Below are 57,671 nucleotides of genomic sequence, written 5' to 3' on the forward strand. Positions count from 1 at the left end.
GTTGCAATGCACCTTACTGGTGCATTAACTGCTGCGCAATCGGCAGCCAGATATCTGTCATCGCCCCGTCGCCACCGGTAAAAGGATCGCGATGCGGCAACGGCACGCGCGCAATCTGATCTTTTGCCACACGTAATCGAGAGGGCTCGTCACGCACGGTTTCAGGCGACATCCCTTCAGGATAGGCGCCAACGGTGAAAAAATCGTCTGAGGCGAACACCTGTTTATGGCCGACACCGGCCGGGATCAGCACCGCATCGCCTTCACGTAGCGTCACCATACGGCCGCTGTCACCGCCAAACAGCACTTCAGCCCAGCCCGACGCCACGCCCAGCACTTCATGGGTATTCGGATGGTAATGAGTGTAGGGAAAAATCGGCGCGCGCCATGCTGCTGGCCAACCGTTATCGGTAAAGGTTTTTTCAAACCAGGCAGCGCTGTCGCTTTGCAGCTCTTCATCATAATCAGGCGCAATGCCGGGCCAGATGATCAGCGGCAACAGGTTATTCGGGACGCCGCCCGAGGGCACCGACAGCATCAGATGCTGCGGATTATTGGATGAACCTGCTGAAAAGGTACCGGCGGCGAAAGACATCAGTAACATCAGGCTGGAAGTGTTGGCAGTCATACTCTTTCTCCGGGAAGCCACGTTGCTTAATTGTGGCAAAGCCCGAGGGCATTGCAATGTGCGCTTACCAACAAAATTCACATAAAAGAATGATTTACCTTACTAAAGCCAAATTAGTTAGCAACATATTTAACATTTTGTGGGGTGAAAAAATGCTGCACGCAACTGTTATAAAAAAACACGCCGATTCTGTATCTGATTCGCTTCACTGTTATGTGATTAACTGGCAGGCAGTAACAATTAGAGGTGAACAATGGACACGATCAAACAAATCCTGCTCGATGAAATCGCCACGCTGAACCGTGAAGGCCAGCGCGATAATCTGCCACGCTTTAGCTTTTCATTCCTCAAAACCCATCCGGGGCTGTGGGCGATCATGTACCTGTGCTATGCGCTGTGCGTGGCACTGATCTTCTCCACCGACATGCTCGGCTGGCCAGCCTTCTGGTTTGCCACCGCTTTTGTGCTGGTGATGAGCTTCCTGATGCTGATGGATATCAACCCCAAATACCGCTTTGAGGACATCGATACCCTGGATCTGCGTGTGTGCTACAACGGTGAATGGTATTACGTGCAGCCGGTTTCGCAACAGGCGCTGGATAAGATCGTGGAAAACCCCGGCACGCCCGATCGCGTGCGCAGCGGCATCGATCGCCTGATGAAGCAGAAAGGTGAAGTGGATTTTTATGATGTTTATTACCTGACATGGGGCAATAAACAGGCGGCATCTATTTGATTCACTACCATTTATCGGAGGTGCGCATTAATGCGCACCCTACGAAAATTTGATGCGAATTTGTCGTGTCGCCATTTATGGCGACTCCAGCTGAGCAATCAATTTCCCTAACGTCTCTACCGCTGCCTCGGCGCGCGCATCCCACGGCCAGGCGGTATTGAAGCGGAAACAGTGGCTGAATCCTTCACTGCCCGAGAACAGCTGACCGGGCGCGATGCTAATGCCCTCTTTCAACGCCAGATGATAAAGCTGCGTTGTGTTGATGTGTTCCGGCAGCGTAATCCACAGGAAATAGCCGCCCGGCGTATCACCGATCTGCGCGTCAGCAGGCAGCACACGGCGCAATGCTTGCTGAGCCAGCTGCTTACGCTTTGCCAGCGTCTGGCGCAGCTTCTTTAAGTGCGTGTCGTAGCTGCGGGTGCTGAGGAAGTCGGCCAATGCCAGCTGCATCGGCGCGCTGGTTGAGAGCGTGCTCATGAGCTGAATACGCTGCACGCGCTGCGCATAGCGCCCGGCAGCCACCCAACCGACGCGAAATCCCGCCACCAGATTCTTCGAAAAGCTGCCGCAATGCAGCACATTCCCATCGCGATCAAAGGCTTTGGCAGGCAAAGGCTTATCGTGGCCGCTGTAGAGATCGCTGTAAACATCATCCTCAACCATCGCCACCTTGTAGCGAGCCAGCAGCGCAACCAATTGCTGTTTACGTTCAACGCTCAGAGTAAAGCCGAGCGGGTTTTGTCGGTTGGTCATCAGCCAGCAGGCTTTAACCGGCCAGCGTTGCAGCGCCTGCTCCAGTTCGTCGAGATCGATGCCCTGCTCGACGTCGCTGGCGATGGCAATCGCATTCAGTTTCAGGCGCTCAATCACCTGCAAGGCACCGTAGAACGAAGGATTTTCGATCACCACCCAATCACCGGGTTCGGTCACCGCTTGCAGGCTGAGGTTCAAAGCTTCCATCGCGCCGTTGGTGATGACGATATCGTCTGGTGACAAGGTAATGCCCTGCTGGGCATAGCGCTGCGCCAGAATCTTACGCAGCGCTTCGTTGCCAGGCGGCAGATTGTTCAGGGCATCGCTGGGTTTCAGATTGTGCGAGACTTTGACCAGTGAGCGCATCAGCTGGCGCTGGGGAAAGAGTTCGGGATCGGGAAAGGCTGAGCCAAACGGCATGATGGCTGGATCACGCGTGGCTTGCAGCACATCAAACACGAAGCTGTTGGTGTCCGCCTGATCGGTTTTGGCGATCGCCTGGGTAGGCAGACGCGGGCGGCTTTCGGCAGCTCGTGGCGCAACGTAGTAACCAGATTGCGGCCTTGACAGGATCCAGCCCTGGCTTTCCAGCACCTCATAAGCGTGCATCACCGTCATCAGGCTAAGGCCGCTCTGTTCTGCCTGCTGACGTAATGACGGCAACTTTTCGCCCGGCGGCCAGATGCGCGCTTCGATCTGCGTCCGAAGCTGATCGACCAACTGCTGATATTTCGCCACCCTGGCTCCGATGTTGGAAATGAGTGCGGCCATTTTCACTGACATGGCCCTATCCCGCAAGCGTGATAGTGGATTGTTGGGCAGGGAATGTTACTCAGACATTCACGCTAAACCGCGCTGATGAAGCTCCCTTATCCAGCTAAATGGAGAGGGGAGCGCCAGACAGGGAATCACACTTGGCCGCGCAGAGGACGGCCCTCTTCCTGCGTGAGAATAAGGGCCATCACCGCACAAATGCCCTTAAGACAATTGCACCAGTTGCTGCTCATTTTCGACAAAATTCGGCAGTTCGTGAATGCGATCCGGTGGCACCGGTTTGCCCAGCAAATAACCCTGCAAGGTATCGCAACCCAGGCCGGTGAGGAACGCTTGCTGCTCCTGGGTTTCCACGCCTTCCGCCACCACTTTCAGATCCAGCGACTGCGCCAGTGCCACAATCGCAGAAACAATGGTGGCATCTTCCGATTTCGCCTGCAGTTCATTGACAAAGGCGCGGTCAATCTTCAGCTCACTGGCGGGCAGACGCTTGAGATACAGCAGGCTTGAATAGCCGGTACCGAAATCATCAATCGAGGCTTTTACGCCCATATCCGTCAGTTGCGTCAGAATACGCACACTCTCTTCCGGATCGCGCATCGCCGTGGTTTCCGTCACTTCCAGCGTCAGCAGTTCTGCCGGTATCTTGTGCTGTGCCAGCGCCTGGGTGACGGTTTCCACCAGGTTGCTCTGCTCAAACTGCAGCGCAGAGAGGTTCACCGCCACCGACCAGTGTGGATGCCCCTGCAGATGCCAACTGTGCAGCTGACGGCAGGCTTCATTAATCACCCAGTTGCCGATGTTGATGATCATGCCGGTCTTCTCGGCAATCGGCAGGAATTTGTCCGGTGCCAGCAAACCGCGCGTTGGATGTTCCCAGCGCAGCAGTGCTTCAAAGCCAAGAATCGGACCGCTCGGCGCACAATATTTTGGCTGGTAGAACAGACGCAACTCTCCGTTATCCAGCGCCTGCCACAGATCGTTATTCAGCTGTAGCTGCGACTGCGCCAGGGTGTTCATCGATGGCTGGAAGAAGTTGTAGCCGTTGCGGCCGTTGTTTTTGGTGTGGTACATCGCAGCGTCGGCGTTAAACATCAGCTCGCGCTCATCTTTACCGTCGCCAGGATAAACCGCGATGCCGATACTCAGCGACACCACCAGCTCGTAGCGTGAGATATCAAACGGACGATCGACCGCTTTCACCAATGCATCCGCCACCGCAGCCGCATCATTGGGCTCATCGATTTCGATCAGCAGCACAAACTCGTCGCCGCCCATGCGCGCCAGCGTGTAGTGCCCTTTCATCTGGCCGATCATGCGCTCGGCGACAGCAATCAGCAGGTTGTCACCCACATGGTGACCAAAGGCGTCATTGACCGCTTTGAAGCCATCCAAATCCATAAACATCAGCGCAAACTGCGATTTCTCGCGATTGGCTTTGTTGATGGATTGTTCCAGACGATCTTCCAGCAAAATACGGTTTGGCAGGCGCGTAAGGTTATCGTGCAGTGCCAGCTGCGCCAGCTCGCGGTTGGCTTCCGCCAGCGAGTGCGCAAGGATTGAGGTGCGCGCTTGCAGGCGTGCATCCAGCATCGAAACCAGCAACGTAATGCCGAGGATCGCCAGCGTCACCACGGTGACCACAATCGCCAGCCAGTTGCTGTTGACGCCCATGTGCGTGGCGTGACTCATCTCCGGGAAGCTGGCGGCCGCCATGCCGGTGTAGTGCATACCGGCAATGGCGCAGCCCATCACCACCGAAGCACCGAGACGCAAAATCGTCACGCGTCCGTGTCCTTCACGCAGGTTAAAGGCCAGCCATAGCGCCGCGCCCGAGGCCACCAGCGCAATCACCACCGATGCGGCAACCCAGCCCCAGTTCCAGGTGATGCCCGGCGCAAACATCAGTGCCGCCATCCCCATGTAGTGCATGGCGACCACGCCCGAACCGAGCACAAAAGCCCCGCCCGTTAAGCGCCGCCAGGAGAGTTCATGTGATGAGCACACCAGCCACAAGGCAAAAATCGATGCCAGGATCGCAACCGCCATTGAAGTGGCCGTCAGCAGCGGATCGTAGCTCATCACCATATCCAGGCTCATCGACAACATGCCGATGAAATGCATCGCCCAGACTCCGACGCCCATGGCGAATCCACCGCCCAATAACCAAACCAGCGCCGCCTTGCCAGTTGAAGAAGCCACGCGTCCCGCCATATCCAGCGCGGTAAATGAGGCCAGCATCGCCACCAGAATGGAAACGATGACGGTAAACGAATCGTACGAAGTCACTAACATAGTGATTTCCCAAGTTAAAGCCGTTGTAATTCAGCTGTGGTGTTGTGAAGAAAAAGAAAATGCCATTAGTTTTATTGTGTAATTTATCGGCAGATGTACTGCCGATTTGAGTCTTCGAACGATGAAACCTTCCGATGAGGAAGAAAATAAAAATTGTTTATCAGGCGCTGGTGAGCGGCAGCGGCTGCTCAGCAAACAACAGCGGCTGTGTATTAAGCGAAGCGGTAAATTCACCGATACGCTCTGCCGGTGTGGGCTTGCCCAGCAGATAGCCCTGCAGCGTGTCAAAACCGAGTCCAGTCAGCAGACGCTGCTGCTCCTCGGTTTCCACCCCTTCGGCCACCATGCGCAGATTGAGACTTTGAGCCAGCGTCAACATAGCGCTCACCACTGTGGCGTCTTCGCTGTCGGCTCGCAGGCTGTTAATAAAGGCTCGGTCGATTTTCAGCTCGGTGGCCTCCAGATGTTTCAGATGCAGCAAGTTGGCATAACCGATACCGAAGTTATCAATCGCCACTTTCACACCCAGCTGGTGCAGTTCGGCAATGCGCATTTGGCTAAACTGCGGATCGCGCATCGCGATATTCTCGGTAATCTCCAGCATCAGCGCGCCCTCTGGCAGCTGATAGCGCATCAGTGCATGACGTAAGCTGTCGATAAGATCGCGCTGATGGAACTGCAACGCCGAAAGGTTCACTGACACGGTCCAGTCTCGATGGCCTTCATCGTGCCACTGCTTCAACTGACGGCACGCTTCGTTGATCACCCAATTGCCCAGCGCCACGATTTGCCCGGTTTTCTCTGCGCGCGGCAGGAACATATCCGGCATCAGCAAGCCGCGACGTGGGTGCTGCCACCGCAGTAGCGCTTCGAAGCCTATCAGCACCGTGCCGCCTGCGCGGAACTTTGGCTGATAGAACAGGCACATTTCCTGATATTCCAGTGCGTTCCACAGGTCATTCGCCAGCGCCAGCTGATGCTGGGCCACGGCGCTCATCACCGGCTCAAACAGGCACCAGCCGTTTCGGCCACTGTGTTTGGTGTGATACATGGCGGAGTCAGCGTTGAACATCATCTCCTGCTGGCTACGGCCGTGCAGCGGGAACACCACGATGCCAATACTGAGGGATACCCGCAGCGAATAGCGATCCAGCTCAAACGGCAAATCGATGGCATTCACCAACTGCTGCGCCAGCGCGGAGGCTTGCAGGTCATTGTACTGAGGACACAGCAGCACAAACTCATCGCCCCCGAGTCGGGCCAGCAGCACGCCCTCGCCCAAATGCATGCGCAGGCGCTCAGCCACGGCGATGAGCAGACGGTCGCCCACGTGATGACCCCAGGTATCGTTGACCGCCTTGAAGCCGTCGAGATCCATAAACATCAGCGCAAAGGTTTCATCCTGCAAGGTGGCTTGTTTGATCTGTGCCGTCAGTTGCTGCTCCAAAAGCACGCGATTAGGCAGCGAGGTGAGATTGTCATGCATCGCCAGCTGGCGCAGTTCGCTGTTGGCACGCTTGAGCTTGGCGGCCAGACGCGCCGCACGCAGTTGGGCATCCAGCATGGACACTAACAGCGTGAGGCCGAGAATGGACAGCGTGATAATGGTCACCCACACCGCCAGTCCATCCTCACTGATGCCATGATGCTGCTGCATGGTGCTCGGCATGCTGTACTCCGCCGCGGCCATGCCGGTGTAGTGCATCCCGGCGATGGCAATGCCCATCACCAGCGCGGCACAGACGCGCATAATCCACACGCTCTCGCCCTGGCGCAGATGAAACGCCAGCCACAGTGCCGCACCGGAGGCGGCATAAGCAATCACCACCGAGAGCGCGACCAGCGGCATGTTCCAGCGAATCGCCGGTTCAATCATCAAGGCATTCATGCCGATGTAATGCATCGCCACCACGCCGCTGCCGAGTATCAAGGTGCCACGCACCAGCCGACGCGGGGTCAGATGGCTGCCCTGGACGCCCTGTGCAAAGGCAAAAATGGCCGAGAGAATAGCCACCAGCAGTGAAAGTGCAGTGAGCGTAATGTCGTAACGCATGGTCATCGGCATCATCATCGCCAGCATGCCGATAAAGTGCATCGCCCAGATGCCAATGCCCATGGCGGTACCGCCGCCGGCCAGCCACATTTTTGCCAGACAGCCGCGTGATACCGCGACACGTCCGGCCGTATCCAGTGCGGTAAACGCGGCAATGAAGGCCACGATGAGTGAAACCGTGACCAGAACGCTATCCCAGGTAACCAGCAGCATGTGCGCTCCTAAACTCAGCCCGCTGCGGAGCAGGTGCTGTATCGTCAAAAAAGTTCAAAGAGTTCGAGAACATTGATTAAGGGTGAGTAATGACCGCATGCAGTGAGGCAGAGGGAGGAGCCGATCCAGATAATTCTGGAAACACCGCATTATGTTTTTTGTTTTTCATCGTCTGTCGCAGTCAGAAAAATTAATAATATCTGATTAATGCACGAACATAGCATTGAACGGTTAATCGCGGTAGAGGGTTAAATCACTCGCTGTTTAGTTTTTTTAACCGGTTGTCACCCCTTGCGATTACTGAGTTATCGGTGAAAAGTGTGAATTGATTAGTGAAAAATCGAAGCGCAACGTCACAGGTGGCGATTTCGTGATCTATAGTAAAGAAAACTGATATAAATCATAAACCCATCATCTAAGAATATTCCTAGATGTCGGGCACTTACGCTGTCAGGCCGATCGCGCCTCTTGTTCGAATTCGGATTTGTTTTCATAAATGAATCACCAGGTGAAAAAGCAATGACCTTGGATAATCAGTAAGGAATGATTATGAAACTCAAGCTTTTTCTTTTGGCGTCCAGCCTGAGCGTTGTGCTCGCACCCACAGCGGCTTTTGCCGCCACCACATCGGGAACCATTAATGCGACCCTGACCCTGACCACGGGTTGTCTGGTGAATGGTCAGTCAGCCACGACGGGGGTTAACTTCGGTACCCTGAACTTTGGTAGTAGCGCAGCGACCTTTGATACCCTGAACGCCACATTGGTCGGCGCATCAGGCAACGGTATCTTTGTTCGCTGTACCACCGGCCAGACATTCAACGTGCAGGTCACCAGCAGTAACGCTGCCCCTGCCACCATTTATGGCACCGTCAGCGGCCAGCCGCGCTATCTGATCCTCGGTTCTAATAACACGCAAGGCATAGCTTATACCCTGTACAGCGATGCGGCATTTACCACTGCGATCGCGAACAACACCAACATTGCCGCCAGCGGCACCACCGACCCGACGTTAGGCACCAACTACGCCATTTACGGTCGAGTCGTCGGGGGCGGATTTAACCCATTGGTCCCGGCTGGCACTTACACCGACACCATAAACGTAGCGGTGAACTACTGAGGTCAGCTGTGGGGTAATCAGGGTGGCCGTAGTGCAGCGTTGGGCGCACATTGCAGGCGGTCTGGCCCTGCTGATAGGGAGTGTCTCTGCCTGGGGGTTGCCAACCGCAACCTTCCAGGTCTCTGCATCAGTAGTGGCAGGCTGTGTCGTCTCCGGTACCAATACCGGGGTCTTTGGCACGCTTGATTTCGGCACGCAATCCGGTGTGGCAACAAGCAGCGTGAGCGCCAGCTATGTGCAAAACACCACCATCACCCTTGCCTGCACGCCAGGCACCGCCGTGAGCATGAGTATCAATGGCGGCAACAATTACTCCACTACGCGCAATCTCAAGGTCTCGGGCAATACCAATACGGTGCCCTATTACCTCTACACCAATGCGGCACACACCACGGCGATTCCCGTGAGTAGCGCCGTGGCGCTGAGTTACAGCAACGCCAATAACATTACTTTGCCGATTTATGGCCTGTTAACGCTGCCTGGCCCCACGCGCGCCGGCACTTATACCGACACCTTAACCGTTACGCTTAGCTGGTGACGGAAGTGATAAAGAAGGATGAATAATCATGAACCTGCGCGCCCTGTTACTGTTGTTTATCATGGCCCTAATGCCTTCCGCCCACGCCGCCAATTCGCTGATGATTTGGCCCATTGACCCCGCCATCAACCCCGACGAAAAAGCCAGCGAGCTATGGCTGGAGAACCGTGGTAATGCCACCACCATGATGCAGGTGCGCATCTTTAGCTGGCAGCAGGTGGGCGGCCAGGAACAGTATCAAACGCAACAGCAAGTGGTCGCCAGCCCACCAATGGTGCGCCTGGAGCCGGGTCAGAAACAACTGGTGCGCCTGATTAAACAGGGGCCACCGGAAGCGGGACGCGAAATGTCCTATCGCGTGGTGCTGGATGAAATCCCCACGCCGCGCACGCCCGGTGAAAATCAGGCGGGGTTAACCTTCCAGATGCGCTATTCGGTTCCGCTGTTTGTCTACGGCAGCGGCGTGACCAGCGACAGCGCGAAGCCACAACTAAGCTGGCAGCAGGTGGACAGCGGTGGCAAGCGCTGGCTGGAACTCACCAACCGCGGCAACGGCCATGCGCGACTGAGTAACGTCACCATTGGGGGCCGCCGCCTGGGCAATGGCCTGTTTGGCTATGTGCTGGCAAACAGCAGCAACCGCTGGCCATTAACCAGCAGCGTGAGCGGTGAACTCTCTGCCGAAGTGAATAAAGGACACTGGAGCAGCGCGGCCGCGCGCTGATGACGTTCTCGCTGCATCCCTGCGCACTGGCCGTGGCCAGCGTGCTGTGTCTGTTACCTCAAATCAGTAGTGCGGAGACCTTTTCCGAACTACCACCGCCCCCTGCGCTGGAAAACACCACCAGTGGGCAGCAATACATGCTGGAGCTGGTGGTGAACCAGAACGCGCGCGGCGATATCGTGCCGGTTGAGCGTAAAAACGGGAACTTTTGGCTGCGCAGTGGCGATTTACAGCGTGCTGGCATCCCCGCGGAGAAACTTCAGGGCGAGCAAATCGATGTGAATCAACTCACGGATGTGAAAGTGGACTATGACGAACGCCGCCAGCGTCTGTTGCTCACCGTTCCCCCCGCCTGGCTGCCCGGCCAGGTGATCGGTAAAGATCAGCGCGGCCCACGCTATCCAGGGCGATCCAGTAACGGTGCGCTGCTCAATTACGACTTTTACGCTACGCGTACCGATAATGCCGGGTCGCGCCTGTCGAGCTGGAATGAGCTGCGCGTATTTGGCCCCGTCGGACAATTCTCCACCAATGGCGTGTATACCCAGCAGCTTGAAGGTGGCGTAAGCGGTCAGCAAGAGGGATACATTCGCTACGACACCTGGTTTAGCAATGAAGATGAGAACGATGCGATTAGCTGGCGCGCCGGAGATCTGGTTACCGATGCGCTGAGCTGGAGTAACAGCGTGCGTCTGGGAGGCGTGCAGATTGCGCGTGATTTCAGCGTACGACCGGATTTGGTGACTTACCCGCTTCCAGCGTTTTCCGGTCAGGCCGCAGTGCCCTCTTCCGTCGATCTGTTTATTAACGGTTATCGCAGCACGCAAGCCAATGTGCAGCCGGGGCCGTGGTCGCTGACCAATGTGCCTTTCGTCAATGGCGCGGGTGATGCGGTGATCACCACCACCGATGCCGTGGGGCGTCAGGTCACCACCACGCTGCCGTTTTATGTCTCCAGCAGCCTGCTGCGTGAGGGATTGTCTGATTACTCCTTCTCGGCCGGTGCCATTCGTGAAAACTACGGGCTGGAAAATTTTGACTATGGCGCAGCGGCAGCCAGTGGCTCTTATCGTTACGGATTAACCGGCTGGCTAACGCTGGAGAGCCATGCTGAAGGCAGCGATAGCGTGGCCACCGGCGGCGCAGGAGGATTGGTGAAACTCGGCAGCTGGGGCGTGGTGAATGGTGCCCTGGCACAAAGTCAGATGGAGGGTAAACCCGGCACGCAATACAGCTGGGGTTATCAATACAACAACAGCTGGTTCAGCCTCGGCACGCAGCATGTGTTACGCACCGCAGATTACGGCAACCTGGCGCTGGTCGGCAGCCGGGGCGACAGTGCCAACACCAGCTATTCTCTGGCGCGACGCAGTGCGCAGTACACCGCCAGCGTGTCACTCAATCAATATGGCAGTCTCGGTCTGGCCTATTTTGATATTGCCGGAGGATCGGGCGATCGCACCCGCTTATTGAACCTGTCGTGGAGCAAAAACCTGTGGGGCAACAGTAGCCTGTACATCTCCGCCAGCCGCGATCAGGAACAAGGCGACTGGAGCGGGGCTATCTCGCTGATTATCCCGTTCGGCGAGCAGAGTAGCGCTTCGGTGAGCTACGAGCGCGATCAGCAGGGCAACAACAATCAGCGCCTCTACGTGTCACGCGCGATGCCGACCGACGGCGGCTTCGCCTACGATGCGGCCTGGGCCAACCAGGGTGGCAACAGCGGGGATTATCGTCAGGCGAGCCTGCGCTATCGCAATAATAAAATCGACACCTCTGCCGGGTTCTATGGCGATAACGATAACACCACGCAGTGGGCAGATGTCACCGGTTCACTGGTGCTAATGGACAACAGCGTGTTAGCCGCTAACGATATCAATGATGCGTTTGTGGTGGTGAAAACCGATTATCCGGATGTCACGGTGCGTTATGAGAATCAGTCCATGGGACGCACTGATAAACAGGGCTATTTGCTGGTGCCGTCGATCAGCAGTTATTACGGCGCGAAATACGACATCGATACTCTGGATTTACCCGCCGACCGCACCGCACCGAAGGTGGAACAGCGTTTTGCGGTGAAACGTAAAAGCGGTTACCTGCTGAACTTCCCGGTGGAACGTCTGCGTGCCGCCAGCGTGGTGCTGCATGATAAACAGGGTCAACCGTTGCCGATCTCCAGCCAGGTTTTGCGCCCGAATCAGGGTACGGAATATATCGGATGGGATGGCATTGTCTGGATGGAAAATCTGAGCGCTGAAAACCCCATTCATGTGGTGACGCCAGATGGACGCAGTTGTGATACCACGCTGACCATCGCAGACGGTCAGCCCAAAGCGCTGGAAACCTACGGCCCGCTGACGTGCGACCTGCCGCCACCCGCACCAGGTTCGGCGGTCAGCACGGCCAATAATTCACAGTCAGGAATTTCGCCATGAGAAAGTTTCTTCTGCTGCTGGTCTTATTTTTATTCTCGGGATACAGCTTTGCTGATTGCGGCCTCACTACACCGAACGCGAGTTTCGGCTCGTCGGTGACCACCTTCTACACCAACACCACGCCCAGCACCACCTCCTCTATCACCAATGTAAACTGTGGGGGGACCGGGGGCCTTTCTCTCGCGAGTGGCGATTACGTTAGCTATACCTTCAGCACTGCTAGCAATCTAAATGGCACTCGGGCGACGCTTAAACCCACTGGCGTAACCACCACCGATAACATACCTATTCGTATGTGCATTGATGGGAGTTGCGCTACCGAATTATTAACGGGATCAACTTATACCTGGAGTGCAGCATTGCTGGGATTAGGCAGTAGCCTTAATTTTTCCCTCCCCCTCTATTTCACTACCACCACGGGGCAAACTGTCGCAGCAGGCACTTACACAACCCTGATTACGCTTCTGGTCAGTTATAAAATATGTGTGGGAACCAGTGCGCTGGGTATTTGTCTGGGCACCACACAAACACAGCTCAACGTGGCTAAAACATTCACTGTGACATTAGTTTTAACCAATGACTGCACCACCATCACCGCCCCGAACGTGAGTTTTGGCAGCGCACCGCTGGTGGGGAGTTTCTCAACAGTGCAGCAGACCATCAACGTGGTGTGTTCAAAAGGCAGCACCTACACCGTGGGGTTGAGTAACGGAAGCTACTACAGCGGCACCACGCGCCAGATGGCCAGCGGTACCAACCGGCTGGCGTATGACATCTACAAAGGCACCACTACCACATCACGCTGGGGACCGACCGGCACCGATCGCTGGAGCAGTACCACCTCGACGTCACTCAACGCAGATACCCTGACGCGCAACTTCACCTATACGGCGCAGATTCTGACTTCGCAGAATACGCCAGCGGCGGGGAGTTATACGGATAGCGTGGTGGTGGATCTGTCATTTTAGGCAGTGTATTCGCGACGATGTAATTTGTTAAAAGGCTCGATGACTGAGTTTCACCACCCCATATATATAAATAAAAAGCTGCCCCTTCAGAAAGGGGCAGCTTTATTCGAATCGCTTCTTAACGGGCTGGCATGTGACCCGCTGCCAGCCAGGGCGTTACAACGATGCCCCCACCGGCGTGCCGCCATGGCGCGCCTGATACTGCTTCACCATGCGGCCAATCAACAGCGTACCGATCAATCCGCACACTGCCGCGAATGACAACCACACGCCGGGCATCGCTTTATCACCGGTGGCATGGATCAGGTAGCTTGAAATCGCTGGCGTAAAACCACCAAACAGTGCGGTCGCCAGGCTGTATGCCAGTGAGAAACCGGTGGCACGCACTTCAGCCGGCATAATTTCCGCCAGATAGACCACCATCGCCCCGTTATAGCTGGCATAAAGGAATGATAACCACAGCTCCGCTTCCACCAGATGCGCAAATGTGGGCGATCCCACCAGCCAGTGCAACACCGGCCAGGTGGTCAGAATCATCAGAATAGTAAAGGTGATCAGCAGCGGACGGCGTCCAATCCGGTCTGACAGCGAACCCATCACCGGCAACCAAATCAGGTTAGAGATGCCGACGAACAGCGTCACCATAAAGCTCTGTTCGTCGCTCATCATCAGTACGGTTTTGCCAAAAGTCGGTGTGAAAGCGGTGATCATGTAGAACATCACCGTGGTGGTCACCACCATTAGCATCCCCGCCAGCACCAATGCCCAGTTTTCGCCAACCGAGCGCATAATCTGTCCCATAGAAGGATGCTGCTTGCGCTTGCTGAACGCTTCGGTTTCTTCCAGCATGCGGCGAATCCAAAACAGGAACGGCACAATCATACAACCGACAACGAACGGAATACGCCAGCCCCACTCGGTGACCGCATCCTTCGCCAGCAGATGGTTGAGACCGAGACCGAGCAGCGCCGCGAAGATCACTGCAACCTGCTGGCTACCGGACTGCCAGCTGACGTAAAAACCTTTGCGTCCTTTTGGTGCCACTTCTGACAAATACACCGACACACCGCCAAGCTCCACGCCTGCTGAGAAGCCCTGCAGCAAACGACCGAGCAGGATCAGAATCGGCGCGGCGGCACCCAATGTGGCGTAGCCAGGAACCAGTGCGATGGTGAGCGTACCCACGGCCATTAATCCCAGCGTGAGCAACAGCCCCTTACGGCGACCGTGATGGTCGATGTAGGCACCGAGAATAATTGCGCCGAGTGGACGCATCAGGAAGCCCGCGCCAAAGGTCATCAGCGTGAGCATCAGGGAAGCAAAGGGGTCATCTCCGGGGAAAAAGGTTTTGGCAATCGCCGTGGCGTAATAGCCAAAAACCATGAAATCGTACATCTCAAGAAAGTTACCGCTGGTAACGCTAAAGATGGTTTTGGCACCGCCTTGCGATGGCTTTTGTAAAGACTGACTCGCGCTCATATTGTCCTTCCTGGGTTTTTCTTCCGTTGTAGCGGGTTGAGCCAGGAATAGATGTGATCAGCTTCACCATTGCAGTTTACAAAAATAAGACCAAAAGTAACAAAAAATTAACATCGACAGCGCGGGCAAATAAAAAGGGCCGCTAGTGATAGCGGCCCTTGTGAGCAATCAAACGGGTGAATTACTTCTTCACCGATTCCATGCCCATCAAACCAATCTTCAGATAACCCGCTTCACGCAATTGATCCATCACGCTCATCAGGGTCTCATAATCCACAGACTTATCCGCCTGGAAGAAGATGGTGGTGTCTTTCTTGCCTTCGGTCTGCGCCGTCAGCGCATTCACCAGCGTCTCTTTGGTGACCGCATCGTTGCCGATGTAAATCTGCTTATCTTCTTTAATAGACAGATAAACCGGTTTTTCCGGACGCGGCTGCGGTGCGCTGGAAGACGCAGGCAGGTTAACGCGCACATCCACCGTGGCTAATGGCGCGGCGACCATAAAGATGATCAGCAGAACCAGCATGACGTCGATAAACGGCGTCACGTTGATTTCATGCATTTCGCCATCGCCTACCGAGTCATCGTTTAAACGCATCGCCATAATACTTATCCTACGCGCAGTTTCTGTGCCGCCGCCGGACGGGTCGCTTCTTTCGCGGTGTCCACATTGCCGAGATCCAGATCGCGGCTCTGCAGCAGCATCACCTGCGCCGCAACATCACCCAAAGAGGCTTTGTAGCTGGCAATCATGCGTGCGAAGACGTTGTAGATAACAACAGCAGGGATAGCGGCAACCAGACCAATCGCGGTCGCCAGCAACGCTTCTGCGATGCCCGGCGCAACCACAGCGAGGTTGGTGGTCTGCGTTTTAGCGATACCGATAAAGCTGTTCATGATGCCCCACACGGTACCGAACAGACCGATAAAGGGAGCAACAGAACCGATGGTAGCGAGGAAGCCATTCCCGCGACCGGCATGACGGCTGAATGCCGCAACACGACGATCAAGGCGGAAGCTGGTACGTTCCTTAATACCATCAAGGTCTTCGGCACCCGCTGAGAGTTCCAGCTCGTTCTGCGCATCGTTCAGCAACACCGCACTGTGGCTATTGCTTTTAAAGCTTTCGGCGGCGCGGTAAGCATCGTTAAGCGAACGCGCTTCGCCCAGCGCTTGCTGCTCGCGTTTCAGGCGACGTTTCGCCCCGCTCAGCTCAGCAAACTTGCCGAAGAAAATCGCCCAGGTGACAACGGAGGCCAGTAACAGGCCAATCATCACGACTTTTACCACGATATCGGCATGCTGATACATGCCCCAAACGGAAAGGTCCGTTTGCATCAAATCACTGGCTACCACGCTGCGTCTCCAACTTCTGTTGCACAGTTCACGATTGAAGCGCGGATCATAGCAAAAAAATTGACCGAAGTGATAGTAGTTCTCATTACTATTTACAAACGATTAATGCCTCAATTTCCAACAATCTATGGGGGTTTTATGGATACGGTAGCTGATGTTTTACAAATGTGACCTTAATTGAAAATTTATTAAAACATCGTTTCAAAATGTGACGCGTTTCATTCAATCAACATTTGACCACTTTTTCGCCAGCGCAATTTCACTATTCTGAGCCAGCCCTTCCCGATTGTGGTGTGCCTTACACCTCTGATGATCATCAAGCTGGAGCAATAATAATGACACCTAAAAAACGACTCACGATTGCAATCTCTTCTCTGGTTATGCTGCTGGCGAGTAGCGCTCATGCCAAAGTGTTAAAAGTCGCGGAAGTTCAGCCCGCCGGTTATCCCACCGTGGTTGCTCTGCAACATATGGGCGATAAGTTGAAAGAGGCGACACAAGGACGACTTGAGCTGAAGGTGTATGCCGGGGGCGTGCTGGGCGATGAGGATCAAACGTTGCAACAGGTTCAGCTTGGCGCGATTGATATGATTCGCGTCTCGCTAGCCCCTGTTACCACCATCGCCCCTGAAACCAGTGTGCTTACCCTGCCCTATGTGTTCCGCGATGAAGACCACATGCACAAAGTGCTGGATGGCGATGTCGGCAAACAGATTGTTGAGAAATTTGATAACGATCCCCGCACGCGCATGGTGTTCCTCGGCTGGACCGACGCGGGCACACGCAACATGATCACCAAAAAACCCATCACCAAACCCGAAGATTTGCAGGGAATGAAAATTCGCGTGCAAAACAGTGCCATCTCACTCGCCACCCTGAAAGCCATGGGTGCCAATCCTGTGGCAATGGGCGTCAGCGAAGTGTTTAGCGCCATGCAAACCGGCGTGGTGGACGGCACAGAGAATAATCCACCGACTTTTGTCGCCCACAATTACCTGCCCGTGGCGAAGTATTACACCCTGAGTGGCCACTTTATTCAGCCGGAGATGATCCTGTTCTCCAAAGCCTCATGGGGGCGGCTCTCTGCTGAAGACCAGGCGCTGCTGAAGAAACTCGGCAAAGAAGCGCAGGACGAAGAGCGCCAGTTGTGGGCCACTTACACCGCGCAGTCGGTGGAGAAAATGAAAGCCGGTGGCGTGACATTCCAGGACACCAACCGTGACTACTTTATGAAAGCCACACAGCCGGTGCGCGACCAGTTTGGTGGCAATTATCAGGATCTGATGAAACAGATTGCTGATGTGAAATAACCCCCTCAGCGCCGCGCGACCGCGTGGCGCCTTGCTCAGGTAACGAAGCATGAATGCATATTCCCGTTTGATGGATGGGCTCTATCTGTTGTGCATGGGCATTGCCGCGGTAGCGCTGTTAATTATGGTCACGGTGATACCGATCGGTATTTTTGCGCGCTATGTGCTGAACGGGGCCCTGTCATGGCCAGAACCGGTCGCCATTGTTTGCATGATCATCTTTACCTTTATTGGTGCGCCCGTCGGGCTGCGGGCCGGCACACATATTTGTGTCTCCATGGTGACGGATCGCCTGTCCGAAGCAGGGCAAAAATGGGCGCAACGGCTGTGTAACCTGCTACTGATCGCGGTGTGCTTAATCCTGCTGCAGGCCAGCTACAGCTTGTGCGAGGCCATGTGGGTTCAACCACTGGCGGCCTTACCCTCCGTGACGTATGGGGAGATGTACCTGCCCATTCCCATCGGCGCGCTGTTTACGCTGCTGTTTGTGATCGAGCGAATACTGAATGGCGATCAAAGCCAGCGTCCGCTGGTGACGCTTGGCGGCACACACTAAATTCGGAGCACTAAAATGGATGCTTTCATTCTGGTAGGTAGTTTGGTGTTGCTGCTGTTGGTCGGCTTTCCAGTGGCCTTTGCCGTGGGATTTGCCGCCTTTATTGGTGCCTGGTGGATTGATTTGCCACTGGAAGCCGTGGTGATTCAGGTCACCAACGGCGTTAACAAATTCTCACTCCTCACCATTCCATTCTTCATTTTGGCCGGGGCGATCATGGCCGAGGGAGGGATTGCCCGACGCCTGGTGAACTTTGCCTATATCTTCGTCGGTTTTATCCGCGGGGGATTGTCGTTGGTGAACATCGTGGCATCGACATTTTTTGGCGCGATTTCGGGATCGTCAGTGGCCGATACCGCCTCGATCGGATCGGTCATGATCCCGCAAATGGAACAGAAAGGTTACCCGCGTGATTTCGCCGCTGCCGTGACTGCCAGCGGTTCAGTGCAGGCGGTATTAACGCCGCCCAGCCATAACTCCGTTATCTACTCGCTGGCCACCGGTGGCGTCGTCACCATATCCTCCTTGTTTGTCGCAGGCATTATTCCGGGGCTGCTACTGGGATTCTGTCTGATGGTGATGTGCCTGGCGTTCGCACGACAACGTGGTTATCCCAAAGGTGAAGTAATTCCACTGCGTCAGGCCGTGAAAATTTTCTTCGATGCGTTCTGGGGACTCTTCACCATCTTCATTATTTTGGGGGGCATACTTTCCGGCATCTTTACCGCTTCGGAATCCGCTGCGATTGCCTGCCTGTGGGCATTTTTTGTCACGATGTTTATCTATCGCGATTTCAAATGGAATCAGCTGCATATCCTGGTGTTTCGTACCATCAAAACCGTCACCATTGTGATGGTGTTGATTGCCTTTGCGGCGGGCTTTGGCGCGGTGATGACCTTTATGCAATTGCCGACCATGATCACCGATGCCTTCACCAGCTTCTCTGATAACAAATACGTGATTCTGATGTGCATCAACGTCCTGCTGCTGGTGATCGGCACCTTGATGGACATGGCGCCTATCATTCTGATTTTAACCCCCGTCCTGCTGCCCGTTGCCACCAGCCTGGGCATCGATCCTGTGCACTTTGGCATGATCATGATGACCAACCTCGGTATCGGCCTGATCACCCCGCCAGTAGGTACCGTACTTTTCGTTGCCAGCGCTGTCAGTAAGCAGAAAATTGAGCAGGTGGTCACAGCCATGCTGCCCTTCTACGTGACGCTGTTTTTCATCCTGATGCTGATCACTTACATCCCCGCGCTGTCGCTGTGGTTGCCGCATGTGATGGGTGTGATGTAACGCGAAATCGCAGGGACGCGCTTTTGCCCAATCAATTCATCGACTGACTCTGATAATCCGCAATCAGGGTCAACCCACTGCAGTATTTCGTGGTAACGTGAATGTTTTGTGGTAAGTGTCAGGAAAGGCAGTGATGGCAACGAATAAAATTGATACCACGCTGGTTAGCGCGGGACGAAGCAAACGTTACACTCAGGGCTCAGTTAACAGCGTCATTCAACGCGCATCTTCACTGGTTTTTGACACGGTTGCTGACAAAAAACGGGCGACTGCGGGCCGTGCATCGGGCGAGCTTTTTTATGGCCGCCGTGGCACCCTCACCCACTTCTCGCTGCAAGACGCCATGACCGAACTGGAAGGCGGCGCGGGTTGCGCGCTTTATCCGTGCGGCGCGGCAGCGGTATCCAATGCGATTATCTCCTTTGTCGAAGCGGGCGATCACATTCTGGTGAGCGGCGCAGTCTATGAACCGACGCAGGATTTCTGCACCAAAATTCTCAGTAAGCTGAATGTCTCCACCACGTTCTTTGATCACTGCATCGGCAGCGAAATCAGTGAGCTGATTCAGCCGAACACGCGCGTGGTGTTCCTCGAATCTCCTGCTTCCATCACCATGGAAGTACAGGACATTCCCGCCATCGTCGCCGCCGTGCGCGCGAAAGCGCCCGACGCGATCATTATGATCGATAATACCTGGGCCGCGGGCGTGTTGTTTAACGCGCTGGAGCATGGCATCGATATTTCGATTCAGGCAGGCACCAAATACATTATTGGTCACAGCGATGCGATGATTGGCACGGCCGTCGCCAATGAGCGTTGCTGGCCGCAGCTGCGTGAAAATTCATATTTGATGGGCCAGATGGTGGATGCCGATACGGCGTACATGGCCAGTCGCGGCTTGCGCACGCTGGGTACACGTTTGCGCCAGCATGAAGAGAGCGGTTTGCAGGTTGCCGAATGGCTGGCTGCACAACCGGAAGTCGCGCGCGTCAATCATCCGGCACTGGCTCAGAGCAAAGGCCATGAATTCTGGCAGCGTGATTTCAACGGCAGTAGCGGACTGTTTTCCTTCATCCTGCATGAAAAACTCAGCCGTGAGCAGTTGGCTAATTACCTCGATCACTTCCACCATTTCAGCATGGCCTATTCATGGGGCGGCTATGAATCCTTGATTCTGGCCAACCAGCCGGAAGAACTGGCGGAAATTCGCCCGGCGGGCGGCGTCGATTTCGACGGCACGCTGGTGCGTTTGCATATTGGTCTGGAGCATGTCGATGACCTGCTGAATGACCTGAAAGCGGGCTTTGCGCGCTTAAAGCAGTAAATATCTAAACAAAAGCTAAACCATTTCGTGCCGCATCGGTGAGATCAACGTCTACGGTGCCACAGATGGTTAAAATAGAATCCTTGTGACTCGATGGGATAGCAGATGGGTGTTTTACATGAGATTGTCCACGCGCTCTGGCATCAGGATTTTGCCGCGCTGGCCAATCCGGATGTCGTGTGGGTTGTCTACGCCGTAATGTTTTTGACGCTGTTTCTGGAAAACGGTTTGTTGCCCGCCTCTTTTCTACCGGGTGACAGCCTGCTGCTGCTCGCGGGTGCCATGATTGCCAAAGGCGTGATGGATTTCGTGCCCACCATGGTGATTCTGACCACCGCCGCCAGTCTGGGCTGCTGGCTGAGTTATTTGCAGGGCCGATGGCTGGGCAACACGCGGTTGGTGAAAAGCTGGTTGATGCATTTGCCGGCGCAATATCATCAGCGCGCCTGGAATCTGTTTAACCGCCACGGTCTGATGGCGCTGCTGGTCGGGCGTTTTCTGGCGTTCGTTCGCACGCTGCTGCCGACCATGGCAGGCATTTCAGGTTTACAGAACGGTCGCTTCCAGCTGTTCAACTGGCTGAGCGGCGCACTGTGGGTTGGGATTGTGGTCGCTATGGGGTATGGCATCAGCCAGGTACCGTTTATCAAGCGCCATGAAGATCAGGTGATGGCGGTGCTGATGGTGCTGCCGATGGTGTTGCTGTTTGTCGGTCTGACCGGCAGCATCGTCGTGATCTGGAAAAAACGTCGCCAGAAAATCTGATTAAGACGCGGCGTCAAACGGCAACGTTTGGCGCACGCGGCTGGCTTCCTCTCCCGGCGTCACGCCGAAATAGCGTTTAAACTCCCGCGAAAACTGCGAAGGACTCTCATAGCCCACGCGCACCGCTGCCGCACTGGCTTTCATCCCATCCTGTAACATCATCAACCGCGCCTGATGCAGACGATAACGCTTGAGGTATTGCAGCGGCGAGGTTTGGGTCACGGCTTTGAAGTTGTGATGGAACGCCGAAACGCTCATGTTCACTTCGGCGGCCAGCATATCGACGCTGAGGCTTTCGGCGAAATGGCTTTCGATACGGCGCAAGGCGCGCGCAATCTGGCTGAACTGCGTCTGACGGTTAACCAGCGACAGCAGCGCGCCGCCAATCGGGCCGGTGAGCACATAGTAGATAATCTCACGCACCAGCTGTGGACCGAGTACGCGCGCATCACGCGGATGGCTCATCGCATCCAGCAAACGCTCGGCGGCACACAGCATCTCTTCACTCATAAACGCCGAATGGATACCGGACGTGTGCAACTGCGGCTGAAATTGCTCGTCGTCGCCGATATCCATCAACAGGTCCTGCAAGCTGGCAATATCCACGCTCAGGCACATGCCCGCCAGTGGCTCTTCCAGGGTGGCTTCGGTTTCGCATTCCACCGGCAGCGGCACCGTCAGCATCAAATACTTAGTGGCGTCGTAATGAAACACCGTGCTGCCGAGATAACCGGTTTTACGCCCCTGAAAGAGAATCACGATGCCCGGCTGATACATCATTGGCGTGCGCGGCAGCGTTTCGCAGGCGTAGATCAGCTTGACGTTTTCCACGGCGCACAACGGCTTACGCACATCGTTCATTAGCGCGGTCACGCGCTGCGCCAGCTGGCGGCAAAGGGCATCGTTCGGCATGCATCTCTCTCAGGCAGCAAAAAAATCAGTGTGCCGTAATGCTGCTCAAAGCTCCACCCTTCAGCAGAATCAGGCAAGATTCAGGCAGAAATGACCAGGGTAAAATTGCGATGCGATTGCCACAATGATCCTGCGGTTGAGTTTGTTGACTAGACTTAACCACAGCGCTTTTTCGGTAAGTCACTGCGACAGATAAGGAGCAACAATGGCAGAGCAACCCATTATCAAACTGCACGACGGCAATATGATGCCGCAGATCGGACTCGGTGTGTGGCAGGCGAGCATTGAGGATGCCCGTAACGCGATTGTGGAAGCATTGAAAGTCGGATATCGCTCCATCGATACCGCCGCTATCTACAAAAATGAGGAAGCGGTCGGCCAGGCGCTGCAGGACACCGATGTCGCACGCGAGGACATTTTCATCACCACTAAACTGTGGAATGACGACCAGCAGAACGGCCAGCAGGCGATCGAAACCAGTTTGAAGAAGCTGCAACTGGAGAGTGTCGATCTCTATCTGATGCACTGGCCGTGCCCTGAGAAAGATCATTACGTTGAAGCCTGGAAGAAGATGATTGAGCTGCAGCAACAGGGCTTAACCAAGAGCATCGGCGTCTGTAACTTCCATGAAGCGCACCTCAAACGTCTGATCGATGAGACTGGCGTGTCGCCGGTGGTGAACCAGATTGAGCTGCATCCGATGCTGCAACAGCGCACCCTGCACGCCTGGAATGCGCTGCATCAGATTCAAACCGAATCCTGGAGCCCGCTGGCACAAGGCGGTAAAGGGGTATTCGATCAGGAAATCATCCGCGAACTGGCGAAGAAGTATGGCAAAACGCCGGCACAAATTGTGATTCGCTGGCATCTGGATAGCGGACTGGTAGTGATTCCAAAATCTGTCACCCCGGAACGCATTCGCGAGAACTTCCAGGTGTTTGACTTCAGGCTGGAAAAAACCGAGATCAGCGAGATTACTAAGCTGGATAAGGGAAATCGTTTGGGGCCGGATCCGGAGAAGTTTAACGGTTGAGTCGGCATAGTTTAACCGCCTGCGGGTACAGCTCACGCGTGCTCGCCAACATTGGCGTGATAATGACTGTGCGGTCATGTGCCAGTCGCCTTTAATGAATGGCGACCTGGCAATTTGACGATATCTTGTAAGGTGCGCATCGCTGCGCACCTTTTTTCTTAAGGGACTGGATTGACCTGTAACTGCCCTGCCGTGCCGCGGTCGGCTAACTCCAGTGTCTGGCTGTAATACATAAACGGGAAGTGATCCGACGAACTCTGCGGGAAACTCACCAGCAGCTCCACATCACCATCCACCCACACCGTATCTTTCCAGCCGCGATCTTCACCCATCGGCTGCGCGCCATTGACGTTCTTAATCAGGAACATCACGCCCTGAATATGCAGCGACTGTGGACGATCGGCGTGAATAATCCAGCGTTCAAACGTGCCCTGCTGCACCGTCGTATCAATGCGGCTCATGTCCCACAGTGCGCCATTGATGCCTGGCACACTGTCGCCAATGCGGAATTCGCGGGTGCGCACCGCCACGCCATCCAGAATCTGATCGGCCAGTAGACGCATCGGCAGATTGTCAGTGACCAGCGGCAGTAAGCCGGTCGGACGCAGACTCAGCACCAGCGTGTTGGCGAGAATCGAGGAAGGTTCAAACAGACCGCGCAGGCGATCCATCAGCCCCGCCGCAGTGCCGGCGGTAATCGAGACTTCATCGCCCTGCGACATATCCACCAGCACTTCGCGGCGTTCACCGGGTGCCAGCGACAGCGTTTGCACCGCAACCGGCGCAGCCAGAAAACCCTGGTCGCTGGCAATCACGGTAAACGGGCGATTATCAGAGAAATTTAAATCAAAACGACGCGCGTTTGATGCGTTTAATAAACGTAAACGCACCCAGCCACGAGAAACCTCGATATACGGGTTTTGCACGCCATTCACCAGCAAGGTGTCGCCGAGGAAACCGCCATCGGAAGGTGGGTTATAAACCGGCGTAGCAAAGTTATCGAGGCGCTTGTCCTGAATAATCAGCGGGAAGTCATCGACGCCATAATGCTTAGGCAGCGGCAAGGCTTTGCTGACCTCATCCTCAATCAACCACATGCCTGCCAGACCGTTATAGACGTGCGGCGCCATACGATTCGGAGTATTAGCGTGATACCACAATGTGGAAGCACCCTGGCGAATCGGCAACACTGGCGCCCAGTCAACGCCCGCCGACATCAGGCGCGGTGCGCCGCCCATTAAGGCTCCCGGCACCTGCAAGCCGCTAACGGTCATCGCCACCGGCTCGTTGAGGCGGTTACTGTAGATCATCTTCACGTCATCGCCGCTGTAAACGCGTACCGTGGGTCCGAGGTACATGCCATTAATGCCCCAAACCGGCACTTTATTGCTGTTGCCGCTGAATGACCAATGGCTGCGTTGCAGCGTCAGAAATAGCGGCTGACCACGACGAGACTCAATCAGTGGTGGGATCGGCAGGGGCACATCGCCCATCGGGGCCGCAGCGTAGGCGGCATAAGGCATGCTACTGGAAGCCAGCGCAACACCGGCGGAAAGCTGAATAAACTGACGTCTGCTGCAAGACATAAAACTTCAGACCTTTTGAGCGTGGCGTGAGGACGCCGTGTCCATGTTGTTTTTGTTAGTGAGTTTTTTGCTGTGATGAGCACGGGGCAGAATCTCTGCCCCGTGGATGGCTAGAGTTTACCGCTTTTTTCGCGTTCGGCGACTTCGGCGTTCAATTCTTCCAGCTTAGCAGACATTAATTCGCGGCAGTGGGTGGCTAACTTGCGCACCGAGGTGCTTTCAAACTGCTTAGTGTCGACCGGAGGCAGCATTTCAACTATCACCAGGCCGTTGTTCCAGCGGTTCAGTTTGATTTTGTCATGGGTGTTCGAGACCACAATCGGGATGATCGGCACGCCTGCAGCCACAGCCGCATGGAAGGCGCCGGTTTTGAAGGGCAGTAAACCACGTCCACGGCTGCGCGTTCCTTCCGGGAACATCCAGAAAGAGATGCGCTTTTTATTAAACTGCCCGACCAATTCACCGATGGTGCCGTGCGCTTTGGCGCGGTTGTCTCGATCAATCAGCAGGTTGCCGGTCAGCCAGTAGAGTTGACCGAAGAACGGGATCCACAGCAGGCTCTTTTTGCCGACGGTCACGGTGGTCGGCTGCACGATCTTGGCCGCCGTGATCATGTCATAGTTGTTCTGATGGTTAGCGATGTAAATCGCATTACCATAGCTCCCGGCATCAGCGGGTTTGCGCAGCTCAACTTTGACACCAAACACCGTCGACAGGCGACCTAACATATGGCCGAATGTCGCCACATGACGCGGGTTACGCGGTGAGAACAAACACCATATACTGCCGAAGATGCACACTAAAATCGAATAAATGATGACAATAATCGTGCGTAAAATTAGTAACATAGCTTCCTCAAGTTGGGCAATCCATTGCCTGTTCAGTCTTATTCTTCGCTACTCGCGTCACTTTTCGGGCGCGCTGGCGCATTCACTTCCACGCTATCAATACGCTGTAATCCGCGTGACACACTGCCACGGCGGCCACGATCGGCACGCACTTTTTGCAGGTCTTCATCGCGCATAATCAGCTTACGCTTGCCGACGTAGAGAGTGAGTGAACTGCCCGGCGGCAAGATTAACAACCATTGCAGTTTGTCCACGCCAGCGGCAGCATCCGCTGATGGGATGGAGATGATTTTATTGCCTTTGCCTTTCGACATCTGTGGCAGATCGCTCACCGGGAACATCAGCATACGACCGGCCTGAGTGATCGCCAGCAGCATGTCATCGCCGGAGTGCACCGCCATCGGCGTCATCACTTTGGCATTTTCCGGCAGCGTCAGCAGCGCTTTACCGGCACGGTTGCGCGAAATCAGATCGGCAAAGGTGCAGATAAAGCCGTAACCGGCATCGGAGGCCATCAGCAGTTTCTGATCGTCCGCTTCCATCAACACCTGTTCAAATGCAGCACCTGGCGGTGGCGTCAGCTTGCCGGTCAGCGGTTCGCCCTGCCCGCGCGCCGATGGTAACGAGGTCGGGTCCAGTGTATAGCTGCGGCCGGTGGAGTCGATAAAGGCCACCGGCTGATTGCTCTTACCGCGTGCGGCAGCAAGATAGCTATCGCCAGCCTTATAGCTGAGCCCGGTAGGATCGATATCGTGCCCTTTGGCACTGCGCACCCAACCCATCTGCGACAGCACAATGGTGACCGGCTCGGCACTCACCAGCTCGGTTTCGCTCAATGCTTTGGCTTCTTCGCGCTCATGCAGCGGTGAACGGCGAGCGTCACCGTACGTCTGGCTATCGGCTAACAGCTCTTTCTTCAGCAGGTTGCTCATCTTGCGCTCGGACGCCAGAATCGCCTGCAGCTGATCGCGCTCTTTCTCCAGTTCCGCCTGCTCACCGCGAATCTTCATCTCTTCCAGTTTGGCGAGATGGCGCAGTTTCAGTTCCAGAATGGATTCGGCTTGCGTGTCGCTGAGTTCAAAGCGCGACATCAACACCTGCTTGGGTTCGTCCTCGGTACGGATGATGTGAATCACTTCATCAATATTGAGGAACGCCACCAGCAAACCTTCGAGGATATGCAGGCGGCGCAGCACGCGATCTAAGCGATAGTTCAGGCGGCGTGTCACGGTATCGCGACGGTACACCAGCCATTCAGACAGGATTTCCAGCAGGTTTTTCACCGCCGGACGGTTATCCAGTCCGATCATATTCAGGTTAACGCGATAGCTCTTTTCCAGATCGGTGGTGGCGAACAGATGATTCATCACCTGCTCCACATCCACACGATTAGAACGCGGCACAATCACCAGACGCGTTGGGTTCTCATGGTTGGATTCATCACGCAGATCTTCGACCATCGGCAGCTTTTTATTGCGCATCTGGTTGGCGATCTGCTCCAGCACGCGTGCACCGGAAACCTGGTGCGGCAGCGCGGTGATCACCACATCGCCATCTTCTTTCTTCCACACCGCGCGCTGACGGATCGAACCGCGCCCGCTTTGGTAGATTTTGCGGATCTCGCTGCGCGGGGTGATGATCTCGGCTTCGGTCGGATAATCCGGGCCCTGCACAATATCCAGCAACTCATCCAGCGTGGTATCGGGTTTGTCGATCAGCTTCACCGCCGCTTCCGCAACTTCACGCAGGTTATGCGGTGGGATATCGGTGGCCATGCCCACGGCAATACCGGTGGTGCCGTTCAGCAGGATGTTCGGCAGGCGTGCCGGCAACATTTTCGGCTCCTGCATGGTGCCGTCAAAGTTCGGGATGTAATCGACCGTGCCTTGTCCCAACTCGCCCAGCAAAATCTCGGCATATTTGGAGAGGCGTGACTCGGTGTAACGCATCGCGGCGAAGGATTTGGGATCATCCGGTGCACCCCAGTTTCCCTGACCATCCACCAGCGGATAGCGATAGGAGAACGGCTGCGCCATTAACACCATCGCTTCGTAGCAGGCGCTGTCGCCGTGCGGATGGTATTTACCTAATACGTCACCGACGGTACGCGCAGATTTTTTGAATTTGGCGCTGGCATTGAGGCCCAATTCCGACATCGCATACACAATACGGCGCTGCACCGGCTTGAGGCCATCGCCGATATACGGCAGTGCGCGGTCCATGATCACGTACATGGAGTAGTTCAGGTACGCGTTTTCCGTAAATTTGTGCAGGGCAAGACGCTCTGCACCATCCTGCGTCAATTCGCTCATTAAGCTCGCATCCTCACTTCGTGGCCCGCAACGGCGGGGCATCCGGCGCTCATTTGGCGAGGATAGTACCTTATTCGTGCGAGTTAGTCACAGGGAAGCCAATGGCCACCAGCAGAATCGTATTGCGTTAAATAACGTGATATTGGTCAGGAAATTAAAAAGGAATGAGATCAGCATCACAATGAATATAGCGATTAATATGTGAGCAGGATCTCAATTAATTATTAATAATTTCAGGTGTATTAAAGCTGTCCGTAATCATGGACAACATTTAGTATTGTTGCTTACGCCGTCCTTTTCTAAATTCATACTCCATAAGACACAAATATTGCGCTCCTGATTTCTGGCATGAAGAAATAGATAACGAGGAAATAATCTTAAAAACGCTTTGCCAAAATAAAGGGTGACCGAATGCAAATACTGACTTCGCGACAACACCGTTTAGTCAAACTGCTGTTGCAACATGCTGCACCGCAGCCGATCAGAGAATTAGCCTTACAGCTGGGCGTATCAGAAAAGACCATTCAACGCGATTTACAGTGGCTGGAGAGCTGGCTCGGCAGCTGGTCACTGACGCTGGAGAAGACTCCAGGACGCGGTGTGCGCTTACGGGTTGATGATATCCAGCAGCGGTTACAACTGGAACAGCAGCTCAACGGCGATGAAAGCAGTGCTGATGCGCTGGGGCAAAACAGCCGTCGGGTGAAGATTGCGTCGCAGCTGCTGAGCGATGCACCGCGTGTGACCTCAATCAGCAAACTGTCAGAGCGCTATTTTATTAGTCACGCCTCGATAGTGAACGACCTGAAAGTGATTGAAGAGTGGCTGCAACCGTTGGGTTTGACGCTGCAACGCGGGCCAGCCGGTACGCACATTGAAGGCAATGAGCAGACGCTGCGCCAGGCAATGGTCTCACTGATCAATGACGTGATGCAGCAAAACGTCGCTGGCACGCCGCTGTTGCCGCGCCTCGATCCCGGTAGCCAGCAGGCGCTGGTGCATTATTTTGGCGATGAGGATGTGGCTTTTGTGCAGGCGCTGCTGCAACAGATGGAGCAGCAACTCAGTTACCCGTTAGGCGATGCCTGGTATCTGAATCTCTGTACTCATATTCTGATCATGATGCACCGTATGGCGCAGGGCAATGCGCTGGCACTGGAAACACTCACCACGGTTCAGGATCTCGATCAGCGCATTTTGCTTATCGCGCAACAGATGGTGGTGCAAATCGAGCAGCGGATGTGTTGTGCCCTTCCCGCTGATGAAGTCGGTTTTATTTATCAATATATTGTCTCGTCCGGCATTGTGGTGGAAGAACGTGGCGATAATGCGCCGATGCACAATCAATTTTCTACCGCAGAGTCCGTAAAAATAACCTGTGAATTAATCGATCGTTTTTCGGCTTTTATTCAGCAGGACTTAGCGCAGGACCGATTATTATTCGACGGTTTATTGGTGCATATAAAGCCATTATTAAATCGACTCAAATATCATATTCATATTCGCAATCCCCTGCTGGAGGATATTCAGCAGGAAATGAAGGGGATATTTTCCTTAACGCAGCAGGCGATGCAATTAACCGCTCACACTTATGGGCTATCGCCGGTGGCTGACGACGAAATTGGTTATCTCTGCGTGCATTTCCAGGCGGCGCTGGAGCGGCAAATTGCCCATAAACGCATTCTGGTGGTGTGTTCCAGCGGCGTGGGGACTTCGCATCTGCTGAAGAGTCGTATCTTGCGGGCGTTCCCTGACTGGGAAATTGCCGGTGTGGTCTCCGCCAGCAATCACGCCGCGTTTTGTCAGAACCAGACCGTGGATTTAGTGATCACCACTATCCATCTCAACGCCGGACCGATTCCGGCTGTGTATGTGAGTGCATTTTTTAACGATGACGATATCCGGCGGGTCACTGACGCCATGATTGGCAGCCAGCTGCCGGACGGCGCGCACTGCGCGTTGGCTGAACATTAATTGAATGAGGTAAAACCCATGGATATTTCCCGCATTCTGACGCCACGCCGCGTTAACCTGGCACTGACTGCCACCACCAAAGAAGAGGTGATTCACCAGCTCACCGATCTGCTGTATCAGGACGGCGCCATCACCGATCGTGAGGCGTTTATTGAAGACGTCTGGCTGCGTGAAGCTGAAGGTTCGACGGGTTTCGAAAACCACGTGGCCATCCCTCACGGCAAATCAGCCGCCGTCCAACACACCACACTCGCCATTGGTCGTACCCAACAGGATATCCCCTGGGAAACGCTCGATGGCAGCCAGGTGCGCTGCATCATCCTGTTCGCGGTGCGACTGGAAGATCAGAACACCACCCATATTCGCCTGTTGTCGCAGGTGGCCAGCGCGCTGGCCGATGATGAGGTGATAGCCCAACTGCTGGTGGAAAACGACCCCAGCAATATCATCCGGCTGTTTAGCCAGTACGCCGAAACCGACCTCTGTTAATACCCTAACTCTTTGAGGTGACACATGAATATCGTCTGTGTAGCGGCCTGCACGGCAGGCATCGCGCATACCTATATTGCGCGTGAAAAACTGATCAAAGGCGCTCATGCACTGGGCCACACCATCCACGTCGAAACGCAAGGCACCATTGGCACCGAAACGGCGCTCACGCGAGAAGATATCGCCGCTGCTGACGTGGTGATCCTTGCCATCGACGTGAAGATCAACGGCGAAGAGCGCTTTCAGGGCAAACCCATCGTGCGAGTGAAAACCGAAGTGGTGATCAAGTCACCGGTTAAATTCCTCGAAAAAGTGGCGGATTCACTGGCGCGTGCCTGAGGAGATCCACCATGAACGAAAACAAACGTCAGTACGGGCAGGAGATCAAAGGTCACTTGCTCACCGGGATCTCCTGGATGATCCCGCTGATCGTCGCCGCCGGGATCTGCATCGCGCTCGGCCAGGTGATCGGTGGGCCGGATGTTGGTAAGCACCCCGGCACTATCGCCTGGATGCTGAATCAGATCGGCGGTTGGGGTATGGGGCTGATCGTGCCGTTGATCAGTGCCGCCATCGCCTACTCCATCGCCGATCGTCCCGGCTTTGCGCCCGGTTTGATCATCGGCTTTATCTGCGGCCAGATCGGCACCGGTTTTATCGGCGGCATGCTCGGCGGTTTCCTGGTGGGCTACACGGTGCTGCTGCTGCGCCGCACCATCAAGCTGCCGCAGTCGATGCAGGGATTGATGCCGATTATGGTGCTGCCCGTACTGAGCACCATTATTGCCGGGCTGTTGATGATGACCTTCATCGGTCAGCCGATTATCTGGCTGCAGAAGGCGCTGATTCACCTGCTGGAGTCGATGCAGGGCGGTTCTAAGTTTGTGCTGGGTGCGGTGCTGGGCGCGATGGCGACTTTTGACTTCGGTGGCCCCGTCAACAAGACCATGTCGCTGTTCGCCGACGGCATGCTGGTCGACGGGATTTACGGCCCGGAAGCGGTGAAGTTTGTCGGATCGATGATCCCGCCGTTCGGCATCACGCTGTCTTATCTGCTGACGCGCCATAAGTACACCAAAGCAGAGAAAGAGGCGCTGAAAGCCGCGTTTCCGATGGGGATCTGCATGATCACCGAAGGGGTGATTCCGATTGCGGCGCGTGACCTGCTGCGCGTGGTGGGCAGCTGCGTGGTGGCTTCAGCCATTGCCGGTGGGCTGATTATGGTGTGGGGCGTCGAAGCACCGGTGCCACACGGCGGGATGTTTGTGGTGCCGCTGTTTACCAAACCGCTGATGTTCTGTCTGGCGCTGGGTATCGGCACCGTGGTGTGCGGCGTGATGCTGTCGCTGATGAAAAAACCGGTGACGCAGGCAGATGAAGAGTTCGATGACGTGGAAGCCCCCGGCGTCCGCGACGAAGAGATCAAATTCACACTGGAATAAGGAGCCACCATGTTTGCCATGATGAACGACCTGATTCAGACCGCCGCCAAACAGCAGTATGCCGTGCTGGCGATCAATTGCTTTAACCTTGAAACCGCGCGGGCGGCTATTCAGGCCGCCGAACAACAGCGCGCCCCGTTGATCCTCAACGTCTATCAGGGTCACAGCCAGCACTTCCCCCCTGCTGTGGCCGTGCCGCTGGTGCAGGCGCTGGCGAAAGACGCCACCGTGCCGGTTGCGCTGGCGCTGGATCACGGCAAGGCCTTTCCGCTAATTGGTCAGGCATTCCGCGCCGGGTTCACTGGGCTGATGATCGATGCTTCCGCCGATCCGCTGGCCGAGAACATTCGCCAGACCGCAGCGGTGGTGAAAATGGCGCACACCGCTGGCGTTTGCGTTGAAGGCGAGCTGGGGCATATCGCCGATGCGCCGACCTACGAGTTAGCCGATGCCTCCGTGAAAATGACGCAGGTTGCCGACGTGCTGCCGTTTATCGAGCAAACCGATATCGATTTACTGGCGATTTCGGTGGGCACCGCGCACGGGCTTTATCCAGCGGGCGTGAAGCCGAAGATCGATTTCCAGCGTTTGCAGGAACTGCATGCGGTTTCAACCCGCCCACTGGCGCTGCATGGTGGTTCAGGCACACCCGCCGAGGATATCCGCCGCGTCAGCCAGTACGGCGTGGCCAAGATTAACGTCGGCGCCGCGGTGTTTGATGCCGGGAAGAATGCGGTGGAGCAGGCACTGAAACAGCATCCGCACGCAGAGCTGGCCGATCTGCTGGGGCTGATGGAATCCGCCTGCCGCGAGGTGGTGATTGAGTATCTGAGCTGGTCGGGATCGGCTGGCAAAGCGTAATGCGCGAACGCATCAAGTCGCCATAAATGGCGACCCTACAAGGTAAGGTGCAATCGCCCCCCCTGTAGGGTGCGCATTTATGCGCACCGTTTAAATGGACGCACGAAATTAATCGCATTTATGCGCACCGTTTAAATCGACGCACGTGATTCATCGCATTTATGCGCACCGGTAAGGGCGCGCAGGTAATCGGTATTTAATGCATTTCCCTTAAATCCATCATCGGGTCGGCGCACACGTCGGCTCTGGTAAAACTCACGTTGAGGAAATATTAACATGTTGATTTCAATGAAAGAGATGTTGGCACCGACTCGTGAACACCGCTACGCCATCGGCGCATTTAACGTGGCAGACAGCTGCTTTATCCGTGCCGTGGTGGAGGAAGCCGAAGCCACCAACACCCCGGCGATCATCTCGATTCACCCGAGTGAACTGGAGTTCGTCACCGATGAGTTCTTTGGCTATGTGCGTGAACGCACGCTGAAGAGCAAAGTGCCTTTCACCATCCACCTCGATCACGGCGCATCGATTGCGCAGGTGCTGCGCGCCATCCAATGTGGATTTACGTCGGTGATGATCGACGGATCGCTGCTGCCGTATGAAGAGAACGTGGCACTGACCAAAGAAGTAGTGAAACTAGCACATTCAGTGGGCGTGTCAGTGGAAGGCGAACTCGGCACCATCGGTGATACCGGCACCACCGTGGAAGGCGGCGTCAGCAAGGTGATCTATACCGAACCGGCGCAGGCGGAAGATTTTATCCAGCGCACCGGCGTCGATACCCTGGCAGTGGCGATTGGCACCGCGCACGGCATCTATCCAAAAGATATGAAACCGGAACTGCAGATGCACATCCTGAGAGACATTGCGCAGCGCACCACCATTCCGCTGGTGCTGCATGGTGGTTCAGCCAACCCGGATACGGAGATTGCCGAAGCAGTGACGCTGGGCGTGGGCAAAATCAATATTTCCAGCGACATGAAGTACGCCTACTTCGCCAAACTGCGTGAGATTCTGGCACGTGAAACCTGGTGGGATCCAAACGTGATTTACCCGGAAGCCATTACCGCCGCCAAAGCGGTGATTCGCTACAAGATGAATCTGTTTGGTGGATTGGGTAAAGCGAGTTTGTATCGTTGATTCTCCTGGTGCGCATCAATACGCACCGAACAAACGTAAGGTCGCCATTTATGGCGACCTGGTCATTTTTTATTTGAACACACCCAGCCACTGCGAGGCGATCTGCGCATATTCGCCGGTGGCGGTGCTGAGATGCAGCCATTGATCGACGTACAGTTTCCAGCTCATATCATCACGCGGGATCATGTAAGCTTTCTCACCGTATTGCATCGGCTTATCCGGATTGATGGCGCAAAGCGTCGGGTAATGCTTCATCTGGAACAGCGCTTCGGACGCATCAGTGATCATCACATCGGCTTTCTTATCCACCAGCTGCTGGAAAATGCCGACGTTATCGGCCAGCTGCAGCGTCGATTGCGGCAAGTGGCTATGCACAAAGGCTTCATTGGTGCCGCCAGCCGGTTCAATCACCCGCACGCTCGGCTTATTGACCTGTTCAACCGTTTGATACTTATCTTTGTCATCGCAACGCACCAGCGGGATTTTGCCATCCACACCCAGCGGCTCGGCAAACCAGGCAATCTGCTGGCGTTTTAAGGTAACGGAAACGCCACCCAACGCAATATCACACTGCTTCGCCACAAAATCATCACTCATGGTTTTCCAGGTGGTCGGCACCCATTGCACTTTCGCGCCCAGACTCGCCGCCAATGACTGCGCCATGCTGATATCCAGCCCTTCATACTGCCCATCACTGCGCAGATAGCTGTAAGGCTTGTAATCGCCGGTGGTACAGACTTTCAGGGTTTTACTGCTACGAATTTCATCGAGGTGGGATTGCGCCTGAGCAGCGCCCGTCACCAGAAGTAATGCACTCAGTATCGCGGTTTTCATGGGTTCTTCTTTTATATGTTGATGTTGGTTTACGTACGGATTGTTGCATAGCCCTCCGCATTATTGCTTTATTAGCAAAAGTCTTGTGATCAATCACGCATTTTTCTGCCTCGCCTGCGCGCGTACAGTGTGCGCCATCAACGGGAAACGGAGCGAATCATCCATGAGCAATATTTTAATCATCGACGGCGGTAAAACCTTTGCCCACTCGAAAGGCGAACTGAATCACACCCTCACTGACGTGGCGGCCAGCCAACTGCGCGATCTGGGCCATAACGTGGTTGTCACCCTTGCTGACAGCGACTACAACGTGGCAGAAGAAGTGCAGAAATATCTCGACAGCGATGTAGTGATCTATCAGATGCCAGGTTGGTGGATGGGCGAACCGTGGACGGTTAAAAAGTACATTGATGACGTGTTCACCGAAGGCCACGGTTCACTGTATGCCAGTGACGGCCGCAGCCGCAGCGATGCGGGCAAGAAATACGGTTCGGGCGGTCTGATTCAGGGCAAAAAGTATATGTTGTCGCTGACATGGAATGCGCCACTGGAAGCGTTTAACGACCCTGAGCAGTTCTTTGAAGGCGTCGGCGTTGACGGTCTGTATCTGCACTTCCACAAAGCTAACCAGTTCCTCGGCATGGAAGCTTTGCCGACCTTTATCTGTAATGATGTGATCAAGATGCCGGACGTGCCGCGCGATATTGAACGTTATCGGACTCATCTCAGCCAGATTTTTGCTTAACTGTAAGCACACCGGGAAAAGAGGAAGCGCTATGTTAACTGTTGTTGCAGAAATTTGTGTCAAACCAGGTCGTCGCCATGTGGTACTGGATGCCATCAATAAGCTGATCCCTACCGTACTGGAAGAGGAAGGTTGCCATCAGTACGATGCGCTGGTCGATCATCAGGCGCAGGTGCCGTGGAAGCAGAACTCACCGGATTCCATTTTCATGCTGGAACAGTGGGAATCGCTACGCCACCTTGAACAGCATCAGCAGATGCCGCACATGGATGCGCACCGCGCCATCATTAAAGATGATGTAGTGGATGTGAAAATCCTGGTATTAGAGCCGGTTCGCTAAACACCCAAGCCTCTGCCTGTGCAGGGGCTTTTTTATAACAGGCGATCTTGTTCTATCTTCTCGCGCAGAAAATCGAGAAAACAGGTAATGCGTGAGGTCAGAGATTGATTGCGGTAATACACGGCGTGAATCGGCAGGCGCAATTCACGCGTTTCCTGCTCTAACACCTGCACCAAATCCCCCCGCGCACGATCTTCCCGACTGACAAAATCAGACAAGCGCGCAATACCCTGTCCGGCTAACGCCAACTGGCGAAGCGTCTCGCCGCTGGATGCCGACAGCGTGGGCTTAATCTGCAAATACTCACCCTCACTTTGCCAAACAGGCCAGACATTGTGTGCATCCAACTGGCTGAAACCGAGCAGTTGATGGGCGGCTAACGCCTCTACCGTTGCAGGCTCGCCATGCTGTTGAAGATAAGCCGGACTGGCCACTAAGCGCGTGGCACTGCTGCCCAGCACGCGGGCGCGCAGCGTGGAATCACGAAGCTCTCCGACGCGAATCGCGATGTCGGTCTGCTGCTCCAGCAGATCGATCATGATGTCGTCGGTGTTCAGCTCCAGCTGAATCAGCGGATAGCGCTGACGAAACTCCGCCACCAGCGGCACAATCACGTGCAGCATAAACGGGGCGTTGGCATTAACGCGCAATCTGCCTGAAGGAATGTCGCGACGCTGGGCGATTTGCTCTTCGGCTAATTCCACCGACGAGAGGATCTGCCGCGCATGATCGAGGAAGATCAGTCCTTCCTCGGTGAGCGCGAGACGCCGCGTGGTGCGGTGCATCAGGGTCGTTTGTAACTTACTTTCGAGGCGGCTCAGTGCCCGACTGATGCCTGAGCTGGTTTGATCGAGTTGCTCTGCAGCAGCGGTAATCGATCCGCTGTCCACCACCGCCACCCAGGCGCGCAGCTCTTCCAGTGTGATTTTCACGTTCTGTTCTCCGGGGCTCGCCCTAAATAACAAAGGACGCCGTAGCGTCCTCTGTGATTAAGCTTCCAGGTCGGCGAGATCGCCTTTTTCCTGTAGCCAGTTACGGCGATCTTCAGAACGTTTCTTCGCCAGCAGCATGTCCATCACACGCAGCGTTTGCTCGACGTCTTCATCACTCACCGTCAACTGCACCAGACGGCGCGTGTTAGGATCGAGCGTGGTTTCACGCAGCTGCAGCGGGTTCATTTCACCCAGACCTTTGAAGCGCTGCACGTTCGGTTTGCCTTTCTTGCGCTTCAGCTGCTCCAGCACGCCCTCTTTCTCATCTTCATCTAACGCGTAGAAGACTTCTTTACCGAGATCGATGCGATAGAGCGGAGGCATCGCCACGTACACATGGCCATGCTGCACCAGTGAGCGGAAGTGCTTCACGAACAGTGCGCACAGCAAGGTGGCGATGTGCAAGCCATCGGAGTCCGCATCCGCGAGGATACAGACTTTGCCGTAACGCAGCTGGCTCAGATCTTCACTGTCAGGATCGATACCGATCGCCACCGAGATATCGTGCACTTCCTGCGAGGCCAGCACTTCATCCGAGGACACTTCCCAGGTGTTCAGGATCTTACCTTTGAGCGGCATGATCGCCTGATATTCACGATCGCGCGCCTGCTTGGCGGATCCACCTGCTGAGTCCCCTTCCACCAGGAAGAGTTCGGTACGATTCAGATCCTGTGCGCTGCAGTCTGCCAGTTTGCCCGGCAGTGCCGGCCCGCTGGTGAGCTTTTTACGCACCACTTTCTTGGCGGCGCGCATACGACGCTGGGCACTGGAGATCGCCAGTTCAGCGAGCATTTCAGCGGCTTGCACGTTCTGGTTCAGCCACAAGCTGAACGCATCTTTAACGATAGCCGAGACGAATGCCGCGCACTGACGTGAAGAAAGACGTTCTTTGGTCTGACCGGCAAACTGCGGATCCTGCATTTTTACCGACAGGACATAGGCACAGCGTTCCCAGATATCTTCTGCCGACAGTTTTACACCGCGCGGCAGGATATTGCGGAATTCACAGAACTCACGCATGGCATCCAGCAGACCCTGACGTAAACCATTAACGTGCGTCCCGCCCTGCATGGTTGGGATCAGGTTGACGTAGCTTTCGGTCAGCAGTTCACCGCCTTCCGGCAGCCACAGCAGCGCCCAATCCACCGCTTCTACATCACCGGCAAAGCTACCCACAAAGGCTTTTTCCGGCAAGGTGGGCAGGCCATTGACCGCTTCTGCTAAGTAATCAGAGAGGCCACCATGATAGAGCCACGTTTGTTCGGTATCGTTGACCTTGTCTTTAAACACGATCTCCACGCCCGGACAGAGTACGGCTTTGGCTTTCAGCACGTGCGTCAGGCGTGAAACGGAGAAGCGTGGGCTGTCGAAGAAACTTTCGTCTGGCCAGAAATGGACGCGCGTGCCGGTATTACGCTTGCCAACGGTGCCAGTAACGGTGAGATCCTGCACTTTATCGCCATTTTCAAACGCGATGTCATACACTTCGCCATTACGACGCACGGTGACTTCAACACGTTTTGACAGGGCGTTAACCACCGAAATCCCCACGCCATGCAGGCCGCCGGAGAACTGGTAGTTTTTGTTGGAGAATTTACCGCCCGCATGCAGACGGCATAGAATCAGCTCAACCGCTGGTACGCCCTCTTCCGGGTGAATATCCACCGGCATCCCGCGACCGTCATCAATGACTTCCAGTGACTGATCCGCATGCAGGATCACTTCCACGCGTTTGGCGTGACCGGCCAGCGCCTCATCGACACTGTTATCGATCACTTCCTGGCCCAGATGGTTTGGGCGCGTGGTATCGGTGTACATCCCCGGACGACGACGCACCGGTTCAAGGCCGGTTAAGACCTCAATGGCATCGGCATTATAACTTGATTGGCTCATCGTAACTGTCTGATTAGCAATAGGAATAGGGGTCCATCTCGCAGCAATCAGGGAGCGTTTAATCCCAGAAAATCAATGATCTGCGCAAAATGGCGTTCGAATCCGATATAAGCATGATTGCCACCCTCTTCGACCGTCTGGCGGCATGCGCTGTAGTATTCCAGCGCCTGGCGGTAATCGAGCACTTCATCGCCGGTCTGTTGCAGCAGCCAGAGTAAATCGGGCGCTTCGAGAGGGTCAATCTGCATGACTTTCAGATCGTAAATGTGGCGTGACTCTAACACATATTGCTGGCCGGTGTAGGGATTACGGTTTTCACCGAGGTAATCCACCAGCAGCTCAAACGGGCGTACCGCCGGATTGACCACCACCGCAGGCAGCATAAAGCATTGCGACAACCAGGTAGCGAAATAGCCCCCGAGTGACGATCCTACCAGGCCGAGCGGTTCACCCGCATATTGCATCACCAGTTCTTCCAGCATGCTGGCAGCTTCGGCCGGAAAAGTGGGCAGTTGCGGCACCAGCACGTCGATATGCGGATGCTGTTCCGCCATCCACTGTTGCAGTTCCATGGCTTTGGCCGATTGCGGAGAGCTGTTAAATCCATGCAAATAGATCAGCGCCGCCATTGCTTAGTAACCTTCGGAATCGAGATCGGGACGGAACAGATTGCTTTGCAGTCGATTCACTTCGGTCTCCAGCACGCCGTCGGCTTTGAGGGTTAACCAGCGCCAACCCGGTGCCACGTCATCAATGGCGAAGTTGGTGCAATGCGGTTTGAATTGTACGCAGGTCGAAGGAGAAGCCAGCACGCGACGGCCATGCCAGTCGAGATCCAGCTCCTGATGAATGTGGCCACATACCAGATTACGCGCACGCGGGAAGTGTTGCAGCACCACTTCTAATTGATGGGGATTGCGCAGGCTGTGCTGATCCAGCCAGGTACAGCCGGAAGCAAGCGGATGATGGTGCAGCAGCACCAGCGTATGGCGCTCAGGATGCTTGCGCAGGGCTTTATCCAGCCACTCCAGCTGATACTCGCTCAACATGCCATGCGGCACACCAAAGACCTGGCTATCCAGCAGCACCAACTGCCAGTGTTCACCCAGCAGCACATGTTTATCCGCAGCGATGCCAGCATCGGCGAGCGTATTCACCATGGCGGGTTGAAAATCGTGATTACCCGGCAGCCAGACACACGGCTTCGGCAGGCGTGTAATGCCCGCTACAAAGTGTTGATAAGCTTCGACGGTGTGATCCTGGGCGAGATCGCCAGTGGCGATAATCAAATCATAATCGCGCTGTTGCGCCATGATGGCGTCCAGCACCGCATCAAAACTCGACCAGGTATTTACCCCAAGCAGCGATTGATGTTTTCCTGCAAAAAGATGGGTATCCGTGATTTGTAAAATCCTGATATCGGCCCCATTTGCCGCAGGAAGAGTAAGCAGGCTATCCAAAGCGTTTCCTTTCTCTCCACGCCATAGTTGTATGCTATCAGCAGACCGGCACAGCTACTGCACCGTGCGCCAGACAATAGCGCAACCAATCTGCAAGAAACTGGTTAATCTGATGTTTTTCATCGCGCTGATGCAGTTTTTTATTAGGGTAATCATAGCGCGCTTTGAAACGATAGATCTGCTGAGTGGAACACACTTCAGCGACCATCGCATCATGGTACAGCCGAACGGACATGGATGGCAGACTCCAGTAACTCACTGCCGGAGCCACCTGGCGAATCTCCACCAGCGTGGTATAACGCGTCGACTCCTGAATAGTCAGCTGATAACGAGCGCCGCTCACCTGATAAACCACCGACTCGCCTGCCTCGTCATTACGCGGCAGCAGGCGACGCAGCTGGGCGAAATTGGTTTCGCACAGACGCATCATTTCGGGAAAGTCAGGGGTATAGCGCTGTTTCATTTTAGCTTCCACTCTTGTCGTAGTTTTTCATGGTGCAACGCCAGCCATTGCAGAGCGATGACAGATGCCGCGTTATCAATAATCCCCTCTTCCACCCAGCGATAAGCCTGTTCGCGGCTCACCACATGGACAAGAATATCCTCATTCTCTTCCTCCAGCCCGTGATTTCCCTCTGCCAGGCTGGCATCCACTTCGCCCACCAGCACCGACAAACGTTCAGACGTTCCGCCAGGGCTGGCTAAGTAATTCACTATCGGTTTGACGCGCCCCACCTTGAGGCCCGCTTCTTCTACTGCTTCACGTCGCGCCACATCTTCCGGCGTTTCACCGGGTTCAATGATACCGGCCACCATTTCCAGCAGCCAGGGCGTTGGGCTGGAATCATAAGCCGGGATGCGGATCTGTTCGATCAGCACCACTTCGTCGCGTAAGGGATCATAGGGTAGCAGCACGGCGGCGTGTCCGCGCTCAAAAACTTCGCGTACCACTTCACCGCTCATCTCACCATTAAAGCGGCGATGACGGAAACGGTAGCGGACGATGGAAAAAAAACCATCGTAGCGTGTATCGCGTGCAATAATTTCTACATCGTTTTTTGTGAAAGTCACAGGGGATTTTTTTTCACTCGCCATCATCTGGTTCCTTATGCAGATTGGGATGGAGCGAAGAAAAGCCAAACCTGGTGCTCCGTCCGAGTGGTTCTTTCTGAATTATTTACGTAAATTAGGGGAAGAAGGCACGTTCAGCCAACTTATCTCTGACGCCGCCTCTGTAGAATCGGCGATTATTTTTTGGCTTACCTGCAGCACTACCAGTGCAATTTGCTGCAACAAAAGGAATGCAAATGAAAAAACTGCTCCCACTTTTTATTGGGTTGAGCCTGGGCGGGTTTAGCCTTGCCAGCCAGGCAGAGAACCTGTTGCAGGTTTACCAGCAGGCGCGCCTTAGCAACCCGGATCTGCGTGCTTCAGCCGCTGACCGTGATGCAGCCTTTGAGAAAATTAACGAAGCGCGTAGCCCTTTACTGCCACAGTTAGGTCTGGGCGCAGATTATACCTATAACAACGGCTACCGTGACAGCAGCGGTCTTCATTCCAACACGACCAGCGCTTCACTGCAATTAACACAAACCATTTTCGATATGTCGAAATGGCGTGCGCTGTCACTGCAGGAAAAAACCGCCGGGATTCAGGATGTCACCTATCAGGTTGCACAACAGGATCTGATTCTGAATACCGCAACTGCGTATTTCAACGTGTTGAAGGCGATTGATACCCTTTCTTACACAGAAGCGCAGAAACAATCGATCTACCGTGAACTGGATCAAACCACCCAACGCTTCAACGTGGGCCTGGTGGCGATCACTGACGTGCAGAACGCCCGTGCGCAGTACGACAGCGTGTTGGCTAACGAAGTGACCGCGCGCAATAACCTTGATAACGCGGTGGAATCGCTGCGTCAGATCACCGGTATGGATTACCTGGCACTGGCGTCACTGAATATCGATCGTTTTAAAACCGCACGTCCTGATGCCGTTGCAACGCTGTTGAAACAGGCGGAAAGCCGCAACCTCAACCTGTTATCTGCACGTTTGAGCCAGGATCTGGCGCGCGAGCAGATTCGCTCTGCGGAAACCGGCCATATGCCAACGCTGGATCTGACTGCCTCCACCGGTATGTCTAACAGCAAATATGGCGGTAGCCGTGCGAACCAGAGTTCTGGCACCACGGATTCCATCACTGGTTCTAACCAGGTTGGCCTGAGCTTCACCATGCCACTGTACAGCGGTGGTTCGGTGACCTCGCAGGTGAAACAGGCGCAGTACAACTTTGTCGCCGCCAGCGAGCAGCTGGAAGGTGCACATCGTAGTGCGATCCAGACCGTGCGTTCTTCCTTCAACAACGTCAATGCGTCGATCAGCAGCATTGATGCTTACAAGCAGGCCGTTGTCTCTGCACAGAGCTCATTGGATGCAATGGAAGCCGGTTATCAGGTGGGTACCCGTACCATCGTTGATGTGCTGGATGCGACCACGACTCTGTTCAACTCCAAACAGCAGCTTTCTGATGCGCGTTACAGCTACCTGATCAACCAGCTGAACATCAAATATGCGCTGGGTACGCTGAATGAGCAGGATCTGCAATTGCTGAACAGCTCGCTGGGCAAAGAAATCACCACTGCACCTGAAATGGTCGCGCCGGAGAACAGCCAGCAGGCTTCACGTGTGGATAATGGTCCGAAAACCACTGCCCCGTCAGCCGCTGCGAAAGCACGCCCGGCTGCCGCTCACAGCAGCGGAAATCCTTTCGGTAATTAATCCCTAAGGGGCCGCTTGCGGCCCCTTTCGCATTCAAACGTATAACAACGTAAAGATCCCCCAGCCATCCGGCTTCTCGCTTCATTTTCCACCACTCATCACCTATTCTAAGCCCCACCTTTGGGCACAGGATGAAAATAATGAAACGGACTAAACATATTCGTCATGCCGCTTTTCGTAAAAGCTGGCAGGCACGCCATTTAACGCCAGTTGCACTCGCGGTGACCGCGGTGTTTATGCTGGCTGGCTGCGAACAGAGCGATGAAACTGTCTCGATGTATCAAAATGCGGATGATTGCGCGAAAGCTAACCCAAGCCAGAGCGCGCAATGTACCACTGCTTATAACGATGCGAAGAAAGAAGCCGAACGCACCGCACCGAAGTACGCTACGCGTGAAGATTGCGTTGCAGAGTTCGGTGAAAATCAGTGCCAGCAGACACCGGCTCAGGCAGGCGTAGGCACCACCAACAATGCCGAAGCGCAGCAGAGCGGTAGCTTCTGGATGCCATTGATGGCCGGTTACATGATGGGTCGTATGATGGGCGGCGGCGCGGGCTTTGCGCAGCAACCGTTGTTCTCTCCGAAAACGCCGAACAGCCCGGCTAACGGTCAGTTTGTCGATGCTTCAGGCAAAAACTACGGCACCGCAACATCAGGCCGCAGCATGAACGTGCCGAAAACGGCGATGGCGCCAAAACCGGCGACCACTTCCACCATCACCCGTGGTGGCTTCGGTGAGACCGTTGCGAAACAAAACACCATGCAGCGCAGCAATGCCACCAGCACCAATCGCAGCAGCACTGGCAGCAGCCGCTCGATGGGAGGCTAAGCCGCAGTATGCAACGTATTGCTATCAGCGAACGCCCGGACTGGCGCGAAAAAGCCAACGAATACGGCTTCCAGTTTCACACCATGTACGGCGAACCTTACTGGTGTGAAGACGCTTATTACCAGTTCACGCTGGCACAGGTTGAGCAATTAGAAGATACCACCGCTGAACTGCATCAGATGTGTCTGCAGGCGGTGGAAAAAGTGGTGAACAGTGATGAACTGCTCACCCGCTTCTGCATTCCTAAACATACCTGGGAATTCGTGCGTGACTCGTGGAAACTGCGCCAGCCGTCGCTCTACTCTCGTCTGGATTTAGCCTGGGACGGCAAAGGCGATGCTAAGCTGCTGGAGAACAACGCCGATACACCGACCTCTCTGTATGAAGCGGCCTTTTTCCAGTGGATCTGGCTGGAAGATCAAGCCAGGGCGGGCAACCTGCCGCAAGGGAGTGACCAGTTTAATAGCCTGCAGGAAAAGCTGATTGAGCGCTTTGCGGCGCTGCATCAGGAGCACGGTTTTAACTTGCTGCACTTTGCCTGCTGCCGTGACACCGAAGAAGATCGCGCCACCGTGCAGTACATGCAGGATTGCGCCACCGAAGCCGGTTTGCCGAACGAATTCCTCTATATCGATGAAATTGGATTGGGTGAAAGAGGACAGTTTACCGATCAGCACGATCAGGTGATCAGCAACCTGTTTAAACTCTATCCATGGGAATTCATGCTGCGCGAAGTGTTCTCTACCAAGCTGGCCGATGCCGGTGTGCGTTGGTTAGAACCGGCGTGGAAAAGCATTATCTCGAATAAAGCGCTGCTGCCGCTGCTGTGGGAGATGTTCCCTGATCATCCCAACCTGCTGCCCGCTTACTTTGCCGATGATAAAAATGCCCCGCAAATGGACAAGTACGTGGTGAAACCGCTGTTTTCACGTGAAGGTGCCAATATTCGCATCATCGAAAACGGTCAGGAGATCGCCAGTGCAGAAGGTCCGTACGGCGAAGAAGGGATGATCATTCAGCAGTTCTATCAATTGCCGAAGTTCGGCGACAGCTACACCTTGATCGGTAGCTGGCTGATTGACGATCAACCTGCTGGCATCGGCATTCGTGAAGATCGCGCGCTGATCACTCAGGATCTGTCACGCTTCTACCCGCATACCTTTATCGAATAAATTCTGTGCCGCCCGTGAGACACGGGCGGCCAGCGCGTTAACTCACCTGCACCGAAAGCATACTGATAGCGCCCATCTCCATCCCTTCCACCGGAATGCTGATCGACTCCTCATAGGCACGTGCGCCGAGGATATACAGCAGCGGCAGATAGTGCTCTGGCGTTGGGTTTGAGAGTTCTGCGCCCTCGTGCTGCAGATAATTCACCAACGGATGATCCGCTGCATCACCGGCAAAGCTCAAGTTCTCACGCACAAATTCATTGAAGCTTTCGGCCCACGGATAGCTTGTTGCCGCACCCTGCCAGCGCAGCATCCGCAAGTTATGTACCACGTTACCGCTGGCGACGATCATCACTCCTTCGTCACGCAGCGCCGCCAGTTTACGACCTAATTCGAAGTGCCACTCTGCCGGTTTCGTAGCATCAATACTCAACTGCACCACCGGGATATTAGCCTCCGGGTACATTTTCGCCAGCACGCCCCACGATCCGTGATCAAATCCCCACTCCTGATCAGCATGGACGTCAATCGGTGCCAGCAGATCGATCACCTGCTGTGCCAGCTCTGGTGAACCTGGCGCCGGATAGCGCACATCAAACAGCGCCTGCGGAAAACCACCAAAGTCATGAATGGTGCGCGGATTATTCATGGCCGTCACCGCCGTACCACGTGTGTACCAGTGCGCCGACACCGCCAGAATGGCGCGCGGACGTGGCAATGTTGCCCCCAGATGCTGCCATGCGCGGGTATAAGTATTGTCTTCCAGTACGTTCATCGGGCTGCCGTGACCTAAGAACAGGGCGGGCATACGGGTGTGGCTCATGATGGTTCCTCTGACGAAAGTGTCGCTTTATTAGCCGTTACGATACGCGCTTTCGTGCCGGGATTAACGCTGATAACTGTGATGATCTCTATCAGGGAATTTGAATAAGAATTTGCGGGGCAGATAAGTGACGATGATGGGGTTTTAAAGAGGCATTTTCGCGCGAAAAAAATCCGCAGCCTGTAAAAACCGCGGATCTTTTGATGACGATAACTGAGACTTAGCTTGCCTGACGCGTTTCGCGCTCGCGGCGATAAGCCACCAGATCTTCAATCGTGACCACCGGCATATCGTGTTGTTTGGCAAACACAATCGCCTCTGGCGCGTGCGCCATGCTGCCATCATCGTTGGTCAATTCGCACAGCACACCTGCGGACTTGAAGCCCGCCAGCGTCACCAAATCGATGGTCGCTTCAGTATGTCCACCGCGCGTCAGCACGCCGCCTTCACGGGCGCGCAGCGGGAAGACATGGCCAGGACGATTCAGATCGCTCGGTTTAGCGCCATCAGCAACGGCGGCACGAATGGTGGTAATGCGGTCTGCGGCAGAAACGCCGGTGGTGACACCTTCCGCCGCTTCAATGGTCACGGTGAAGCCGGTGCCATAGGAACTGGTGTTGGTTTCTACCATCATAGGTAGATCCAATTGCTGGCGGCGTTCTTCGGTGATGCACAGGCACACAATGCCGCTGCCGTGGCGAATGGTCAGCGCCATTTGCTCTACGGTCATAGTCTCGGCGGCAAAGATCATGTCGCCTTCGTTTTCACGATTTTCATCGTCGAGCACCATCACACCGCGACCGTTGCGCAGCGCATCAATGGCGCGTTCTACACGCTGTTCCGGCGTGCCAAATTCAGAAAGAAGCGTCTGATTCATGGTAAAAAACCTTATAAAAAATATATGAGTTACCAGAACCAGGGCGTGCTTAGGAGTGCGCAAATAATACACATGGCAAAAACGTGACGCGGGCGTAAGCCCGGCTGATGTCGTTACCCTCTCCCATCCGGACTCTAACCGTCGGCCCCGGAATTACACCGGGTCTGCTGACCTTTCACTTTGCAGCGAAAGCGCTCGCGGGCTTTCAGCCGAAACTGATTTACCGCCGGTGGGGAATTTCGCCCCGCCCTGAGAATAAGCGAGGTCACTATAACGCCAATCATCTGGACGGGCAATCGACAAAAGTGCAAATGCTTTTGCATTTACTGCGATGCGGAATTCAGGTTTAACCTTTTCGATTCAGGCATTACACTTAACCTTTGTTGAGTCGGAACACGTGCTGTTATCAGCCACCGCAACCAGGAAATCATCATGATCGACACGAAAAAAATTGAACAACTGGCTCGCCAGGTCCATGAAGCCATGCCAAAAGGGATTCGCGACTTTGGCGACGATGTCGAAAAGAAAATTCGTCAGGTGCTGCAGGCGCAGTTAACCCGCATGGATTTGGTGAATCGTGAAGAGTTTGATGTGCAGACGCAGGTACTGCTGCGCACGCGTGAGAAGCTGGCCGCACTGGAACAGCGCCTGGCAAAACTGGAGAGTGAGAGCCCTGCTGCACCGGCGCCTGCGGTGGTGACACCGGATCCGGCGGGTAAGATCGACACTCCGCAGTAAATAACTGACTCGCTGGGCGTATATCGCTCGCAAGCATTCGCTGAGCGTACATTGCTCACAGACAATAACAGGCGGCCTTTTGGTCGCCTGTTTAGTCAGAATACGTTTGCTTTGTCGCTCGCCGTTAGCGACTGCGAATCGCCTGGGAACTCAATGCTTGCCGTTAATGGCTACGAATCATTTGAAATCCCAGTGCTCGCTTTTAGTGACAGCGAACCATCTGGGATCTCAATACTCGCCGTTAGTGGCTGCGAATCGTCTTGATGATGTTAGAGGTGGAGATACCGTCTTCAAAGTTCAGCACACGCACGTCACCGCCGTTCGCCCAAACCTCTTTACTGCCCGCGATATCTTCCGGCTTGTAATCACCGCCCTTCACCAGCAAATCTGGCAATACACCCGCAATCAAACGCTGCGGCGTGTCTTCTTCAAACAGCACCACCCAATCCACCGCTTCCAGCGCACCCAGCACGATCATGCGGTTTTCCTGCGGGTTAACCGGACGGGTTTCACCTTTCAGACGTTTGGTTGAAGCATCGCTGTTCACCGCCACAATCAGGCGATCGCCCAGCTTACGTGCGTTGGCCAGATAAGAAACGTGGCCCGCATGCAGGATGTCGAACACGCCGTTGGTCATCACCACCTTCTCACCGCGCTGACGTGCCAGCGCCACAGCAGCTTTCAGCTCAGCTTCGGTCATCACACCAAATCCGCTATCCGGACGGGCGTGAATTGCATTTTCCAGCTCAACGGTGCTCACGGTTGACGTCCCGAGTTTACCGACCACTACGCCGGCTGCTGCATTGGCGAGGAAACAGGCTTCTTCCAGGCTATCGCCCGCTGCCAGCACGGCGGCCAGCACGCCAATCACCGTATCGCCTGCGCCGGTGACGTCATACACTTCCTGCGCTTGCGTTGGCAGATGTACCGGCGCTTTGCCTGGTTGCAGTAACGTCATGCCGTTTTCAGAACGGGTGACCAGCAGCGCAGAGAGTTCATAATCAGCGATCAGCTGCATGCCGCGGCTGACAATCTCTTCCACGGTTTTGCATTTACCCACCACGGCTTCGAATTCCGACAGGTTAGGCGTCAGAAGCGTAGCACCACGATAGCGCTCGAAATCGGTGCCTTTCGGGTCGATCAACACCGGCACGTTGGCTTCACGCGCCAGCTGAATCATAGTCTGCACGCTGCTTAACGCGCCTTTGGCGTAATCTGACAGCACCAATGCACCGGCCTGTGCCAGCGATTGACGCATACGATCGTGGATCGGCTGCGGATCAACCTGCTCGAATCCTTCTTCGAAGTCGAGGCGGATCAACTGCTGGTTACGCGAAAGCACACGCAGTTTGGTGATGGTTGGATGGCTTTTCACCGCGACAAAATCACAATCAACTTTGACCTTTTCCAGCGTCTCACTCAGCACACGTGCCGCATCATCTTCACCGGTCAGGCCAATCAAACGCGAGCCAGCGCCGAGTGCAGCAATGTTCATCGCCACGTTTGCCGCGCCGCCTGGACGCTCTTCGATGGTATCGACTTTCACCACCGGCACCGGGGCTTCAGGCGAAATACGGCTCGTTGGGCCATACCAGTAGCGATCTAACATGACATCGCCAACAACCAGCACAGCGGCTTTGCCAAAAGCGGGCAGCGTTACTTTCATTCCAAAGACTCCAGACTACGGTCAAAATTATGCGCGGATAATAACATACCCCGGTGATACTTCGAGCCACAGGAGCGTGGACTGCACGCCTTCCTGTACGCCGAATAATTATGGGGTAAAGCGTTGTTTTACGCTTCCGCGCTATCAGATTCGGTGGCAGCCAGCCAGCGTTGCCAGCTGCTATGCACGGCAGCACGCTCCGCGGCAAAAGATTCCGGCGCGACATGCCCAGGAAGCTCCTGCAATGCCAGATGATGCAATGCATCACGCAACGTGACGTAAGCATGCGTTAGCGCCTGCGCTTCTTCTGCATCCATGATTTCCTGACGCGCCATCAGCTCAAAAATACGCACATTGTCTGACCAGCGCGTCAATGCGGGCTGTTCGGCCGCGTAGCCTAAGACAAGATATTGCGCGATGAATTCAATATCAGTGATACCGCCCTCATCAGTTTTAATTTCCCAGCGGCCTTTGTGTTTGTTGCTGAGGTGCGCGCGCATTTTCTCACGCATCTCACGCACTTCCTTTTGCAGCACAGGACGCTCACGCGGCAGGCAGAGAATGCCGCGACGAATTTCATTAAAGCGATCGCAGAGCGCCGTCTCACCAAACACAATACGCGCGCGCACCAGCGCCTGATGTTCCCAGGTCCAGGCTTCACTGCGCTGATACTCATCGAAGGCCGCAAAGGTACTGACCAGCATGCCCGCCGCGCCAGAAGGACGCAGGCGTGCATCGACTTCATACAAAATACCGGAGGAGGTACGCGTGCTAAACAGATGCATCACGCGCTGCGCCAGCCGCAGGTAGAATTGGCGGCCATCAATCACGCGCTCGCCATCGGTTTCCGCATCATCCGGACAATCATGCAGGAACACTAAATCCAGATCCGAACTGTAACCCAACTCCCAGCCGCCCAGTTTGCCATAGCCAACCACAGCAAAACCGCGCTCGCTGTCACTGGTGAGATGAGAAGGACGCCCATAGCGCTGCACCATCATCTGCCATGCTTGCTGCACCACCGATTCGATGATGGCTTCTGCCAACCAGGTTAAGTGATCGCTCACTTTCATTACCGGCAGCGTTTCGGCGATGTCGGCGGCGGCAATACGCAGATGCTGCGCCTGCTTGAACTGTCGCAGCGCTTCCAGCTGCTGTTCTTCATCATCGGTAGGAATGCGCAGCAGATACTGGCGCAATTCATCGCGATAGGCATCGGTGGCTGTCGGTTGGTACAGCGTGGCGGGATCGAGCAGTTCATCCAGCAACAGCGGATAGCGTGCCAGCTGGCTGGCGACCATTGGCGAGGCGGCACACAGGCGAATCAGATGGCGCAGTGCGCCGTGATATTCCGTCAGCAGCTCCAGATAAGTGCTGCGGGTCAACACACCGAGCAGCAGCGGCGTCAGGCGCCCGAGCACCACATCGGTGTCTTCGCGCGGACAAACCTCACTCAGCAGACGCGGCATCAATTGATCAAGCGCTAAACGCCCACGCGGCCCGATGGTGCGACGACTGACATCCTGGCGGAAACTGTTGAGCGATTCGTACAGCGCGTGACGTTGCGCTTCATTCAGCTGGGGCACGACAGGAATGAGATCGCTCTCCTCCAGCGTGTCCTGCCACAGGCCAGCAAACTCAGCCAGCTGTGGTTGATCGTCAACGTCTGGCGCGTCATCACCAATCAGTTCATCAAAGATGCTGCGCACGCCTGCCATCTGCTGCTCAAGCTGCGACATCAGCGCATCCCAGTCTGCCGCGCCCATCGCCCAGGCTAAACGCTGGCGATCGAGTGGGTTTTCCGGCAGCGTTTGCGTCTGCTCATCGTTGATGCTTTGCAGCAGGTTTTCCAGACGACGCAGGAACAGATAGGCCCCACGCAGATGTTCCACCTGCGCCGGACTCAGTAATGCCAGTTCACCGATGGCCCGCAGCGTTGGCAGCAGGGAACGGAGTTGAAGTGAGCGCTCACGTCCACCACGGATTAACTGGAACACCTGCACGATAAATTCGGTTTCGCGAATGCCGCCCGCGCCGAGCTTGATGTTGTCTTTCAGGCCGCGACGCCGCACTTCACGCGCAATCATGCCTTTCATGTTACGCAGTGACTGAATCACACTGAAATCGATGTAGCGGCGATAGACGAACGGCCGCAGCATCTGCTGCAACTCCTGGCTCCAGTGACCCTGGTCGTCGCCCATCAGGCGCGCTTTGACCATCGCGTAACGCTCCCAGTCGCGGCCCTGCTCCTGGTAATAATCTTCCAGCGCAGCAAAGCTCAGCACCAGCGGACCGCTGTCACCGAACGGACGCAGCCGCATATCCACGCGATAGACGAAACCATCCACGGTAGGTTGATCCAGCACTTTGATCAGGCGCTGGCCCATGCGGGTAAAGAATTGAGCGTTATCGAGTTCACGACGACCGCCTTGCGTGACGCCATTTTCCGGCCAGGCAAAGATCAGATCGATATCTGAGGAGAAGTTGAGTTCGCCGCCACCCAGCTTGCCCATGCCGAGGATCAGCATGGGCTGCGCTTCACCGGCTTCATTGCAAGGCGTGCCGAAATCGCGGCTGCAATCCTGCCACACCCAATCACGTGCGGCGGCGATGAGGATCTCCGCCAGTGTGCTGAGTTGCGTCAGGCTCTGTTCGGTACTGGCGTGTTGCAGCGCCTGCATCCACGCCATACGCACCAGCATATGACGGCGGAACAGGCGCAGTTCGCGCATCAGGGAAGTTTCATTCTCCACGCCCACCAGCGCCTGATTCAGCCAGGCGCTGTAGTGCTGCCATTCGTCTGGCGCAGGCGGTTGCTGCTGGAGCTGTTGCCACCACTCCGGATGCTGCTGCAGGTTATCAACGATAAAGTCACTAAAGGTCAGCGCGCCCGCCTGTTCTGCCGTAAAGGCGGAAGGCGGCATATTCAGGCGCTCAGCCACTATAGCTAACTGCGCCTGCATCAGCGCCGGTAACGGTAACAACATCTTCCCTCCCTGATTCGATTGTGCGTCCGGCTTAGCGCTTCACTCCGCTATTCAGCCAGAACGGCGATGGCCGAATGGCCAGATTTACCAGTTGAATCAATCCGCGCTCCTGCTGGGTCGCAATCGCATGCTGCAACTCCTGCCAGCCCGACAGCCAGACATTCACCTCATCAGCAGGATAGGCACCCGCCAGCAGATGCACTGCCAGTAGCTGGCGATTCAGGCGCGTGGATTTATCCTGGAATTCGTTGAACAGCTGCACATCGACGAAGGTTTCACGCAGATCGGCGGCAATACGGCTGAGCATGATGTCACTGAAGCGTTTAAACGAACCCTGCAGCTTGGTTTTACTCTTGTCATCCAGCCAGTTCTGCCATTGCGACTCCACCAGCCAGTGAGTAAGTGCTAACTGGGACGCGACTGAAACAGGCGAATAACAGGCCGCTTCCGCAGTGATGTCAGCATCCGCCAGTAGCTCATCCATCTGCGTCAACTTTTGGCGCAGATCGCTGGTGGCTTTACGAGGCACCAAAGCGCCAAACAGGGAGAACGCCTGACGCAGGGTTTCCAGTGCATCCATCAACGCAGATTTGGCGTCCGGATTACCGCGCAACCAGACTTCTTCGTGGTACTGCCACTGATTCAGGCCTGCCGTCATGGCATTGATCATGCCCTGCTCCACTGAGGCTTTGGCGCCGATTTTTTGCAGTGCTAACGCACGCAGCGGACGCGCAGGATTGCCCTGAGCCAGTTGATAACCGCGCGCCGCTTTGCTCAAACTGCCCAGGCGCAGGCCGCCAGAGGTGATCAAGGCTTCGGCGAACTTCAGCATGTCGGCACGCTGGCCGCTTTTCAGCTCCAGCTCGACTTCATACAGTGGCTCACTCAGTTCACCTGCTGCGACGTCTCCGCGATCAAACGCCACTTCAATTTCGCTGTCACCAAACTGTACCAGCCAGGCTTCACGCTGGAAGTGCGTGCTGAACAGCGGTTGCAGACGCTGCTGTAATGCCGCGACATCGGTGCCTTCCGGCCAGATTTCAGCCGGAAGCTGGGCGATATCCAGCGTGGGCTCCGTGAGGTCGACGTTATACTCCGGGCGCTGATGCAGGCCGCCAATGGTTTTTCCGGCGGCCTTTAGCGTCATCTCATAACGCTGATCGACACCGCGGATGCGCAGGCCCATATCCCAACGACGTAACTGATTGTCATCGGTCTCAAAATAGATATTAGTCAGCTCGCGTGCGGCGAAGTGCTGATGTGGCCACGCGGCAAGAGTTTCACCGAGTTTTTCGGCGGCTTGTGGTGTGGCAATGAACTTTAATTCGATTTCGATGGTCATAATTTTTTATTCAATACGCTGCTGGCACTTACGAGTTTAATCTGGCGAAGAGTAATGCACCGGAAGCCCGCTGTCTCCGCTTTCTTGTGCTTTTACGACCCTTTTCGCACCAGATTGAGACCAGGATAGTTCTCATTCAGATTTTTGAGAAGCGTCTCCAGACTGTGCCGGTAATTTTACGCCATTAAGAAAAAACGACATCGAATGAAAAAAATCACACTTGCTGCCCTTTCTTTGCTGGCATTTAGCGCCATCGCCCCTGTTCATGCTGCTGACGAAAAGCGTTACATCTCCGATGAATTATCCACTTGGGTACGCAGCGGCCCGGGCGATCAATATCGCCTGATTGGCAAGCTGAATGCCGGAGAGGAAGTCACTCTGTTGCAGGTCAACAATGATTCCCAATATGGCCAGATTCGTGATGCCGAAGGGAAAACCAACTGGATCCCGCTGTCACAGTTGAGTGCCGATCCCAGCCTGCGCACCCGCGTGCCGCAGCTGGAGCAACAGGTTAAAGATCTCACCGCCAAGCTGGCGAACATCGACAACAGCTGGAATCAGCGCACCTCTGAAATGCAGAACAAAGTGGCGAACAGCGACGGCACCATTGACGGCCTGAAAGCCGAAAATCAGAAGCTGAAGAACGAGCTGATTGTTGCGCAGAAGAAAGTCAGCGCCGCTAACGTCCAGCTGGATGACAAACAGCGCACCATCATCATGCAGTGGTTTATGTATGGCGGCGGCGTGTTGGGTGTTGGCTTGCTGCTTGGTTTGGTACTGCCGCACATGGTGCCACGCCGCAAGAAAAACGATCGCTGGATGAACTAAACCGCCACGCCGATTTGTTCTTTTCTTCAAGGGGATCGTAAGATGCCCCTTTTGGCGTGCCCGATTTTTAGCCAAAGTATGCAACAATAACGCAACATGCGTGCACGGCGCGCAGAATACATTGCCTCTGGAGTAGTTGAGTGAAGACGTTTCTGGTCGGTGGCGCGGTGCGTGATGCCTTACTGCGTTTGCCGGTAAAAGATAGAGATTGGGTGGTGGTAGGCGCGACGCCTGACGCGATGCTGGCACAAGGTTATCAGCAGGTCGGCCGGGATTTTCCGGTTTTTTTGCATCCACGCAGTCGTGAAGAGTATGCGCTGGCGCGTACCGAACGCAAAAATGGCAAAGGCTACACCGGTTTTGTCACACAATTTGCGCCGGACGTGACGCTGGAGCAGGATTTGCAGCGCCGCGATCTCACCATCAATGCCATTGCGCAGGCTGACGACGGCAGCTTAATCGACCCCTATCGCGGTCAGCAGGATCTAGCGAATCGCACCCTGCGCCATGTCTCCGCCGCCTTTAACGAAGATCCGCTGCGTGTCCTGCGCGTGGCGCGTTTTGCTGCTCGCTTTGCCCATCTCAATTTCCGTGTGGCTGATGAAACGCAGGCCTTAATGCGTGAGATGGCGGAGAGCGGCGAGCTGGCTGACCTGACCGCCGAGCGCGTGTGGAAAGAGACCGAGAAGGCGCTGTTAACGCGTAATCCGCAGGTCTTTTTCCAGGTGCTGCGTGACTGTGGCGCATTGCAGGTGCTGTTCCCGGAGCTGGATAACCTTTACGGCATTCCGGCGCCCATCAAATGGCATCCTGAGATCGATACCGGCATACATGCGTTGATGACGCTGACGATGTCTGCCGCGCTGTCCGAGGAATTGGACGTGCGCTTTGCCACGCTGTTCCACGATGTCGGTAAAGCGCTGACGCCTCCCGAGAAATGGCCTAGCCATCATGGCCACGGTTTAGCCGGCGTACCAATTGTCGAAGCGCTGTGCCAGCGGCTGCGCGTGCCCAACCAGGTGCGCGATCTGGCGTTAATCGTCACTGAATTTCACGATATCGTGCACACCATTGAACGTCAGTCAGCGGAGTCATTGGTGGCTCTGTTTGATCGCATTGATGCGTGGCGCAAGCCCGATCGCGTAGAGAAGATGGCGCTAACCAGCGAAGCCGACGCGCGTGGCCGCACCGGAATGGAAAGCCTGGCCTATCCACAAGGCGATTACCTGCGTCAGGCGTTTGCACTGTCTCAGGCGGTGCCGACTAAGGATGTGGTTGCAGCAGGTTTTAAAGGACCGGCCGTGCGGGAAGAGTTGACGCGTCGTCGGGTGATGGCAGTGCAGGAAGGGTTGATCAACGTGCGGCCAGCATAACCGGCCGCACGCCGCGCTTACATGAAGATGGCGTAAACTGCAGCCGCCACGATAAAGCGATAGATAGCGAACGAAACAAACGAGATACGCTTAATCAGTTCCAGGAACACTTTGATCGCCAGCAGAGCCACGATAAAGGCGGTCACGAAGCCGACGGCGAACATCGGGAAATCCTGCATGGTCAGGAAGCCCATGCTCTTGTAGAGATCCAATCCGGTGGCGCCAATCATCATCGGCACCGCAAGGATGAACGAGAACTCCGATGCAGCATAACGGCTCACGCCCATCAGCATACCGCCAGAAATGGTGGCTCCCGAGCGCGAGAAGCCCGGCCACAGCGCCAGACACTGGAAGCAACCGATCATAAACGCCTGACGGTAAGTGATATCATCGATACCCACCGCTTTAGGCTGTTTAGGTTTGAAGTACTCAGCCACCAACAGCAACACGCCACCGACGACCAGCGCGTACATCACGTTAATTGGATTAAACAGGCTTTTGATTTGATCGTGCAGCAGCAAACCAATCACCACCGCGGGAACCATACCTAACAGGATGTGAATCAGCGTCAGTTTCCCGGTTCCGGTGCCTTCATGCGGCTCCTTGCCGAAGTGAATACCAATCAGTCCAAACAGGCGACGCCAGAACATCACCACTACCGCTAAAATTGAACCCAACTGAATGACCACTTCAAAGGTTTCAGCTTTATCACCTTCAAAGCCCAACAGGTGGCCAACGATGATCATATGGCCCGTAGAAGAGACCGGCAGGAATTCCGTGAGGCCTTCCACAACCCCCAGGATTGCAGCAACCCAAAGCTGGTGAATATCTGCCATCAAAATTTTTCCTCTATCCGTTTTAAACAGTAAAAAGGCGGTCGCAAGGTGCTACCGCCTAAAATTATGCCTGCGCCACGCTGAAGGAAACCTTAAGAAAATCGGCAACTTCGCGTCCGTTAGCGCAACGGCCTCAAGTGAGACACACCATAATTTGGTTTGGTTTCATTGTGATGGCAATCACGGATGATTTATTTAGGAATAGTCCCGCGCTCAATACGCACGCCAACGGTCGCTGCCTGGGCCACTGCACCCGGTTTACCCACCCTGATGCGCACGCCCGGCGTTTTGAAACGATTCATCAACAGATCGGCAATTTCTTCGGCCACGCGTTCAACTAAGGCAAACCGCTGGCCCTGCAGATGATTAAGAATAACCTCGGTGACATCGGCATAGCTCAGACAGTCGTTCACATCGTCACTCACCGCGGCACGACGGTTGTCCCACGCCATTTCGACATCGAGCACCAGCTTCTGCTGCATGCCCTGTTCCCAGTCGTAAACGCCAATGGTGGTGAACACGGTGAGTTGTTCTATAAATACGATATCCATGATGTCAGTCTCTGTTTTTGGCTAAGCCGGATACCACTTCCGGCGGATTATGCGTATTATCCACGCTTATCGAGAACAAAACGACCCAAAAGGAACGGTACGAGGCTATGAGTGCTATCGCGCTTGGTATGATTATTTTCGCGTATCTTTGCGGCTCGATTTCCAGTGCGATACTGGTTTGTAAACTCGCGCGTTTACCCGATCCGCGTACTGCTGGCTCCGGCAATCCCGGCGCAACCAATGTGTTGCGTATCGGCGGTAAAGCCGCTGCCGCAGCGGTACTGATTTTCGATGTCGCTAAAGGGATGATTCCGGTGTGGATCGCCTATCTGCTGCACGTCACGCCGATGTATCTCGGCTTAACGGCGATTGCTGCCTGCCTCGGCCATATCTATCCGGTGTTCTTCCGTTTTCGTGGTGGTAAAGGCGTGGCCACCGCGTTTGGTGCGATTGCGCCGATTGGCTGGGATTTGACGGGATTGATGACCGGCACCTGGCTGCTGACGGTGCTGCTGAGCGGCTACTCCTCGCTGGGCGCGATTGTCAGTGCGCTGATCGCCCCGTTCTACGTGTGGTGGTTCAAACCGCAGTTTACCTTCCCAGTTTCGATGCTCTCCTGTTTGATTCTGTTGCGTCATCACGACAACATCCAGCGCCTGTGGCGCGGCCAGGAAAATAA

Annotated in this window: 52 protein-coding genes and 1 riboswitch (1 of these 53 only partly in view); of the genes, 27 read left to right on the forward strand and 25 right to left on the reverse strand. The window is 55.1% G+C overall.

The genetic code is table 11. The features are described 5' to 3' along the window. Positions 1–13 precede the first annotated feature (13 nt). Positions 14–628 (reverse strand): cupin domain-containing protein, encoded by a 615-nt coding sequence (locus LBW88_RS19675; protein WP_224933875.1) that lies wholly within the window; start codon positions 626–628, stop codon positions 14–16. A gap of 253 nt (positions 629–881) precedes the next feature. Between LBW88_RS19675 and LBW88_RS19680 the strand changes: the two genes are divergently transcribed. Then, positions 882–1,364, forward strand: coding sequence for a YlaC family protein (locus tag LBW88_RS19680; protein ID WP_224933876.1), 483 nt, complete (start codon positions 882–884; stop codon positions 1,362–1,364). 75 nt (positions 1,365–1,439) lie between these two features. On the opposite strand, the gene LBW88_RS19685 is transcribed toward LBW88_RS19680, so the two are convergent. From LBW88_RS19685 to LBW88_RS19695, 3 genes are all read right to left on the reverse strand, one after another. Beyond that, positions 1,440–2,855 carry a PLP-dependent aminotransferase family protein gene (locus LBW88_RS19685; protein WP_224934019.1) on the reverse strand — a complete coding sequence of 472 codons (1,416 nt, stop codon included), beginning with the start codon at positions 2,853–2,855 and terminating at the stop codon, positions 1,440–1,442. Between the two features lie 240 nt (positions 2,856–3,095). After that, the gene (locus LBW88_RS19690) at positions 3,096–5,186 is read right to left on the reverse strand and encodes a putative bifunctional diguanylate cyclase/phosphodiesterase (protein WP_224933877.1); all 2,091 of its coding nucleotides are present in this window, start codon (positions 5,184–5,186) and stop codon (positions 3,096–3,098) included. Between the two features lie 160 nt (positions 5,187–5,346). Next, positions 5,347–7,452, reverse strand: coding sequence for a putative bifunctional diguanylate cyclase/phosphodiesterase (locus LBW88_RS19695; protein WP_224933878.1), 2,106 nt, complete (start codon positions 7,450–7,452; stop codon positions 5,347–5,349). 549 nt (positions 7,453–8,001) lie between these two features. Between LBW88_RS19695 and LBW88_RS19700 the strand changes: the two genes are divergently transcribed. From LBW88_RS19700 to LBW88_RS19720, 5 genes are read left to right on the forward strand one after another with little or no spacing between them, the layout of a single operon-like run. Further along, positions 8,002–8,571, forward strand: coding sequence for a spore coat protein U domain-containing protein (locus LBW88_RS19700; protein ID WP_224933879.1), 570 nt, complete (start codon positions 8,002–8,004; stop codon positions 8,569–8,571). Between the two features lie 22 nt (positions 8,572–8,593). Then, positions 8,594–9,109 (forward strand): spore coat U domain-containing protein, encoded by a 516-nt coding sequence (locus LBW88_RS19705; protein ID WP_224933880.1) that lies wholly within the window; start codon positions 8,594–8,596, stop codon positions 9,107–9,109. 25 nt (positions 9,110–9,134) lie between these two features. Then, positions 9,135–9,833 (forward strand): molecular chaperone, encoded by a 699-nt coding sequence (locus tag LBW88_RS19710; protein ID WP_224934020.1) that lies wholly within the window; start codon positions 9,135–9,137, stop codon positions 9,831–9,833. Beyond that, positions 9,833–12,268 (forward strand): fimbria/pilus outer membrane usher protein, encoded by a 2,436-nt coding sequence (locus LBW88_RS19715; RefSeq protein ID WP_414004099.1) that lies wholly within the window; start codon positions 9,833–9,835, stop codon positions 12,266–12,268. The genes LBW88_RS19710 and LBW88_RS19715 overlap by 1 nt, the downstream gene beginning before the upstream one ends. Then, positions 12,265–13,236: a spore coat U domain-containing protein gene (locus LBW88_RS19720; protein WP_224933881.1), complete on the forward strand. Its 972-nt coding sequence runs from the start codon at positions 12,265–12,267 to the stop codon at positions 13,234–13,236. Before LBW88_RS19715 ends, LBW88_RS19720 begins: the two co-directional genes overlap by 4 nt. A gap of 156 nt (positions 13,237–13,392) precedes the next feature. Here LBW88_RS19720 and LBW88_RS19725 read toward each other — a convergent pair whose 3' ends face one another. From LBW88_RS19725 to exbB, 3 genes are all read right to left on the reverse strand, one after another. Then, positions 13,393–14,715 carry an MFS transporter gene (locus tag LBW88_RS19725; RefSeq protein WP_224933882.1) on the reverse strand — a complete coding sequence of 441 codons (1,323 nt, stop codon included), beginning with the start codon at positions 14,713–14,715 and terminating at the stop codon, positions 13,393–13,395. A 181-nt stretch (positions 14,716–14,896) separates the two neighbouring features. Further along, positions 14,897–15,319 carry a TonB system transport protein ExbD gene (gene exbD, locus LBW88_RS19730; protein WP_224933883.1) on the reverse strand — a complete coding sequence of 141 codons (423 nt, stop codon included), beginning with the start codon at positions 15,317–15,319 and terminating at the stop codon, positions 14,897–14,899. 5 nt (positions 15,320–15,324) lie between these two features. Then, the gene (gene exbB, locus LBW88_RS19735; protein WP_224934022.1) at positions 15,325–16,053 is read right to left on the reverse strand and encodes a tol-pal system-associated acyl-CoA thioesterase; all 729 of its coding nucleotides are present in this window, start codon (positions 16,051–16,053) and stop codon (positions 15,325–15,327) included. Positions 16,054–16,406: 353 nt separating this feature from the next. Between exbB and LBW88_RS19740 the strand changes: the two genes are divergently transcribed. The 5 genes from LBW88_RS19740 to LBW88_RS19760 all read left to right on the forward strand — a co-directional run bounded on the left by LBW88_RS19740 (position 16,407) and on the right by LBW88_RS19760 (position 21,328). Beyond that, entirely contained in the window at positions 16,407–17,381 is a 975-nt protein-coding gene (locus LBW88_RS19740; RefSeq protein WP_224933884.1) for a TRAP transporter substrate-binding protein, read from the forward strand. A 49-nt stretch (positions 17,382–17,430) separates the two neighbouring features. Beyond that, positions 17,431–17,937 (forward strand): TRAP transporter small permease, encoded by a 507-nt coding sequence (locus LBW88_RS19745; RefSeq protein WP_224933885.1) that lies wholly within the window; start codon positions 17,431–17,433, stop codon positions 17,935–17,937. Positions 17,938–17,952: 15 nt separating this feature from the next. Next, on the forward strand, positions 17,953–19,239 hold the full coding sequence (locus LBW88_RS19750) for a TRAP transporter large permease (protein WP_224933886.1): 1,287 nt from the start codon (positions 17,953–17,955) through the stop codon (positions 19,237–19,239). 133 nt (positions 19,240–19,372) lie between these two features. After that, positions 19,373–20,563 carry a cystathionine beta-lyase gene (metC, locus tag LBW88_RS19755; RefSeq protein WP_224933887.1) on the forward strand — a complete coding sequence of 397 codons (1,191 nt, stop codon included), beginning with the start codon at positions 19,373–19,375 and terminating at the stop codon, positions 20,561–20,563. Positions 20,564–20,668: 105 nt separating this feature from the next. Further along, a complete protein-coding gene (locus tag LBW88_RS19760) occupies positions 20,669–21,328 on the forward strand; it encodes a DedA family protein (RefSeq protein WP_224933888.1) in 660 nt (219 codons plus the stop codon). Here LBW88_RS19760 and LBW88_RS19765 read toward each other — a convergent pair whose 3' ends face one another. Beyond that, on the reverse strand, positions 21,329–22,240 hold the full coding sequence (locus tag LBW88_RS19765; protein ID WP_224933889.1) for an AraC family transcriptional regulator: 912 nt from the start codon (positions 22,238–22,240) through the stop codon (positions 21,329–21,331). Positions 22,241–22,445: 205 nt separating this feature from the next. Here LBW88_RS19765 and dkgA point away from each other — a divergent pair, with 205 nt between their 5' ends. Beyond that, complete coding sequence (dkgA, locus tag LBW88_RS19770) at positions 22,446–23,273, forward strand: 2,5-didehydrogluconate reductase DkgA (RefSeq protein WP_200576841.1); 828 nt, start codon at positions 22,446–22,448, stop codon at positions 23,271–23,273. A gap of 158 nt (positions 23,274–23,431) precedes the next feature. Here dkgA and ftsP read toward each other — a convergent pair whose 3' ends face one another. The 3 genes from ftsP to parC all read right to left on the reverse strand — a co-directional run bounded on the left by ftsP (position 23,432) and on the right by parC (position 28,019). Beyond that, a complete protein-coding gene (gene ftsP, locus LBW88_RS19775) occupies positions 23,432–24,859 on the reverse strand; it encodes a cell division protein FtsP (RefSeq protein ID WP_224933890.1) in 1,428 nt (475 codons plus the stop codon). Positions 24,860–24,969: 110 nt separating this feature from the next. Beyond that, positions 24,970–25,707: a 1-acylglycerol-3-phosphate O-acyltransferase gene (locus LBW88_RS19780; RefSeq protein WP_224933891.1), complete on the reverse strand. Its 738-nt coding sequence runs from the start codon at positions 25,705–25,707 to the stop codon at positions 24,970–24,972. A 38-nt stretch (positions 25,708–25,745) separates the two neighbouring features. Further along, on the reverse strand, positions 25,746–28,019 hold the full coding sequence (gene parC / locus LBW88_RS19785; protein ID WP_224933892.1) for a DNA topoisomerase IV subunit A: 2,274 nt from the start codon (positions 28,017–28,019) through the stop codon (positions 25,746–25,748). Positions 28,020–28,430: 411 nt separating this feature from the next. Between parC and LBW88_RS19790 the strand changes: the two genes are divergently transcribed. The 6 genes from LBW88_RS19790 (at position 28,431) to LBW88_RS19815 (ending at position 33,925) form a co-directional block, all read left to right on the forward strand. Then, positions 28,431–29,993, forward strand: a complete 1,563-nt coding sequence (locus LBW88_RS19790; protein ID WP_224933893.1) for a BglG family transcription antiterminator — start codon at positions 28,431–28,433, stop codon at positions 29,991–29,993. An 18-nt stretch (positions 29,994–30,011) separates the two neighbouring features. Next, positions 30,012–30,482 carry a PTS sugar transporter subunit IIA gene (locus LBW88_RS19795; protein WP_100703384.1) on the forward strand — a complete coding sequence of 157 codons (471 nt, stop codon included), beginning with the start codon at positions 30,012–30,014 and terminating at the stop codon, positions 30,480–30,482. A 24-nt stretch (positions 30,483–30,506) separates the two neighbouring features. Next, the gene (locus tag LBW88_RS19800) at positions 30,507–30,821 is read left to right on the forward strand and encodes a PTS fructose transporter subunit IIB (protein WP_034828411.1); all 315 of its coding nucleotides are present in this window, start codon (positions 30,507–30,509) and stop codon (positions 30,819–30,821) included. Positions 30,822–30,832: 11 nt separating this feature from the next. After that, positions 30,833–31,924, forward strand: coding sequence for a PTS fructose transporter subunit IIC (locus tag LBW88_RS19805; RefSeq protein ID WP_224933894.1), 1,092 nt, complete (start codon positions 30,833–30,835; stop codon positions 31,922–31,924). Between the two features lie 9 nt (positions 31,925–31,933). Next, positions 31,934–32,785, forward strand: a complete 852-nt coding sequence (locus tag LBW88_RS19810; protein WP_224933895.1) for a class II fructose-bisphosphate aldolase — start codon at positions 31,934–31,936, stop codon at positions 32,783–32,785. A gap of 276 nt (positions 32,786–33,061) precedes the next feature. Then, positions 33,062–33,925, forward strand: coding sequence for a ketose-bisphosphate aldolase (locus tag LBW88_RS19815; RefSeq protein ID WP_200576816.1), 864 nt, complete (start codon positions 33,062–33,064; stop codon positions 33,923–33,925). A gap of 69 nt (positions 33,926–33,994) precedes the next feature. Here the strand turns inward: LBW88_RS19815 and LBW88_RS19820 are convergent, their stop codons facing one another. Then, positions 33,995–34,759: a transporter substrate-binding domain-containing protein gene (locus LBW88_RS19820; protein WP_224933896.1), complete on the reverse strand. Its 765-nt coding sequence runs from the start codon at positions 34,757–34,759 to the stop codon at positions 33,995–33,997. 163 nt (positions 34,760–34,922) lie between these two features. Here LBW88_RS19820 and LBW88_RS19825 point away from each other — a divergent pair, with 163 nt between their 5' ends. Continuing rightward, the gene (locus tag LBW88_RS19825; RefSeq protein ID WP_224933897.1) at positions 34,923–35,504 is read left to right on the forward strand and encodes an NAD(P)H-dependent oxidoreductase; all 582 of its coding nucleotides are present in this window, start codon (positions 34,923–34,925) and stop codon (positions 35,502–35,504) included. 31 nt (positions 35,505–35,535) lie between these two features. Beyond that, positions 35,536–35,844 carry a putative quinol monooxygenase gene (locus LBW88_RS19830; RefSeq protein WP_224933898.1) on the forward strand — a complete coding sequence of 103 codons (309 nt, stop codon included), beginning with the start codon at positions 35,536–35,538 and terminating at the stop codon, positions 35,842–35,844. Between the two features lie 32 nt (positions 35,845–35,876). Here the strand turns inward: LBW88_RS19830 and LBW88_RS19835 are convergent, their stop codons facing one another. Genes LBW88_RS19835 through nudF form a run of 6 tightly spaced genes read right to left on the reverse strand, consistent with a single transcriptional unit; the run spans position 35,877 to position 41,284 of the window. Continuing rightward, positions 35,877–36,776, reverse strand: a complete 900-nt coding sequence (locus LBW88_RS19835; protein WP_224933899.1) for a LysR substrate-binding domain-containing protein — start codon at positions 36,774–36,776, stop codon at positions 35,877–35,879. Between the two features lie 57 nt (positions 36,777–36,833). Further along, the gene (parE, locus tag LBW88_RS19840; RefSeq protein ID WP_224933900.1) at positions 36,834–38,729 is read right to left on the reverse strand and encodes a DNA topoisomerase IV subunit B; all 1,896 of its coding nucleotides are present in this window, start codon (positions 38,727–38,729) and stop codon (positions 36,834–36,836) included. Between the two features lie 47 nt (positions 38,730–38,776). Continuing rightward, a complete protein-coding gene (yqiA, locus tag LBW88_RS19845; protein ID WP_224933901.1) occupies positions 38,777–39,358 on the reverse strand; it encodes an esterase YqiA in 582 nt (193 codons plus the stop codon). Positions 39,359–39,361: 3 nt separating this feature from the next. Beyond that, positions 39,362–40,189: a 3',5'-cyclic-AMP phosphodiesterase gene (gene cpdA / locus LBW88_RS19850; RefSeq protein WP_224933902.1), complete on the reverse strand. Its 828-nt coding sequence runs from the start codon at positions 40,187–40,189 to the stop codon at positions 39,362–39,364. A gap of 37 nt (positions 40,190–40,226) precedes the next feature. Beyond that, complete coding sequence (locus LBW88_RS19855; RefSeq protein ID WP_224933903.1) at positions 40,227–40,652, reverse strand: DUF1249 family protein; 426 nt, start codon at positions 40,650–40,652, stop codon at positions 40,227–40,229. Continuing rightward, positions 40,649–41,284, reverse strand: a complete 636-nt coding sequence (gene nudF / locus LBW88_RS19860) for an ADP-ribose diphosphatase (protein ID WP_224933904.1) — start codon at positions 41,282–41,284, stop codon at positions 40,649–40,651. The genes LBW88_RS19855 and nudF overlap by 4 nt, the downstream gene beginning before the upstream one ends. A 212-nt stretch (positions 41,285–41,496) precedes the next feature. On the opposite strand from nudF, the gene tolC reads away from it, so the two are divergent. The 3 genes from tolC to LBW88_RS19875 all read left to right on the forward strand — a co-directional run bounded on the left by tolC (position 41,497) and on the right by LBW88_RS19875 (position 44,971). Further along, on the forward strand, positions 41,497–42,969 hold the full coding sequence (gene tolC, locus LBW88_RS19865) for an outer membrane channel protein TolC (RefSeq protein ID WP_224933905.1): 1,473 nt from the start codon (positions 41,497–41,499) through the stop codon (positions 42,967–42,969). Positions 42,970–43,109: 140 nt separating this feature from the next. Continuing rightward, positions 43,110–43,799 carry a DUF1190 family protein gene (locus tag LBW88_RS19870; RefSeq protein WP_224933906.1) on the forward strand — a complete coding sequence of 230 codons (690 nt, stop codon included), beginning with the start codon at positions 43,110–43,112 and terminating at the stop codon, positions 43,797–43,799. An 8-nt stretch (positions 43,800–43,807) separates the two neighbouring features. After that, positions 43,808–44,971 (forward strand): glutathionylspermidine synthase family protein, encoded by a 1,164-nt coding sequence (locus tag LBW88_RS19875; RefSeq protein WP_224933907.1) that lies wholly within the window; start codon positions 43,808–43,810, stop codon positions 44,969–44,971. 37 nt (positions 44,972–45,008) lie between these two features. Here the strand turns inward: LBW88_RS19875 and ygiD are convergent, their stop codons facing one another. Then, positions 45,009–45,794 carry a 4,5-DOPA dioxygenase extradiol gene (gene ygiD / locus LBW88_RS19880; RefSeq protein WP_224933908.1) on the reverse strand — a complete coding sequence of 262 codons (786 nt, stop codon included), beginning with the start codon at positions 45,792–45,794 and terminating at the stop codon, positions 45,009–45,011. A gap of 220 nt (positions 45,795–46,014) precedes the next feature. Further along, positions 46,015–46,671, reverse strand: a complete 657-nt coding sequence (ribB, locus tag LBW88_RS19885) for a 3,4-dihydroxy-2-butanone-4-phosphate synthase (protein ID WP_224933909.1) — start codon at positions 46,669–46,671, stop codon at positions 46,015–46,017. A 111-nt stretch (positions 46,672–46,782) separates the two neighbouring features. Continuing rightward, positions 46,783–46,932: riboswitch (FMN riboswitch) on the reverse strand. A 171-nt stretch (positions 46,933–47,103) separates the two neighbouring features. On the opposite strand from ribB, the gene ubiK reads away from it, so the two are divergent. Continuing rightward, positions 47,104–47,409 carry a ubiquinone biosynthesis accessory factor UbiK gene (ubiK, locus tag LBW88_RS19890; protein WP_034828368.1) on the forward strand — a complete coding sequence of 102 codons (306 nt, stop codon included), beginning with the start codon at positions 47,104–47,106 and terminating at the stop codon, positions 47,407–47,409. A gap of 241 nt (positions 47,410–47,650) precedes the next feature. Here ubiK and hldE read toward each other — a convergent pair whose 3' ends face one another. The 3 genes from hldE to LBW88_RS19905 all read right to left on the reverse strand — a co-directional run bounded on the left by hldE (position 47,651) and on the right by LBW88_RS19905 (position 53,404). Beyond that, the gene (gene hldE, locus LBW88_RS19895; protein WP_224933910.1) at positions 47,651–49,075 is read right to left on the reverse strand and encodes a bifunctional D-glycero-beta-D-manno-heptose-7-phosphate kinase/D-glycero-beta-D-manno-heptose 1-phosphate adenylyltransferase HldE; all 1,425 of its coding nucleotides are present in this window, start codon (positions 49,073–49,075) and stop codon (positions 47,651–47,653) included. A 128-nt stretch (positions 49,076–49,203) separates the two neighbouring features. Beyond that, complete coding sequence (glnE, locus tag LBW88_RS19900) at positions 49,204–52,062, reverse strand: bifunctional [glutamate--ammonia ligase]-adenylyl-L-tyrosine phosphorylase/[glutamate--ammonia-ligase] adenylyltransferase (RefSeq protein ID WP_224933911.1); 2,859 nt, start codon at positions 52,060–52,062, stop codon at positions 49,204–49,206. Positions 52,063–52,093: 31 nt separating this feature from the next. Further along, the gene (locus LBW88_RS19905) at positions 52,094–53,404 is read right to left on the reverse strand and encodes an inorganic triphosphatase (protein WP_224933912.1); all 1,311 of its coding nucleotides are present in this window, start codon (positions 53,402–53,404) and stop codon (positions 52,094–52,096) included. A gap of 204 nt (positions 53,405–53,608) precedes the next feature. Here LBW88_RS19905 and LBW88_RS19910 point away from each other — a divergent pair, with 204 nt between their 5' ends. Both LBW88_RS19910 and LBW88_RS19915 read left to right on the forward strand, forming a co-directional pair. Further along, complete coding sequence (locus LBW88_RS19910; protein WP_224933913.1) at positions 53,609–54,232, forward strand: TIGR04211 family SH3 domain-containing protein; 624 nt, start codon at positions 53,609–53,611, stop codon at positions 54,230–54,232. 140 nt (positions 54,233–54,372) lie between these two features. After that, a complete protein-coding gene (locus LBW88_RS19915; protein WP_224933914.1) occupies positions 54,373–55,605 on the forward strand; it encodes a multifunctional CCA addition/repair protein in 1,233 nt (410 codons plus the stop codon). A 17-nt stretch (positions 55,606–55,622) separates the two neighbouring features. Here LBW88_RS19915 and bacA read toward each other — a convergent pair whose 3' ends face one another. Continuing rightward, positions 55,623–56,441 (reverse strand): undecaprenyl-diphosphate phosphatase, encoded by an 819-nt coding sequence (gene bacA / locus LBW88_RS19920; protein ID WP_058959467.1) that lies wholly within the window; start codon positions 56,439–56,441, stop codon positions 55,623–55,625. A 191-nt stretch (positions 56,442–56,632) separates the two neighbouring features. Next, entirely contained in the window at positions 56,633–56,992 is a 360-nt protein-coding gene (gene folB / locus LBW88_RS19925) for a bifunctional dihydroneopterin aldolase/7,8-dihydroneopterin epimerase (protein ID WP_224933915.1), read from the reverse strand. A 107-nt stretch (positions 56,993–57,099) separates the two neighbouring features. Between folB and plsY the strand changes: the two genes are divergently transcribed. Beyond that, positions 57,100–57,671, forward strand: partial view of a glycerol-3-phosphate 1-O-acyltransferase PlsY gene (plsY, locus tag LBW88_RS19930; RefSeq protein WP_034828352.1) — the 5' portion only. 28 nt of this gene lie beyond the right edge of the window; 572 of the gene's 600 nt are visible here — the first part of the coding sequence; it begins with the start codon at positions 57,100–57,102; its stop codon lies beyond the right edge, outside the window.

This window comes from Pantoea sp. alder81 (genome assembly GCF_020179835.1).
GTDB lineage: Bacteria > Pseudomonadota > Gammaproteobacteria > Enterobacterales > Enterobacteriaceae > Pantoea.

Excerpts from the sequence above, each read along its gene's own strand:
- LBW88_RS19790 (WP_224933893.1), top strand. The coding sequence starts at position 28,431 with ATGCAAATACTGACTTCGCGACAACACCGTTTAGTCAAACTGCTGTTG.
- LBW88_RS19905 (WP_224933912.1), bottom strand. The coding sequence starts at position 53,404 with ATGACCATCGAAATCGAATTAAAGTTCATTGCCACACCACAAGCCGCC.
- LBW88_RS19910 (WP_224933913.1), top strand. The coding sequence starts at position 53,609 with ATGAAAAAAATCACACTTGCTGCCCTTTCTTTGCTGGCATTTAGCGCC.
- LBW88_RS19725 (WP_224933882.1), bottom strand. The coding sequence starts at position 14,715 with ATGAGCGCGAGTCAGTCTTTACAAAAGCCATCGCAAGGCGGTGCCAAA.
- LBW88_RS19740 (WP_224933884.1), top strand. The coding sequence starts at position 16,407 with ATGACACCTAAAAAACGACTCACGATTGCAATCTCTTCTCTGGTTATG.
- LBW88_RS19830 (WP_224933898.1), top strand. The coding sequence starts at position 35,536 with ATGTTAACTGTTGTTGCAGAAATTTGTGTCAAACCAGGTCGTCGCCAT.
- ygiD (WP_224933908.1), bottom strand. The coding sequence starts at position 45,794 with ATGAGCCACACCCGTATGCCCGCCCTGTTCTTAGGTCACGGCAGCCCG.
- nudF (WP_224933904.1), bottom strand. The coding sequence starts at position 41,284 with ATGGCGAGTGAAAAAAAATCCCCTGTGACTTTCACAAAAAACGATGTA.
- ubiK (WP_034828368.1), top strand. The coding sequence starts at position 47,104 with ATGATCGACACGAAAAAAATTGAACAACTGGCTCGCCAGGTCCATGAA.
- LBW88_RS19820 (WP_224933896.1), bottom strand. The coding sequence starts at position 34,759 with ATGAAAACCGCGATACTGAGTGCATTACTTCTGGTGACGGGCGCTGCT.
- LBW88_RS19870 (WP_224933906.1), top strand. The coding sequence starts at position 43,110 with ATGAAACGGACTAAACATATTCGTCATGCCGCTTTTCGTAAAAGCTGG.
- LBW88_RS19800 (WP_034828411.1), top strand. The coding sequence starts at position 30,507 with ATGAATATCGTCTGTGTAGCGGCCTGCACGGCAGGCATCGCGCATACC.
- LBW88_RS19675 (WP_224933875.1), bottom strand. The coding sequence starts at position 628 with ATGACTGCCAACACTTCCAGCCTGATGTTACTGATGTCTTTCGCCGCC.
- exbB (WP_224934022.1), bottom strand. The coding sequence starts at position 16,053 with ATGCAAACGGACCTTTCCGTTTGGGGCATGTATCAGCATGCCGATATC.
- LBW88_RS19825 (WP_224933897.1), top strand. The coding sequence starts at position 34,923 with ATGAGCAATATTTTAATCATCGACGGCGGTAAAACCTTTGCCCACTCG.
- parC (WP_224933892.1), bottom strand. The coding sequence starts at position 28,019 with ATGAGCGAATTGACGCAGGATGGTGCAGAGCGTCTTGCCCTGCACAAA.
- hldE (WP_224933910.1), bottom strand. The coding sequence starts at position 49,075 with ATGAAAGTAACGCTGCCCGCTTTTGGCAAAGCCGCTGTGCTGGTTGTT.
- yqiA (WP_224933901.1), bottom strand. The coding sequence starts at position 39,358 with ATGGCGGCGCTGATCTATTTGCATGGATTTAACAGCTCTCCGCAATCG.
- glnE (WP_224933911.1), bottom strand. The coding sequence starts at position 52,062 with ATGTTGTTACCGTTACCGGCGCTGATGCAGGCGCAGTTAGCTATAGTG.
- LBW88_RS19700 (WP_224933879.1), top strand. The coding sequence starts at position 8,002 with ATGAAACTCAAGCTTTTTCTTTTGGCGTCCAGCCTGAGCGTTGTGCTC.
- LBW88_RS19815 (WP_200576816.1), top strand. The coding sequence starts at position 33,062 with ATGTTGATTTCAATGAAAGAGATGTTGGCACCGACTCGTGAACACCGC.
- LBW88_RS19715 (WP_414004099.1), top strand. The coding sequence starts at position 9,833 with ATGACGTTCTCGCTGCATCCCTGCGCACTGGCCGTGGCCAGCGTGCTG.
- LBW88_RS19810 (WP_224933895.1), top strand. The coding sequence starts at position 31,934 with ATGTTTGCCATGATGAACGACCTGATTCAGACCGCCGCCAAACAGCAG.
- tolC (WP_224933905.1), top strand. The coding sequence starts at position 41,497 with ATGAAAAAACTGCTCCCACTTTTTATTGGGTTGAGCCTGGGCGGGTTT.
- metC (WP_224933887.1), top strand. The coding sequence starts at position 19,373 with ATGGCAACGAATAAAATTGATACCACGCTGGTTAGCGCGGGACGAAGC.
- exbD (WP_224933883.1), bottom strand. The coding sequence starts at position 15,319 with ATGGCGATGCGTTTAAACGATGACTCGGTAGGCGATGGCGAAATGCAT.
- LBW88_RS19805 (WP_224933894.1), top strand. The coding sequence starts at position 30,833 with ATGAACGAAAACAAACGTCAGTACGGGCAGGAGATCAAAGGTCACTTG.
- LBW88_RS19720 (WP_224933881.1), top strand. The coding sequence starts at position 12,265 with ATGAGAAAGTTTCTTCTGCTGCTGGTCTTATTTTTATTCTCGGGATAC.
- LBW88_RS19680 (WP_224933876.1), top strand. The coding sequence starts at position 882 with ATGGACACGATCAAACAAATCCTGCTCGATGAAATCGCCACGCTGAAC.
- LBW88_RS19745 (WP_224933885.1), top strand. The coding sequence starts at position 17,431 with ATGAATGCATATTCCCGTTTGATGGATGGGCTCTATCTGTTGTGCATG.
- LBW88_RS19690 (WP_224933877.1), bottom strand. The coding sequence starts at position 5,186 with ATGTTAGTGACTTCGTACGATTCGTTTACCGTCATCGTTTCCATTCTG.
- LBW88_RS19855 (WP_224933903.1), bottom strand. The coding sequence starts at position 40,652 with ATGAAACAGCGCTATACCCCTGACTTTCCCGAAATGATGCGTCTGTGC.
- LBW88_RS19875 (WP_224933907.1), top strand. The coding sequence starts at position 43,808 with ATGCAACGTATTGCTATCAGCGAACGCCCGGACTGGCGCGAAAAAGCC.
- LBW88_RS19695 (WP_224933878.1), bottom strand. The coding sequence starts at position 7,452 with ATGCTGCTGGTTACCTGGGATAGCGTTCTGGTCACGGTTTCACTCATC.
- LBW88_RS19765 (WP_224933889.1), bottom strand. The coding sequence starts at position 22,240 with ATGCCGAACGATGCCCTTTGCCGCCAGCTGGCGCAGCGCGTGACCGCG.
- ftsP (WP_224933890.1), bottom strand. The coding sequence starts at position 24,859 with ATGTCTTGCAGCAGACGTCAGTTTATTCAGCTTTCCGCCGGTGTTGCG.
- LBW88_RS19760 (WP_224933888.1), top strand. The coding sequence starts at position 20,669 with ATGGGTGTTTTACATGAGATTGTCCACGCGCTCTGGCATCAGGATTTT.
- folB (WP_224933915.1), bottom strand. The coding sequence starts at position 56,992 with ATGGATATCGTATTTATAGAACAACTCACCGTGTTCACCACCATTGGC.
- bacA (WP_058959467.1), bottom strand. The coding sequence starts at position 56,441 with ATGGCAGATATTCACCAGCTTTGGGTTGCTGCAATCCTGGGGGTTGTG.
- LBW88_RS19750 (WP_224933886.1), top strand. The coding sequence starts at position 17,953 with ATGGATGCTTTCATTCTGGTAGGTAGTTTGGTGTTGCTGCTGTTGGTC.
- parE (WP_224933900.1), bottom strand. The coding sequence starts at position 38,729 with ATGAGCCAATCAAGTTATAATGCCGATGCCATTGAGGTCTTAACCGGC.
- LBW88_RS19780 (WP_224933891.1), bottom strand. The coding sequence starts at position 25,707 with ATGTTACTAATTTTACGCACGATTATTGTCATCATTTATTCGATTTTA.
- ribB (WP_224933909.1), bottom strand. The coding sequence starts at position 46,671 with ATGAATCAGACGCTTCTTTCTGAATTTGGCACGCCGGAACAGCGTGTA.
- dkgA (WP_200576841.1), top strand. The coding sequence starts at position 22,446 with ATGGCAGAGCAACCCATTATCAAACTGCACGACGGCAATATGATGCCG.
- LBW88_RS19795 (WP_100703384.1), top strand. The coding sequence starts at position 30,012 with ATGGATATTTCCCGCATTCTGACGCCACGCCGCGTTAACCTGGCACTG.